This window comes from Pseudomonas migulae (genome assembly GCF_043225285.1).
Classification (GTDB): Bacteria; Pseudomonadota; Gammaproteobacteria; order Pseudomonadales; family Pseudomonadaceae; genus Aquipseudomonas; species Aquipseudomonas migulae_C.
In genome coordinates, this window is sequence record NZ_CP171224.1 from 172,172 (window position 1) to 229,058 (window position 56,887).

Genomic DNA, 56,887 nt, shown 5'->3' on the forward strand with positions numbered 1-56,887 from the left:
CGAACCGCTGAGGAAGATCGCCATGGCCTTGCCGCGCTCGGTCGACGGCAGCCACTGGGTGAAGTAGTAAATGATGCCGGGAAAGAACCCCGCTTCGGCCGCGCCAAGAATGAAACGCAGCACATAGAAGCTGGTTTCGCCGCGCACGAACGCCATGGCCATGGCCGCCGCGCCCCAAGTGAACATGATGCGCGTCAGCCAGGCGCGGGCACCGTAGCGTTGCAGCAGCATGTTGGAAGGAACTTCGAAGATGGCGTAACCGATGAAGAACAGACCGGCGCCCAGACCATAGGCGGCGGCGCCAATGCCCAGGTCGGTTTCCATGTGGCTGCGCACGAAGCCGATGTTGACCCGGTCGATGTAGTTGACGATGAACATCACCACGAACAACGGCAGCACATGGCGTTTCACTTTGGCGGCGGCCCGGGCGAGCACGGTCGGGTCCGGCGGACTCTGGAGGGTATTCAAGGGGCGACTCCCGTTCATTGTTTTTTTAGGGACGGGCCGATCATGGACGCGGACATTGATCCCGTCTAATCTAACTTGGCATTCGATTGATACCTGGATTAGATCAATGTTCGAACTCACGCAACTGCGCTGCTTTACCACGGTGGCAACCGAACTCAACTTTCGTCGCGCCGCCGAACGGTTGAACATGACCCAACCGCCACTCAGCCGACAGATTCAGTTGCTGGAACACCACCTTGGCGTCGAGCTGTTCACCCGTACCACCCGCAGCGTCGCCCTGACCGCCGCCGGTCGCGCCTTCTTCGTCGAAGCGCAAAACCTGCTGGAGCGCGCCCAACAAGCCGCCACCACCGCCCGCCGCTTCGCCGAAGGCGATATCGGCTCGGTCAACATCAGTTTTGTCGGCAGCGCGGTGTACGAATTCCTGCCCAAGGTCATCGCCGAAGCCCGGCTCAAACAACCTCACGTGAAAATCGACCTGGCGGAAATGAACACCTATCAGCAACACGAGGCCCTGCGCGCCCGCCGCATTGATCTGGGCATCGTCCGCGCGCCGTTGCTGGAACCCGGCTACGCCACCGAGTGCCTGGTGCGCGAGCCGTTTGTGTTGGCCGTGCCCAGCCAGCACCGCTTGGCCAGCACCGAAACGGTGTCGGTCAACGACCTCGATGCACAACCGTTTCTAATGTACTCCCACGCCGCCTATCCGCCCTTCAACGAACTGCTGACTGGTATGCTGCGCTCAGCCCGCGTCGCCCCGGAATACGTGCAATGGCTGGGTTCGTCGCTGACGATTCTGGCGCTGGTCAACGCCGGCATGGGCCTGGCGCTGGTGCCGCGTTGCGCGACCAGCGTGGTGTTCAAGAATGTGGTGTTTCGCGATATCGACCTGGGCGAAGGCGTGCAAAGCGAGCTGCATTTGATCTGGCGGGAAAACAACGACAACCCGGCGTTTTCGATGTTGCTGGAGGGGATTCGCCGGGCTGTGCGGGAGGGTTGGGGGGTGTAGATCACGGACGCGGCGTGTGGGTACTGCTGACCGTAAAACATCGACAAACGCTACGTCCGTCGGACACACAACCTTGCCGGCAAATAGGCGCTCTCCTGCCGTGAACCTTAATTCAGCAACCCAGTCTTACACCGGCGCCAATTCCTTCTCCTAATCGTTGCCTTCTTTTCAGAGCTGTCCCTCCATGCGCCAAACCGTCTTGCGCTTGACCTCCCTGTGCCTGTTTTCCTCGTTTTCCTTCATCACCGGCGCCGCCCATGCCGGTGCGGAACGGCAATTGGTGGAAGCCATCAACGATTACCGTGCCCACCCCGAGCATTGCGAGCGGCGTCCCGCCCAACGGTTGTCGCCGCTCACGCTGAAATCCAGCCTGGCCCTACCGATTGGCTACGGCGGCGGTTTGCGCGACCGATTGAAAGCGTCCGGTTACCAGGCCGTGACCGTGCGTACCCTGCGCGTGGTCGGCGCACAGGATGCCGATGAGGCGTTCGACCTGTTGCAAAGCGATTACTGCACGGCATTGCTGGATAGCCAATACGCCGATATTGGCGTCAGTCGCAGCCGTGGCGAGTGGCAAGTGGTGCTCGCGCGGCCAGTGCTGGACGCTCAAATGGACGACACGCGAGCCGTCAGCCGGGCCTTGCTCGCCCAGGTCAACGCTGCACGGGCGAAACCGCGTCTGTGCGGGCGCCAGCGCTTTGCCGCCGCCCGACCACTGGCCTGGAATGCCAGCCTCGGGGCCGCCGCGCAGGGCCACAGCAAGGCCATGGCCTACGGAAATTATTTCGCCCATCGCGATCCCGATGGCGATACCCCCGCCGACCGCGCAAGAGCGGCCGGATTCCGTGGCCGCCAGATCGGCGAAAACATCGCCGCCGGCCAGGGCTCACCCGGCAAGGCCATGGCCGGCTGGCTCGCCAGCCCCGGACATTGCGCCAACCTGATGAGCCCGCTGTTCACTCAAGTCGGGTTCGCCTACGCGACGGACTCGCGCAGTGACGAGGGGGTTTACTGGACGATGTTGTTTGGGGCGCCTTGAGGCCCGGAGACGAAACAGCCGATCGACATCGTCCAACGCACGGGCGATGTCGGCATCACGCAGGCCGCCGCACCGCCCTCACCTTCCCGCTGCCACCGCCGCCGCAGAAAAACTGATCGCCTCCATCAGACTCCAGCCCCGACACGCCGACACCCGTCGGCATCCTGACACTGTGCAGCACTTCCCCGGTCTTGGCGTCCACCCGGCGCAGTTCGCTTTCATCGCCTTCCCAGGTCCCGTGCCACAGCTGCCCGTCCACCCAGGTCACGCCGGTGACGAAGCGGTTCGATTCGATCGTGCGCAGAATCGCGCCGGTCTCGGGGTCGATCTGGTGGATTTTCCGATCGCGGTAGCGGCCGACCCACAACGTGCCTTCGGCCCAGGTCAGCCCGGAATCATTGCCGCCGCCCGGTGCTGGGATGGTGTTGAGCACCTTGCCGGTCTGCGGGTCTATTTTCTGGATGCGGTCGGCGGCGATCTGAAACAGATGCCGGCCGTCAAAGGCCGTACCTGCGTCGGCGGTGACGTCGATTGAACGCAACGTCTTGCCGCTGGCCGGGTCGAGGGCGATGAGTTTTTCGCCACTGGCAAACCAGACGCGCTCACCGTCCCAGGTCACGCCATGCACGCTGTCGACACCGCTGAACGGGCCATATTCACGGAGGATTTCTGCGGTTGAGTGTTTCATGTCGGTTTCCTTTTCTGGGGTTCGTGGCGTTGATCCTAATCACTCGGCAGTGGCGCCGGGAGTAACAAGGTCGTCGCGAAACCCGGCACCGGCGGGGTCATCCAGCGCCGCGCCCGGCCATGCCCGAATGACTGCACCTTGCCGACCGCCGCCAGTGAGTCGAGCGAGCGCTGCACCGTGCGCTGACTGGTGCCGAGGGCCAACGCCAGCGCCGAACTCGACCAGGATTCGCCATCGGCGAGGAAGGCAAACAGTGCCGCGTATTTTTCGTCGACAGGTGGCGCCAGCACCACGACGTCGGAGGAAACCAGCGCCACCAGAGCGAACCCATTTCGGGTGGAGGTGATGCCGGCCAAGGGTTTCAAGGCGGCGCGCAGGCGGCCGATTTCGACACGCAAGCGGGCTCGATGGGATTCGTCCGAGAGCTTCAGGCGGAACGCCTGGCGGATCAGGGTTTCCCTCGATACGTCGCCCGGCCAGGCTTCGGCCAAGGCTTGAGCCAGGGTGAACAACACCGGACGCGTGGCGAGGGACACCGACATGCCGGCACCGCGCACGGCATAGCGGCATGCGTCGATGACCAGCGAAGTGGAACCGAGCACCGTTTCGACTTCTTCCAGCCGCTGCGGTCGCTCTTCGCCATGGGCGATCAGGCGTGCTATCGGGGCGTCGAGAATCAACAAGGCATTGTCGACTTCGGCAGTCAGCGCCGGGATACCGGCCTCGTGCGCAGCGTGCCCGGCCCTCGCCAGGGCATGGCGCGCCGTTTGCGATTGCAGGCGGCGAATGGCAATGCCTGCGACGACCAGTTCATGGGCGGCACGCAATGCCGGTGGCAACGGTGCGGGATCGAGCGCGGCCAGCACAACGTCCGCCTCATCGAGCCGCCCGATCAGCAATAAACGACGAACCTGCAGGTACTGCGCATGCGCCGCGTTGACCCGGTCACCGTGGGCCTCCAGCGTCACCCGCGCCGTCTCGAGGGCCTTCACCGGCCAGCCCAGGTCTCGCGAAGCCAGGGCGATTTCGGCCTCGGCCACCACACACCGCGCCCGCGCCAACGCTTCCTTGGGCCCGAAGGCACGTGTCGCCCGCTTCACCAGCGCCTTCGCCCGAACCAGATCGCCGAGCTGCGCCATCGCGATACCGCGCAACGCAAGCGCCGGCGCATCGTCGCGCAACGCAATGCGGTCCAGTGCGGCGAGTGGATCACCGGCTGCCAGAGACCGCGCTGCGGCGGTGATCAGCGCGTCCATTTGAATTGCACCACGCCACTCACTCCCACTGTTCAATGTGGGAATCAGTCTAGTTCACGGCGCTATCGATAAAGCGTATCCGCCACACACACGGTGCCATCGAACAGCAACCTTGCCGTGCGCACCAGGCCGCAGCCCACCAATTGCCCCGCCTTCAAACGCAATTCCACGGTGAATTCGCCGGTGGGATGTTCGACCGACAGCCGTCTCACATCGCCCTCGCCGACACAGGCAACATCCGCCGCCACACTCCCTTCGATCAGGCAGGCCGCCGCCACACTGACCGCGCCGAAAACGCCGATGCTGGTGTGGCAACGATGGGGGATGAAACTGCGCGTGCTGAGGGCGCCGCCCGCCTGTGCCGGCGCCACCAGGCACATCTTCGGGACGTTGCGCTGGCTCACATCCCCCAGGTTCATGCGCCTCCCCGCTTGCAGGCGAACGGACTCAAGGCGTGCCTTCAAGGCGCTGTCGGCATCCAGTTGCCCGGGGCTTTCATAACCGCTGCAACCAAGGTCTTGCGCGCGCAGCAGAACCACCGGCATGCCGTTGTCGACGCAGGTCACTTCGAGGCTGTCGATCACATCCCGGGCATTGCCGGTCGGCAGCAACGCCCCGCAACTGGAGCCGGCGATGTCCTCGAACTCGACGATCAAGGGCGCCGCACGCCCCGGCACGCCATCGGTCCGGGTGTCACCGTCATAGCGAACGGCGCCATCGGCGGTCGGCACATGGGCAACCGCCACCTGCCCGGTGTTTTCCATGAAGATCCGCACCAGGGTGACATCGCCTGTCACTGCCACCAAACCGCGCTCGATGGCGAACGGGCCGACGCCCGCCAGGATGTTCCCGCAGTTCTGGCCGTAATCCACGCGCGGCTCTTCTACCAGGACCTGGGCGAACAGGTAATCGACATCGGCCCCGGCACGGGAGGAAGGCCGGATGATCGCCACTTTGCTGGTCAGCGAATCACCACCACCAACGCCATCGATCTGCCGGGGATCCGGCGAGCCCATGACCGCCAGCAACACGCGATCTCGCAGCGCCGGTTGTTCAGGCAGATCGCTGGCAAGGAAGTACGCGCCCTTCGACGTGCCACCGCGCATCAGCAGGCAGGGAATGCGTGTCTGCGCCATGTTCAGTCTCCGAGCTCTTCCAGGCTGTCGACGTAACGCAAGCCCTTCTCCGCCAGGCGCCCGCGCATGTTGTAGATGTCCAGACCCAGCTCACCGTTGGCCAGGCGCACGGCCTTGCGCTCTTCCAGATCGGCCCGCGCGCGGCTGACTTCGACGACCTGCGGCACTTCGGCGCGACGCACGATCACCACACCATCGTCATCGGCCACCACCACATCACCGGGATGGACCAGCTGACCGCCACACACCAGCGGCAGGTTGACCGAGCCAAGGGTCTCCTTGATCGTGCCTTGGGCACTGATCGCCCGGGACCAGACCGGGAAGCCCATTTCACGCAGGGTATGGGTGTCGCGAACACCGGCATCGATCACCAGCGCACGGACACCGTGGGCCTTGAGCGAGGTCGCCAGCAGATCACCGAAGTAGCCGTCGGTGCACGGCGAACTCGGGGCAACCACGAGGATATCGCCGGGGCGGCATTGCTCGACCGCGACGTGGAACATCCAGTTATCGCCCGGGGCGACCAGCACCGTCACGGCCGAACCGCTGATCGCCGTTCCCCGCTGAATGGGCGTGATCGAGGAACCCAGCAAGCCCTTGCGGCCTTGTGCCTCGTGGATCGTCGCGACGCCAAAACGCTGCAACTCGTCAACCAGGGTTGCATTGGCGCGGGGAATGTTGCGCACGACAATGCCGGTTTTGCCGATGTGTTCGCTCATGCCAGGTTCTCCGTGACACGCGGGAAGATGCTCTGGTAGCCCTCGCCGTAGACGATGTTGCGGGTCGAGGTGATGCCGACGTTGCGCTTGGCTTGCACGCCGCGTTGCAGAGCGACGCGGGTGTAGTACTCCCAGAGATGTTCCTGGCCGGCCATGCACTGGATTGCCGCGTACTTCTTGTCCCAGACATCGGTGATGTCCAGCAGCACGTCGGGGCGCCATTCGCACTGCTCGGGCTGGTGCGGTTCGAAGCTGTACACCGGCGGCGCGCCAACGATTTTCTCGCCCGGTTTGTAGCCTTCGGCCTGGGCGATGATGCGCGCCTCCTGCGTCAGGTTCATGGCCAGCGGGTGGTCGTAGTTGTAGGGGTCTTTCAGCGAATGGCTGAGGACGAACTCCGGCTGGACGCGACGAAACACGTCGGCCAGGCGGAACAGGGTTTCCTTGTCGGCGCGCATCGGGTAGTCGCCGATGTCGAAGAACTCGACGCTGGCGCCCAGGATATCGGCGGCGGCCTGCGCTTCTTCGCGGCGTGCGGCCTTGACCCTGGTTTCATTCATCTCGCCCTTGCGCCACAGCTTGGCGGATTCGCCGCGCTCGCCGAACGACAGGCAGACGATGTGCACGTTGTAGCCCTGTTGCGCGTGCAGCGCGATGGCACCGCCCGCACGCCAGACGAAATCGGCAGAGTGGGCGCTGACGACCAGCGCGTTTTTCGGTGAATCGATCATTGCGGGTGCTCCTCCTGCGTTTCGAAAGAGCATCGCATCGCACCCGTCGGCGGAGTAATGCGTTCGAGTGTTCGAGGTATGCGTTTTTTTTATTGCCACCCCCTCAGGGCAGAGGCATAGTCCGGCTCAAACACGGACCCGCAGAGCAAGAGCCCCATGGAACCGAATGAACTGCCCAGCCTGATGCACGTGCGCGCCTTTGTCCGGGTGGCGGATCATGGCAGCGTTTCAAAGGCGTCCGTGGCGCTGTTTCGCGCACAGTCAGTGGTCACCCGTGCGATTTCCGAACTGGAAGAACGACTGGGCGTACCCTTGTTCGAACGCCACGCCAACGGCATGCGCCTGACCGATTTCGGCGAACGACTGCTGCCACGGGCCCGCCGGGTGCTGGCCGAACTGGAAACGGTGCCGAAGCTGTTGAGTGGCGACAAACAGGCGGTGGAACCGCTTTATCTGTTCCAGGCCCGGCGCCTGCAAGTGTTCGTCAAACTGTGCGAAACCCACCACATGCAGACCGTGGCCAGCCTGCTCGGCCTGAGCCAGCCGGCGGTCAGCTCGACATTGAAGGTGCTGGAAAGCGGCTGCGGGCAAACCCTGTTCGAGCGCACGCCCCGGGGGTTGCAGCCCACCCGGGCCAGCCATGAAATCCTGTTCCCGATCCGCCGTGCGCTGAATGAATTGCGGCACATCGAAACCGACATCACCGCCATACGCGGCGCCTTGCAGGGTGTGGTGCACGTCGGCGCCCTACCCCTGGGCCGCACGCGAATCCTGCCCGAAGCCATCGTGCGCTTGATGGCGGAGCATCCGGGCATCCAAGTGATCACCAACGAGAGCCCGTTCGACCTGCTGGCGACCGAACTGCGGGCCGGTGATGTGGATTTCATTTTCGGTGCCTTGCGTTCGGCGGCGTATGCCAGCGATCTCGTCGGCGAATCCCTGCTCACGGAGGAAATGGTGGTGCTGGCGCGGCGTGATCATCCGCTGTGCACAAAAGCCGGCCTGCAGGATGAACTGGCTCGTGCCCGATGGGTGCTGCCCCGCGCCGGTTCGCCGGCCCGGCAGATGCTCGACGACTGCTTTACCGGATTCGGCATCGCCGTGCCCCGCCCGGTCGTAGAAAGCGCCGACATGGCGATTATTCGCGGCCTGCTGTTGCGCTCGGACATGCTGGCTGCCGTGTCCGCGCATCAGCTCGAACAGGAAATCGCCTCCGGCGAGCTGTGCATCCTGCCGCTGGAGTTGAAGCAGACGGCCAGAGCCATCGGCTTGACGTATCGCAACGGCTCCCTGCACTCACCGGTGGCGCAGGCACTGACGGAGATGATCCGCCGGGTGATCCGCGAGCAGGCAACCACCCGGCCTCGGGGCTAGAGCAGGCTCAGCGGATAGCTGACGATCAAGCGGTTCTCGTCGAACTCGTTGCTGCTGTAATCGCGACGGATGCTGGAGTTGCGCCAGCGCAGGTTGAGGCTCTTGAACGCCCCGCTTTGTACCGTGTACCCCAACTCGGATTCGCGCCCCCACTCCTTGCCGTCGGTGACGCTGGCGGTGTGCACGTTGTCGCCGCTGATGTAGCGGTTCATCAGGGTCAGGCCGGGGACGCCAAGGGCGACGAAGTTGTAGTCATGGCGCAGTTGCCAGGATTTCTCCCGGGCGTTGTCGTAGCTGTTGTTGTAGCTGTCGTTGGCCAGGGTGCCGCCACTGGTGCCGTTGACCCGCATCCATGCATCGTCGCCACTGAGTTTTTGCAGGCCGACGTAGAACGTATTACCGCCGTAGCGGGCCGAGAGCAGCGCCGAGAGCGTGCGGTTGCCGAGGTCACCGGCGCGGGCGCTGCCGTCCTCGCGGCCCCAGAAGTAGCCAAGATTGGCGCCCAACGTCCAGTCACCCAGCGGCTGGCTGTGCACCAGCTGCAGGTATTGCTGCTGGTAGATGTCCTTCAGTTCGGCGTTCCAGGCACCGATCATCGTGCGTTTTTCGTTGAAGCTGTATTCGCCGCCGACAAAGTTGAAGCGGTCTGAAGTGAACGCCGTTTTGCCCTGCATGAACATGTCTTCCATGCTCGAATCGTTGCGCGGGCTGTTCTGGCGAAACTGGCCGCCGTAGAGGGTCAGGCCGTCGATATCCTGCGAAGTCACCTGCCCGCCGCGGAAGGTTTGCGGCAAGGAGCGACCGTCATCGGAACGCAGGATCGGCAGGACCGGCATCCACTCGCCGACCTTCAGTTCGGTCTTGCCAACCTTCATTTTCCCGGCCACTGCCAGCCGCCCGAAATCGTCTGCAGGACGGCCATCACCATCCACGGGCAACAGCTGCGTACCGCCAGTGCCTTTGCCGCCATCGAGTTTCAACGAGTAAAGCCCCAACACATCCACACCAAAGCCCACCACGCCTTGGGTGAAACCGGAGCGGGCATCAAGAATGAAACTCTGCGTCCATTCCTCGGCCTTGCCCTGGGGATAGGCGGAATTGGTGAAATTGCGATTGATGTAGAAGTTACGCAGGTTCAGGTTGGCGCTGGCGTCTTCGACGAAACCGGCGGCCGAGCCTTCCAGGGGCAGCGCGGAGGCTACGGCCAGGGTGAACATGACACGAGGGGAAGCGGTGATTTTCATTGTTATTGTTATCCGTTTTCGGGCTGAAAAAATCCGCTGCGCCCGAAAATTCCGGGCGCAGTGAGGTCAATCAAGAAAGGTGTTTGAGGCGTTTAGCGCGGGGCTTTGCCCGCCACCGAATAGAGCACTTGCTGGTTGCGGGTTTTCATGAACTCATCGAGGTTTTGGCCACGCATCGCGGCGTAGACCTGCAGGTTGGGAATCCCCAGTACGGCGGCGAGTTTTTCCAGGACGAAGAAGATCGCGCCGTAGTGAATCAACCCGCGCCAATCACGGCGGCGCAGCAGGTCCCGCTCTTCCTCGCTGAGCCCACTTTCGTCGAACAACACCTCGGGCGTGTCGAGAAAACGCTGGCGCCATTGCGGCTCGATCATGCGGTGCAGGAACTTGTTCAGCCGATAGCCCTTGGCACTGCGCTCCAGGGTGAACGGATAGGTGCCTTCAAGTTTCTCGATACCGGCCAGCTGTTGCTGCATGTGCTGCAAATGGCGCGCGTTGACTTCGGCGGGCACCGGCCGGTCCTGGTTTTCCAGCAACAGCGTGGCGATGCCCGTCATCGACGGCAGGTAATAGTCCTGGTGCAGATTCTTCACCGTGGCCGACAGAGCACCGCGCATGATCAGCCAGGTGATCACCTCGGAACCTTCCAGCCCGCCGAGGGTGGCGAACTCCGCCAGGGTCATTTCGGTGAGGCGCACCGGGTCGTTCACCAGCAGATCGATGAACTGCTGATCCCACTGCGGATTGTTGAAGCCGCAACGTTCGCCATGCACCTGATGGGACACGCCACCGGTCGCGGCGATGGCCACCTTCAGGTCTTCGGGATAGCTCTCGATGGCCCGGCGCAGCGCCAGGCCCAATTTGTAGCAGCGCAACGCGCTGGGCACCGGGAACTGCAGCACGCCGACCTGCAGCGGCACGATCTGCACCGGCCAGTCCGGATCGCAAGGCAACAGCGCCGACATCGGCGAGAAGAAGCCATGGTCCAGCGGTTTGTCGCGGAAGAAACTCATGTCGAATTCGTCGGCCATCAGGCTTTCGCCAATGTGCCGCGACAGTGCCGCGTGCCCGCCGATACCCGGCAGTTCCCGCGGATTGCCGCCCTCGTCCGCCACTTCGTAGCGCTCATCGACGCCGAGGGAGAACGCGCCGTAGTGATCGAAGAAAAACGAGGTCACATGGTCATTGAAGATGTAGAACAACACATCCGGTTGCTGCTCTTTGAGCCAGACCTTGATCGGTTCGAAGCCTTCGAAAATCGGCGCCCAGGCCGCCTCATTCTGTTTGTCGTGATCGACGGCGAAGCCGATGGTCGGTGTGTGGGATACAGCGAGGCCACCAATGATGCGTGCCATAACGAGTTCCTGTGTTCGAAAAAATTAATGCGCCAACAACGCCCGATTGACTCGACGCCGCGCATGACCGTTGGCCAGGATCGCCAGTGCGGCGATGAAGGCCGGCACGCTCAACAGGGCGAACAGCAGCGGCAGACCCAGCCCGAGGCTGAGCACCGCACCACCGATGAGTGAACCAAAGATAGCGCCGAAACGGCCGATGCCCAGCATCCAGCTCACGCCGGTGGCGCGGAAATCGGTCGGGTAGTAACCCGGCGCGAAGGCGTTGAGGCCGGTCTGCGCACCGCTCATGCAAAAGCCCGCCGCCACCACGCCGAATGCCAGCAGGCTGGATTCCAGGCTGAACGCCCCCAGCAGCAGGATGAAGGCACCACCCAGGGCGTAAGACGTGGCGATGACGGCGTTCGGATTGCGTCGGTCCATGGCCCAGCCGACCACGATCGCACCGACCGTGCCGCCGATCTGGAACAGTCCGGTGATGGTCGCCGCACGCTCGATGGACAGTCCGCCTTCACGCAACAGCGTCGGCATCCAGCCCATTGTCAGGTAGATCACCAGCAGGCCCATGAAGTAAGTCGCCCACAGCGCCAGGGTGCCGAAGCGATAGTGCTCGGTGAACAGCATGCGCAGCGGCGCTTTCTGTTGCGCCTGAGGTTCAGTCATGACGAATTGCGTGGCGGCGGTAAAGGTGCCGCCCAACTTGTTCAGCACCTTGGCGATCTGGCTGGAAGGCGCATGACGAGCCGCCAGGAAACGGGCCGATTCCGGCAACAGCAACCACATGAAGGGCAGCAGCAACAACGGCAGGATCCCGCCAGCGAGCAGCACCGATTGCCAGCCATGCTGGGGAATCAGCCACGCGGCGAGAAAACCGCCCAGCCCCGAGCCCATGTTGAAACCGGTGAACATCAGGGTGATGAACAGCGAGCGGTTGCGCTCAGGCAGGTATTCGGAAAGCAGTGTCGTGGTGTTGGGTAACGCGGCACCCAGCGCCACGCCAGTCAACAGGCGCAATGCTGCCAGCTCGTAGGGGTTGCGGGCGAACGCGCAGGCCAGGCTCAACACGCTGAAACCGGTCACGGCCATCAGCAGCACTTTCTTGCGCCCCAGCCGATCGGCGTAGGGGCCGGCGGTCAAGGCACCGATGGCGAGGCCGACCATGCCTGCACTCATCACCGGGCCGAACGCCGCTTTGGACAGCCCCCACTCCTGAATCAGCGAAGGCGCGATGAAGCCCATCACCGCGACGTCAAAACCATCGAACAGCACAATGAAAAAACACAGGCCCATGATGAGCCACTGGTATCGGGCTACCGGGCGGCTGTCGATCCACGCCTTGATATCGACCGTTTCGTTACTCATGCTTTCACCTTCTTATTTTTGTAGAAAATCCGACAGGCCTGGAACTGCCGTGACCCAGCGGCCACCCGACAGTCGAGCGTTGGGCGTGACTCTAAAGCCGCAGGTGCCTGCCCCGCCTCTGGGAAATCCTTAAGCGGGTATCGGTTTTTCTTATCGGGTGAAATACAGCGATCCGGTTTCTGTCAGTCCCCCGTGGTTTCTGGCAGCGCGTGTTCCCGGCAGATCAAATCGACTTCGATCGGTTCCAGCGGCTCCTGTGTCAACCCGCAAAACGCTCCGCCCTCCACCGTCTGATGGAAACGGCACGTCCGGCACAGCCCGAAGCTGGGTACGTTTTCCCCTTGTTGAATGTTCCTCAGCAACTCCAATAGCAGCCCTTCCAGATCCTGCGAACGCGCACCCATGCGTCGGGCAGCGGAAAGCAAAAAGTCCGGTGGGGTCACCGCGTCCAGGAGTTCCCGGGCCGGAGCCGTCAACTCCAGGTGCACGCTGCGTTTGTCCCGGGTGTCCTGGGTTTTGATCAGCAGGCCTTTGCTTTCCAGCGCCTTGAGCGACTGCGAGACCGTGCCCTTGGTCAGGCCCAGGTATTCGGTGACCGCCAACGGGGTGTTGGAGTAACGGTTGCAGCGCCCCAGGTACATCAGGGCGCTCAACTGAATGGGCTGCAGATCCGAGAGCTTCGGGTGCTCGCGGAACCAGACACGGGTCAGGCTCGACAGCCTTTCCAACAGATCGAATAACACGGGTATTTCCTGATCAAAGATGTCGATAAATAGTATCGAATAAAAACCATGTTGACAAAGACTGACTTTGCCGTAGGCTTTTATGTGTCGATTCGAAACTACTAATCAGCAAATTTTCAACGGGAGGTATCCATGAAAACCGCACTGGCACTGACCCTCGGCACCCTGCTCGCCTCACAGGCATGGGCGCACGATCCGCAAGGCATCCACAGTGAAAAGGGCAAGACCGACGCCGCGTTCGACCTGGTGCAGACGCGAGTCTTCAAGGACGGTAACAACCTTGTGTTCGAGCAATTGGTCGACGGCAAGGCTGGCAGTCGAGTGCCGGCCGCCAAGGGTTCTTTCGCGGGTGCTGAGGTGTACAGCTATGTCTGGCCGACCAGCCTGGACAGCTCGGCCGTCGGGTTTGATCCAAAGTCCGGCATTCTCGCCCTGGCGCTAACGTCACACCCGGACTTCGATGACACCCCGCAACTGGACGAGAACAAGGACGGCAAGAAAGACAATGACGGCGGCCTCTGGCACTCGCATTGGGTGGTCCTGACCAAGGATGAAAGTTGCGGACCTGGCGGGTTGAAAGTGCGCGACATTCCCAAGGACGCCAAGCCAAAACTGCCGGCGACCTGGCCCGGTGCGCCGATCTACATCGACTCCCCCGGCTACGACCTGAGCGTCGACAAAAACGCGGCAAAGATTCGTGTGCCGCTGGCGGCCGTGGGTTTCCCCGAAAGCTTCAACTATGACGGCGTCACCGCGGCCCTGAAGGTCAACGCCGACCTGCACAACCCGTTGCTGTGCGTCAGCAGCGTCTACGTCATCGCCTCGGGTGACCTTTCGCTGCCCGGCACCTGGAAACTCAAGGAAAGCCAATGATGAGCGTCAAAGTGTTCGACACCCACGTACGCACCAAAGACGGTCGTTACCTGCATTTCGATGTGCTGATCGACAGCAACGACACCGAACTGGCGAAAACCTATGCCCGCCGCTTCCTTGATGAACTGGGCGTGCAGGACGAAGATATTTCCCAGAACGAATGCCGCTTCTGCCACGTTGAACCGACAAACCCCGTGGTGGCCGAGGCGATCAGTCGGCAAGGTCACTACATCATCAAACTGCAAGGTTGCGAGGAGAAATGAGATGAACCCGTATCAGCCTATGGATTGTGATCTGCACGACTATCTGGAGATCGCGTGCCTGCGCGGTTATCGGTTGCACGTCGAGTTGATCGATGGCGAAAGCCTGACGGCCAAGGCGCTGACCACGCGAACGTCCAGCGACAAGGAAGAGTTTCTCTGCGTTGAAACGGCTGACGGCCAGCAGGAGATCCGTCTGGATCAACTGCTGGCCGTCACACCGCTGGACGATCATGCGCAATTCGGGCGCGTGGTGTTTCAGGGTGCGGTCTGCTCGTTCTGACGCAGGAATGCTCGGCCCTCAATTCGGGTCGAGCAAACCGCCGCTCCAGTTGCGCGATACGCGGCTGCCGGTGAATTTCGCCACCACCATGCCCTGGGAAACCAGGCGATCGCGATAGCGCGTGACCATCCGCCCTGCCTGTTCCGCGCGCAGCACCACTTCGGATGACGGATCACCCGGCCGCCCGAGGATGCGTGCAAAACGCTGACCTTCCTCGACGAAATCCCCCAGCTCTTTTTCAAAGATCAGCACGCCAGGTTGCGGTGCCAGGATTGTCTCCATTTGCGCCATGTCCTTCAGCTCGACGGGCCAGTCAGCGACCGTCAGCGGCTCATCGATCACCCCGCTGCTGCACAGCCATGCATACAGGCCCTCGGCGTCCTGCTCGGCAAAGCGGTCGCTGACATCGCCCTGCCCGCGCAACTCCAGGGTCGCGGCCATGTGCCGTGCCGTGACGCCGTCGTGCAGCCACGGCGCGATGATGGTTTCCTCGAAGGAGCCATCGCCGCCGTCATCCCAGACAATGGCCACGTCCATTTTCATCGCCGCCGCCAGTTCCCGGCCCCGCGACCCGAAACTGCGGTGCAGGTAGAGGTAGGGCAAGGCTTCGTCATCGGTGTGCAGATCCAGCATCACTTGCGCCGAGGCGGCCAGTTGCACCAGGCTTTTTTGCCATTCCTGGACGTTGGTGGAAGGTCGTTCCATGGCGGCCGACTGGTCGAATCCGCGGTTGAAGTTATGTCCGGTGGCGTCATGAAAACGCCCGAGAATCCGCCCCTGGCGAAACTGCCCGATGCCCAGCGGATTGGCCTGCGGCACGACCGTCACATGGCTTTTCAGCCGACCTGCGGATTCGGCGACCTGCAGGCGTTGCATCAACAGATGCAGCACCAGCATCCCGGCGATTTCATCGGCATGCACCCCCGCCTGCAAATGCACGGCCGGGCCGCTGCCGTCTCCTTCGAAACGCCAGGCACCGACCCGCACCGGGTCGCCATTGTTGTTGCGCACACTGAACGAAATATCCTGCGCCATCTGCCTGCCCTCCCCTCATGATCATCAAGAACCGCTGCTGCCAGCACTGGATATTGAACGCACGTTCAACTAAGCTCGCCCCACTGGCACTGCACCCAAGGATTTCGTTGTGACCGACTCTCCCAAATACCGCCGCGTTGAACCCGACGAACGCCGCGAGCTGCTGGTCGCCGCCACCCTGCGCTGCCTGGCCCGCGAAGGCCACGCGGGGATTTCCGTGCGGCGCATCGCGACTGAAGCGGGCGTGTCCGTCGGCCTGCTCAATCATCATTTCGGCAGCATCGATGCGTTGATCGCCGACACCTACCAGAAACTCGCCAGCGAACTCACCACCGCCCTGCATCAGGAAATCCAGCAGGCCGGTACACCCGCGGAAAAGATGGACACCTTCCTCGTCGGCTCGTTTTCGCCCCGGGTCATGGACCCGAAACTGCTCGGTGTCTGGGTGGTGTTCTGGAGCCTGATCCGTCACTCGGACTACGTCAGCCAGTCCCACGAAAAAAGCTACCGCGACTACCTCGATCTGCTGCGCACCTTGCTCGACGACCTGGCCGCCAGCGAAGGCTTCGTGATCCACGACACGCGTCTGGCGGCCATCGGCCTATCGGCGATGCTCGACGGACTCTGGCTCGAGTGGTGCCTGAACCCCGACACCTTCAGCCCCGCCAACGGCCTCCACATCAGCCGTTGCTGGGTAAAGGGGTTGCGTCACGGAGCATTCAGCACCGACGACGTCCTGTGCGACGTGCCGGCCGAAGATCATCGCGAGGGTGCCACTGACCGCGATCAGCCCGGCACCGATCATCAGTGACACATCCATCAGCGTGCCCCAGATCAGGCTCGACAGCAGGAACGCCCAGATCAGTCCTGTGTACTCGAACGGCGCCAGCACGGTCGCGGTAGCGCGCTGGAAACTGGCGAACAGCAGGAACTGACCGATGCCACCCACCAGCCCGGCGCCGAGCATGCCCAGCCAGGCCGGGGTCGGCACGGACGTGTGGGTCCAGGGCAGCGCAACCATCATGCAGACGACAAACACCACGTTGGTGATCAGCATCTGCTCGAGCACTGACGTCTGGTCATCGACCTGGCGCAGCTGAATGTAGGTGAACGCCCAGCACACCGCCGCCAGTAACGTCAGCACGATGGGCAACGGATCGGTCATATGGCTCGGGCGACACGCGATGATCACGCCGACGAAGCCGACGACCAGGCTGAACCACTGCCAGCCGCTGGCGCGCTCCTTGAGGATCACCGCCGCCAGCACCGTGACCATGATCGGCGCGGAGAAATACAGCGTGGTCATTTCCGCCAGGGTCAGGTCGCGAGCCGCCGTGTAATACAGCACCCACGCCACAATCGACAGCAAACCACGCATCACCAGCAGGCGCCGGCTCGGTGAATGCCTGGCGCGCTGGACCAACCGCAAGCGCCCCGCCAACAGACAAGCGACCACCACCACGAGACTGCGCCAGAACAGGATGCTGACCACCGAGTAATCGGCCACCAGCCATTTGATCGCGGCGTCCTGCAAAGCCAGGAACGCGTAGCCCAAGGTGCACAGGCCGATGCCCTGCAACGAGCGGTCGACGATCCGTGGCCCATTCATTACACCGACCTGCGCACGGGCGTCCCACGCCGTTCGACGAAGGCAAACAACGCCTCGATCACGAAGGTCAGGCAAACATAGACCCCCGCCACCAGCAGCAACGGTTCGTACACTTGCAGGGTCTGGGCCCGGACCACGTTGGCCGCGCCCAGTAGGTCGATCACGGCGATGGTCGAGGCCAGCGCGGTGGACTTCAGCAACATCACGGTTTCACCGGCCAGGGTCGGCAACAGCAAACGCATGGCGCGGGGCAAGCGCACACGCAACAGCGACTGGCGCGAGGTCATGCCGAACGCCGAGGCCGCTTCGATTTCGCCCTTGGGCACCGCGAGCAGGCCACCACGAATCACTTCACCGACATAGGCGCCCATCGACAGCACCAGGGCAAACACGATGTACCAGTAACCGTCACGCAGGTACGGCCAGAGGAAGCTGCCGCGAATCAGCGGAAACTGCGCGAACAGGCTGCCGAGCCCGTAGTAGAAGATGTAGATCTGGATCAGCAACGGCGTACCGCGAAACACGCTGGTGTAGAACAGGCTGGCCTTGGCGATCACCTTGTATCTGGAGATCCGCGCCAGCGCCACCAGGATCGCCAGCAGAAAACCGAACACACTGGACAGCAACAGCAGGGTAATGGTCGTTTGCAGGCCACGGCCCAACAGCGCCGCGTATTCAACTATCCACGCTGGAATCATTTCAATCACTCGACCAAGGGCATCCAGCGACGAATGCGTCGCTCAAGCCGTCCCGACAGGTAGTTGGACACCAGCGTCACCGCGTAATACATCGCCGCGGCGGTGAGGTAGAACAACAGATAATGACGTGTCGAACCCGCGCCTTGCTTGGCGGTGTACAACAGTTCGTTGGTGCCGACCACACTGATCAGCGCACTGTCCTTGATCAGGTTGATCCACAGGTTCGCCATCCCCGCCATGGCGTAAGGCGCCATGATCGGCAGCGTGACGCGCCGGAACAGGCCGAACCCGCTCAGGCCGAACGCCTTGGCCGCTTCGATCTGGCCGAAAGGAATCGCCTGGATCGCCGCGCGGAAAATTTCCGAGGCATAGGCGCCCTGCACCAACCCCAGCACCACGATGGCTGCCAGCGGACCGCTGACATTCACCACGCCGTAGCCGAGCTCGGCCATAAGGGAGTTGATCAGCATGGAGCCGACGTAGTACAGCAACAGGATCAGCAACAATTCAGGCACGGCGCGGAACAAGGTGGTGTAGCCGCGCATCAGCGTCGCAATCGGGCGTGGCCCGTTCAACTTGAGGCAGGCCACGACGAGGCCGATCAGCAGCCCGAGCAGGAAAGCCCCGGCGGAGATCTGCAGGGTCATCCAGAGCCCTTTCAACAAGGCGCCGCCCCACCCTGTTTCGCTGAAATTGATCAATTCGAACATGGCTGGCATTTCGTTCTCCAGTTATTGCCCTCACGACAATCCCTGTAGGAGCGAGCTTGCTCGCGAAAAACGTTAACGATGACGCGGGGCATCTGATTCTCCGCGGCGCACTTACGTCCATCGCGAGCAAGCTCGCTCCTACAGGATCTGCGTTTTAGAACGCCGGTTTCACGCTGGTGCCGAAGTAGCTTTGGGAGAGGTCGTCGTAGTCTTTGCTGGCCAGCAAGGAAGCGATGGCCTTGTCGAGCTTGGCCTTGAGCTCGGTGTCGTCCTTGCGCAGGCCGGCGCCCACGCCCTTGCCGAAGATCGGGTCATACGGCACGGCGCCGAGGTAGGCCAGGTCCTTGGCGTCCGGGGTCTTGACGAAGGCCGCCATCGCCGTGCCGTCCGCCATCATCAGGTCGATGCGCCCGGCGATCAGGTCGGCGTTGGCCGAATCCTGGGTGTCGTAATACTTAACGTCAGCGATTTTTTCGTAGTAGGTCTTCAGGTAGCTGGCGCTCACCGTCGAGTTCTGCACGCCGATGGTCTTGCCTTTCAGGTCATCCGGGTACTTCTTCACCGAGGCATCTTTCGGCCCGACAATCGCGATCACCGAGTCGTAGTAGGCCTTGCTGAACGCGATCTGTTTCTCGCGCTCTTCGGTCACCGACATGGAGGAGAAAATCACGTCGATCTTCTTCGCCAGCAGCGACGGGATGATGCCGTCCCACGCCACTTCCTTGATCTCGCACTCGGCTTTCATTTCGCTGCACAGCTTGTGGATCAGGTCCACTTCAAAGCCTTTCCATTCACCGTTGGCCTGCTTCTCGGTGTACGGCGGATAGGGTTCGGCCGCGACCGCGAACCTGATCGGCTGGGCTTGCGCCGCACTCATGCCGGCCAGCATTACGCAGGCCACGCCGGTCAACCAGTTTGCCAAACGTCGATTTCCCATGATTTTTTCCCGTCTTTTTATGATGCGTTAGCGAGTCTGATGAGCGTTGACGAACTGTCGGCAACGTTCACTGCGTGGGTGTACGAACACTTCATCCGGCGAACCGGTTTCCTCGATCAGCCCTTGATGCAGGTAGGCGACCTTGGAAGACACATCGCGTGCAAAAGCCATCTCATGCGTCACCAGGATCATGGTCCGGCCTTCTTCCGCGAGAGAGCGGATCACCCGCAGCACTTCGCCGACCAGTTCCGGGTCGAGTGCCGAGGTGGGTTCATCGAACAGCATGACCTTGGGCCGCATGGCCAGGGCGCGGGCAATCGCCACCCGCTGTTGCTGTCCCCCGGAGAGAAACGCCGGGTACTCGTTGCGCTTGGCCGCCAGCCCGACACGCTCCAGCAAGGCTTCGGCCCGTTCAGTGGCTTCGGCACGGCTTTCACGCAGGACCTGGGTCGGCGCTTCGATGAGGTTTTCCAGCACCGTGCGATGGGGCCAGAGGTTGAAGTTCTGGAACACCATGCCCAGGCTCGAACGGATCCGCACCAGCTGCCTGGCGTCAGACACCAGCGGCGCGCCGGGGCGGGAGTGGTTCAGGTGGATGCTTTCGCCATCGACCAGAATCCGCCCCTCGTCCGGTATTTCGAGCATGTTGATGCAGCGCAGCAAGGTACTTTTCCCGGAGCCGCTGGCGCCGATCAGGGAGATCACATCGCCTTCGCGGGCGGTCAGTGAAACGCCTTTGAGCACCTCGATATTGCCGAAGCGTTTGTGCAGGCGTTCGACTTCGATCATGGTCCGTGCCGCGACCGGTTCAGGCGCGGTTGCAGAGCTGGTGACACGTGCGATCACCGGCCGTGGCGCTTCACCGTTCAGTACCTCGACAAAGTCGCGAATGCGCTGGCAGGCCTGGGCCAGGCGTTCCTCGCCCAAGGTAAACGAGAGCCGCACAAAACCTTGCGCCGGCTCACCGAACGCGGCGGCATCCAGCACCGACACACGCGCCTCGCGCAACAGGCGCCAGGCGAACTCGATGGAGGTCAGCCCGGTCTCGCGGACATCGATCAACACGAACATCCCGGCATCCGGGTTGAGCACGGAAATGCCCGGGCAATTGGAGAGACCGTTCACCACCAGGTCGCGGCGATGGCGGTAGATTTCCCGCATGCCGTGGGTGACTTCGTCGTGGGACTGCACAGCCTTTAGCGCGGCTTCCATGACAAAACCGGGCAAGCCATAGAGCATGCTCAGCACCAGGGTTTCGGCGTGGGCAACCAGCGCAGGATCGGCGACGATCCAGCCGGTGCGCCAACCGGTCATCGCATGGGATTTCGACAGGCTGCCGATCACCACGCAACGCTCGGCCATGCCGGGCAACGCCGCCAGGCTGATGTGCTCGCGCTCGAACGCCAGGCTCTCATACACCTCGTCCACCACCACCCACAGGTCGTGGGCGATGGCGAGGTCGGCGATGGCTTGCAGCTCTTCGCGGGTCAGCACCACGCCAGTGGGGTTGTTCGGGTTGGAGAAGAAAATCGCCCGGGTTTTCGGGGTGATGGCTTTGGCCAGGGCCGCAGCATCGAGCCGGAAACCGGAGTCCGCCGAGCACGGCACGCGCACCAGCGTGGCGCCGGAGGCCTTGAGTGTCGCTTCATAGGTGACGTACATCGGGTCGAGGGCAATCACCTCGTCGCCGGCGGTGAGCAGGCACATCGAGGTGGCAAACAGGGCGTTCTGCGCACCGGCGACGATGATCACGTTGGACGCTTGCAGCGGGCGGTCGAAGAGTTTGCCGTAGCGCTCGGCGATGGCTTCGCGCAACGCTTGGCGGCCGGCGATTTCGGTGTAGTGAGTGTCGCCTTCACGCAGGGCGTGAATCGCAGCATCGGTGATGAAATCGGGGGTGGGGAAATCCGGGTCGCCGACACTGAGGATGATCACATCTTCGCCCCGGCGCTTGGCTTCGTACGCCGCGTTGTGAATATCCCAGGCGGCAACGCCGTCGCCTGTGATTCGTTCAACAAAGGGTGAAAACCGCATGCCAGTGCCTCGTTCGATTGGAACAGCCGCAAGCCCGCTACCAGCCGGGGGTGGTGCAGCCAACATAGTCGAAGCTGAACAGTCGTTCAATTGAAAAATCCTCCGGGTTCGCGTTCAGCGCAAACAGGTCGTTTTCACGACAGTCGCGCCGTTTAATTGGGAAACGAAGATCCCTGTAGGAGCGAGCCTGCTCGCGAAAAACGTCATCGATAACTCGGTGTTTCTGATTAACCACGGCGCGTTGGGGTACTTCGCGAGCGAGCTCGCTCCTACGTCAGCGCGCAGGCGTGCTTTAGTTCGATCAGGGTCACGCCGGGATGGGCGAAACCACGGCGCAAATCACGCTCCAGTTCATCGAGGCTTTGCGGCGCGTGCACCGTGCAACCGAACGCTTTGGCCAGCAGCGCGAAATCCGGGTTGCGCGGCAAGACGCCGACCGGCTCGATGTCGAGGCTGAGCATGTCGTCGCGGATCTGCCCCAGGGCGTCGTTGTTCCAGAGCAGCACCACCAAAGGGCTGTCCAGTTCCTCGACTGCGGTGGCGAGTTCCTGCACGGTGTAAAGGAAACCGCCGTCCCCCACCAACACCAGGCCGGGCCTTTGTGGAGCGCCGAATTTGCCGCCGATCCCTGCGGGCAGGCCATAACCCAAGGTGCCGTAGCCGGTGGGGTGCAACCAGCTGCGGATGTTCTGGCTGGCGAACGCGTAGTTGCCGGTGTAGGCCAGTTGGGTCATGTCGCTGCTGATGAAAGTGTCGGCGGGCATGGCCGAGGCGATGCGGTCGAGAATGCGTTGATGGATCGCCTGCAATACACCGTGACCGGAGCGGATCGCGGCTTTCAAACCAGCCACCGCTCTGGCGGCTTCAGTCGAATCCCGCGCCTCCGCCGGCACTCGCGCCAACAAGGCCGCGAGCGCTTGCCGTGCATCGCCGTGCAAGGCCACAGCACAGGGATAGAAATCGTTGAACTTGCGCGAGTCGATATCGACGCGGATCACCTCGCCGCTCAACGGCAGGCGCTCGCGCCAGTAATCGGTGTCGGCCATTTCGGTGCCGACGGCCAGCACCACGTCCGCTTGCGCGACCAGATCCCAACCGGGTTGAACGCAGAGGCTGGAACCGGCATTCAGCGGCGCGTCCGGGGCTAGCAAACCTTTACCGGCGACGCTGGTGAACAGCGGCGCGGCGAGGCGTTCACTCAAGGCCTGCAACTCGGCAGCCGCCGCCAAGGCACCGCCACCGGCGATGATCATCGGCCGTTTGGCCTGTTGCAGACGTTTGGCCGCTTCATCCAGCGCCAAGGCATCCGGCAAACCGCGGCCCGGACGACGTACCACGTCGGCGCTCCAGTCGCGGCTGATCGCCCCGGCCAGCACGTCCAGCGGCACCGAAATGTGCACCGGCCGTGGCCGCTCGCTGTCGAACACGGCGAAGGCGCGGGCAATCAGTTCCGGCAAATCGTCGGTGCTCAACGCCACTGCGGAGAACGCGGTGATGGGTGCGGTGATTGCTCGTTGATCCTGGGTTTCGTGCAGGCACCCCCAGCCTTTGCCGAGGCTGGCGGTGTGGTTGACGCTGGAAATCACCAGCATCGGAATCGAGTCGGCATAGGCCTGGCCGATGGCGGTCGCCGCGTTGGTGACACCGGGGCCGGTGATGATGAAGCACACGCCCGGTTTGCCGCTGACCCGGGCGTAACCATCGGCCATGAACCCGGCGCCCTGCTCGTGACGGGTCAACACATGGCGGATGCCGCTGCCGGGCAAGCCGCGATACAACTCGAGGGTGTGCACGCCGGGAATGCCGAACACGGTGTCGACCCCGTAATTGGCCAGCAGCCGCACCAGGGCCTGGCCGCCGGTGAGAGATTGCGCGTTCGATTGGGAGCTCATGCCGGCCCTCTTTATTGTTTTGGTGTGGTGAAGGATTGAGCCGATATTAAACACTCGTTCAACAGCGAAGCAACTCTTTCCTCAATCGTGAAAACTTGTCACGAAAAGCTTCTAATCAATTGTTTTAAATAGGATTTATTGATCGAAAAACGACAGCTACCCGAAGACTGTTACATCTTCGAACATTCCTGAATGCTCAGGCCGCCAGGGAGGCACCCGCGGTAAACAGATAGCCGGCCCCGTGAATGGTGATGATCAGTTCCGGTTCGGCCGGGTCGTCGTGCAACTTGCGACGCAGGCGCCCGACCAGCACATCGATGGAGCGGTCATTGGGCATCCATTCGCGGTTGCGCAACTGGTCCATCAATTGGTCGCGGCTCAGGGTGTGACCGCTGTTGCGCATGAACACGTTGAGCAGCTGGAACTCGCCGTGGCTGAGCAGGGTTTCGCGACCGTCGCAGGCCTTCAGGCGACGGCGGTCGGTGTCGAGAGTCCAGTCGGCGAAACGCCTGAGGTGGGTGTCCGGCTGGCCAACCGGTTGGGCGTGCTGCACACGACGTAGCAGGTTGCGCGAGCGGGCAAGCAATTCTCGCGGGATGAAGGGATGAGTCAGGAAATCGTCGGCCCCGCACTCCAGCGCGTCGAGACGCTGTGCCTCCTCGCCGATCAGGATAATCCCGACCTCCGAGCGTTCACGCCACGCACGCGTCAGGGCCAAGGCGTCCGGCCAACGCGCCTCCAGCAACACCAACCCGACGGCAAAACGACTCAAGCAAGCCTCGGCCTGTTCAGCCGTATCGGCGCACCGGACCTCAAACCCGGCCGGGATCAAGGCAGCCTGCAACTGTTCGCGGATCAGCGGATCGTCACTCACCATCAACACGCACGGCATCACCGTCATGACCTGGCTCCTTTTTTTGGACTTGTGCGAAGCGGTGAAGGCACTCTAGCGACTACTGAACAGTTGATCAACAAGCCGGATTCACGGGCCGATGAACCGTCGATAACCGCCCATTTGCACGCCATCGACCCACGCCTCGCAGATCTGCACACCTTGGGCCGGGGTGAACGTCGAGGGGTTGAGCCCGCATTCCAGCCACAAACCGTCGAGCAAGGCGCTCAGGCCGATGGCCGCCAGGCCGCTGTCGAATTCCTCCCAGCCCTCCTCCTGAGCCAGCAACTTCAGGGCATCGCCCATGATCGTCCGGTACTCGCCATAGGAATGATCGTGCGCGCGGTTGATCGCATCGGCGGTTTTCACCGCGCCCCAGAAGGCCAGCCAGGCTTCGAGCAATTCAGGGTCCAGCATCTGCGGCGAAAACGATGCCTCGAAGAACGCCGATAAATGCTTGCGGGCGCCCTCACCCGCGTTCGCCACCGACTCGCGCAGCAAACTCATCACCTGGCCGGTGATGTGCAGGTAGGCGTCGGCCACCAGTTCATCCTTGCCGGCATAGTGATGACTGATCAGCCCCACGGAAACGCCGGCCTCGGCGCAGATCTTGCGGATCGAGGTGCCGACAAACCCGTACTTTTTCAGACACGTCAGCGTCGCGGCCACCAGATTGGCTTTGCGCACCTCGGGGTCCATACGCAGAAAACGCGCTTCCTCGGCCATGGTGTTCCTGTCCTTTTCGAAATCGATGGCTGACGGTACAACATTGCGTCAGCGCAGGGGATACAACGCCTCGTCAAACTGTGCCAGACGCGGGAAAACCAGCGGCGAATCCTGCCCGAGGTTTTCCAGGCGCTGGCGGTAATCCACGAGAAACTGTTCCCGAGCCTCGGCGCTGATATACGGCACATGCCACGCCACGAACGGTGGCAACACATCGAGCCCGACGTAGGCCAGCGTGCCGCGCAGCAGCGGGCGCAGCATATCTTCCAGCGGGCCGTGGATCGCGCCTTCGCCGAACATGTGTTCGCGCCCGCCGAGGGTCACGGTGACCAGCGCCTTCTTGCCCGCCAGGCCGCCCTGATCGTAGAAACGCTTGCCGCCGTAGCAGACGCCGGACACCAGCACCCGGTCGATCCAGCCCTTGAGGATCGCCGGCATGGAGAACCAGTAGATCGGGAAGTTGAGGATCAGCAGGTCAGCCCACAGCAGCTTATCCAGCTCTTGCTGGATGTCCGGCGCCAGACTCTTGGTCTTCACGCCCAGACGTTGTTCGAGGGCGTACACCAGATAATCGGGATTGTCCCGGTCGGAGAAATCCTCGGCGCTGGCGACCGGGTTCCAGTTCATCGCGTAGAGGTCGGAGACCTGCACTTCGTGGCCCTGGGCTTGCAGGGTCTGCAGCGCCTGATCGCGCAACGCCGTGGTAAACGACTGCGGTTCGGGATGAGCATGAAGAATCAGTACATTCATTGGGGCAGCCTTATGGCAATCGATTGAAAGGTTCAGGCCAGACGGATCAGTGCATCCACCGCCACCGCGCCTTCGGCATTGACCAGCAAGGGGTTCACATCCAGCTCGAGCAGTCGCTCGGCGTTCTCGCAGGCGTAATCCGCCACGGCACGAATCGCCCGGACCAACGCCGGCATGTCCACCGCCGGACCACCGCGAAAGCCGGTGAGCAGCGGCGCGCAACGCAAGCTCAGCAGCGCATCGTGAATGGCCTGATCGGTGGTCGGCAACAACAGGCTGCGACTGTCCTTGAGCAGCTCGACCAGAATTCCGCCGGCGCCGATCACCAACGCCAGACCGAAGCCGGTTTCGCGCTTGATGCCGACGATCAGCTCGGCCAGGGGTGGCGACGCCATGCGTTCGAGCAGGACCTGATCGAAGGCCAGGTGCGGTGCATGACGCGCCAGATTGCCACGCATGGATTCGAGCGCAGCGCTTAACGCTATTTCATCTTTCAGGTTGAGAGCGACACCACCGGCTTCGGTCTTGTGCGGCAGGTCCGCGCTGACCACCTTGAGCACCAGCGGATAACCGAGGCTGCGCGCCTCATCCAGCGCCTGCTCGGGACGGCACACGCGGGCGTCGGGCAACGGCAGGCCGAACGGACGCAACGCCTGTTTCGACTGCCACTCATCCAGCAACTGCCCCGAACCGATCGACGCCTCCGGGCAGATGGGCGCCAGTTCCGCTTCGCCGCCCGCCAACAACGCCGTCCGCCGTGCCTGGTAATGCGCGATGCGAGACCACGCTGCCAAGCCATCTTCCACCCCTTGCAACGCCGCCACGCCACGGGCATGCAGGCGTTCACGGGCAGAAGCCGGCAGCAGTTCGGGAAACGCCGAGGTGACCAAACCGGTCTTGCCGTGGCGTTCCAGCAGGTCGCAATACAACTCCAGCAGCAAGTCGCATTCCTTGCGTTCGCCGGTGAATTCAGCCGGATAGTCGAGCACCAGCAGGGCCGCATCGGCCGGGGTGCGCAAGGCCGTTTCGAGCATCTGTTCCAGGGCGTCACGGTCGCCCCAGATCGCCGTGGTGAAATCCAGCGGATTGACTAGGTTGGCGTAACTCGGCAACACCTGCGCCAGCTCCACGCGTTGGCTGTCGTCGAGTTTTGGCAAGGTCAGGTGGTTGCGTTCGGCGTAGTCGGCAATCAACCCCGCATCGCCACCGGAACAGGCCAGCGCGATCAGGCTCGGCCCGGCCGGCAAGTTCCCGCAGGCAACGGCTTTCAGGGTTTCGACAAAGCTCACCGGACCGCTGACACGAATCACGCCGAGACGCTCGAACAGACTGTCGTACAGCGCGTCGGAACCGGCCAGGGAACTGGTGTGACTGAGCGCCAATTCCGCACCGATCTGCGACACGCCGGTTTTCAGGGCGATCACCGGGATGCCTTTTTCCAGCGCCTTGTAGGCGGCGCGGGCAAAGCCGGGCACGTTCTTCAGCCCTTCGAGGTGCAGGCCGATGGCGGTGACGCGCGGTTCGTCGAGCAGCACGTCCATCAATTCGGCAACACCGAGCTGCGCCTGATTGCCCACCGAGGCCATGTACGCCAGCGGCAGCGAACGATCGCTCATGGACAGGTTGTAAGCGAAGTTGCCGCTCTGGGTCAGGATCGCGACGCCCTTCTCCACCGTTTTGCCGCCATGGGCCACCGGCCACAGCGCCACGTTGTGCAGGTAGTCGAGCAGGCCATAACAGTTGGGGCCGAGCAACGCCATGTCGCCCGCGGCGTGCAGCAGTTGCGCCTGCAACGCCTGGCCTTCCTCGCCGGTTTCGGCGAAACCGGAGGCATAACAGATCGCCCCGCCCGCGCCTTTGGCGGCCAGTTCGGCGACGCAACTCAGCGTCAGCTCCCGGTTGGTGGCGATAAACACGCCGTCCGGCGCGCAAGGCAGATCGGAGATCGACGCCACGCAAGGCACGCCTTCGAGGCTCGAATGTTGCGGATTGACCAGCCACAACTGGCCCTGGAAACCGCCATCGGCGCAGCGTTTGAGCGCCCGCGCCATGCTGCGACCGCCGACGAACGCCAGATGCCGCGGGGCGAACAGACGCTTGAGGTTGTCTCTGATCGACATGGGATTCTCCTTGGCCAATCAGCGCAGCAGCGGCCGCAGCAGCTCGCGGGAAATGATGTGGCGCTGGATCTCCGAAGTGCCTTCCCAGATCCGCTCAATCCGCGCGTTGCGCCAGATGCGCTCCACCGGACTTTCGTCCATCAGGCCCATGCCACCGAAAATCTGTACCGCCTCATCCGCCACGCGGCCCAGCACTTCGCTGGCGAACAGCTTGGCCATGCCGGCCTCGCCGTCGGTCATGGTGCCCTGGTCCATTTTCCAGGCGACGTTCAGGGCCAGCAGCTCGGCGGCGCGGATTTCGGTCGCCATGTCCGCCAACTTGAACGAGATGCCCTGATAGGTGCCGATGGCATGGCCGAACTGTTTGCGGTCGGCGGCCCATTGCAGCGACACGTCCAGTGCCCGCTGCGCCTGACCGACGCAGTTGGCCGCGACCATCACCCGCCCGGCCGTCAGCCAGGCGTTGGCCACGTCCCAGCCCTTGCCGACTTCGCCAAGCACTTTGGCGGCCGGCACCCGGCAATCGTCGAAGAAGATTTCGCTGGTGTGGTACCCGCGGTTACTGACGCATTTGGGTCCACGGCGGATGGTCATGCCGGGGGTGTCGCGGTCGACCAGGAAGGACGTCACGGCATTGCGCTGGCGGCCGTTGTGCTCGTAGGTGTCGGTCACCGCGAACACGATGGCGAAGTCGGCATGCCCGGCGTGACTGATGAAATGTTTGCTGCCGTTGAGCACGAAGTCATCGCCGTCACGCACGGCGCGGGTCTTGATCGCATTGGCGTCGGAACCGGCGCCGGGTTCAGTCAGGGCGAAACAGTCGACCTTCTCTCCGCGCACGCACGGCAGCAGATAGTCGCCGATCTGCGAGCCGGTGCAGGCCATGAGGATTTTCGACGGGCGCGCGACGAACACGTGCAGGGCCCAGGACACCTTGGACAACTCTCGCTCGATCAGCGCCTGGGACAGGTAATCGAGCCCGCCCCCGCCGACTTCCTCGGGCATGTTGAACGCGTAGAAACCGGCGGCAATCGCCTTGGCGCGGATCTGCGCGGCCAGTTCCGGCGGCACGGCGTCGGCGCGGTCGACCGCGTCTTCATGGGGCAGCAGTTCTTTTTCGACGAAGCTGCGCACGGACTCGACCAGCATGTCCTGCTCTTGGGTCAGTTGAAAATTCATGGTTGTTCGTACCTGCGTTCGATTACTGGCCGATGAAATGAGGGGTGCGTTTTTCCACGGCGGCGCGGAGGGCTTCGGCGCCGTCCTGGCTGCGACCGCAGAGCAGACCGGCGGCCTGCTCGGCGTCCAGTTGCTCGGCGAGGCTGCGCCGGGCGCCGTCGCGGATCAGCACCTTGGTCTGGGCGAAGGCGAACGTCGGGCCGCTGGCCAGGCGTGTTGCCAGCTCGGTGGTTTGCGCGATCAGCGTTTCATCGGCGCAGATTTCGCTGACCAACCCGGTGGCCAGCGCACGGTCGGCGCTCCAGATTTCGTCGAGGAACAGCAGGCGTTTGGTTTGTTCGAGGCCGATCAGGCGTGGCAGATGCCAACTGGCGCCGGCGTCGGGCGAGTACGCCATGCTGGTGTAGCCGGCCTTGAAACGCGCCGATTGAGCGGCGAGGCGGAAGTCGCAACACAGGGTCAGGTCCATCCCGGCGCCGACCGCGATGCCGTTGATGGCGGCGATGGTGGGTTTGCTGAAGCCGTGGAGGCGGTTCATCAACTGGTGGGCGGTTTCGGTCCAGCCGTAGGTTTCGAGGATGCCGCGACGTTCGGCGTCGGCCCACTCGGCCACGTCCGCACCCGCGCAGAAACCCTTGCCGTTGCCGGTCAGCACCAGCACCCGCACTGCCGGGTCGGCTTCATGAGCGTCGAGCACGTCGATCAAGGCCTTGAGGGTCGGGATATCCAGCGCGTTGCGTTGTTCGGTGCGGTTGAGGGTGATCCAGGCGATGCCGTGTTCAACCCGGCTGAGCAGTGACGGTTGCGAAGTCATGAAAGGTCCTCGTCGTTCTTGTAATTGGACAGGAGGTACGAACTGCAGCCGATACTAAACAACTGTTCAGTAACTGGGCAATCCTTTCAGAAAAACGCTGTTACAGGCGTTCAAAGAAGTTATCTAGTTGATTTAAATTGATATTTTCTAACGGAAGGGAGATTGGCTTGAGGAAGTTGTTACATCTTCGAACAACTCCCAGCCCCTTGTAGGAGCCGGCTTGCCGGCGATAGACATCACCACGGAGCACCTGACACACCGCGGCGCCTGGATCGCCAGCAAGCCGGCTCCTACAGGGTTTGTGTTTGGCCGGATATGGCACACGCCACAAAATTCGTAGGAGCCGGCTTGCCGGCGATGGACATCACCACGGAGCACCTGACACACCGCGGCGCCTGGATCGCCAGCAAGCTGGCTCCTACAGGGTTTGTGTTTGGCCGGATGTAGCGCACGCCACAAAATTCGTGGGAGCCGGCTTGCCGGCGATAGACATCACCACGGAGCACCTGACACACCGCGGCGCCTGGATCGCCAGCAAGCTGGCTCCTACAGGGTTTGTGTTTGGCCGGATATGGCACACGCCACAAAATTTGTAGGAGCCGGCTTGCCGGCGATGGACATCAACGATAACGCGTTCAAACAGGTTCAACGCGGAGTACTTGAGTCCATCGCCAGCAAGCTGGCTCCTACAGGGTTTGTGTTTGACCGGATGTAGCACACGCCACAAAATTCGTAGGAGCCGGCTTGCTGGCGATAGAAATCACCACGGTGCACCTGATACACCGAGGCATCTGGATCGCCAGCAAGCCGGCTCCTGCAGGCGGCTTTCAGCAGCACCGCGTCGTGCAGCTGCGTTTGCCGTAGCGGGCTTCCTGGCGCTCGCGGAAAAACGCTGAATGGCTCATCACCGGTTCGCCCGGATGATTAAGCGCCATTTGCGCGACGTAGTTGTCGTAATCCGGAACGCCCACCATCAGGCGCGCGCTCTGGCTGAGGAACCTGGCGGCATGCTGCAGTTTGCGGAACATGGCAAAAGCCTCTTTGTAATGTGGGGACGTTTGCATGAAACCGCGCTCATGTATCTGCAATGTGTCCGCGCGCCGGGGATTTGTACGATCACGTAGCCGCCCGTCACAGCACCAGCCGCCGATAATCCCCCAGCACACGGCTCAGATAGGCATTAAAACGCCCCGCCGCCGCGCCATCGATCACCCGATGATCCCAGCTCAGGCTCAGGGGCAGAATATGCCGCGTGACGACTTGTCCATCCTCCAGCGCCAGCCGTTCCCGGCTTTTGCCCACTCCCAGAATCGCGACCTCGGGCGCATTGATGATCGGCGTGAAGTACGTCCCGCCAATGCCACCCAACGACGAGATCGAAAAACAGCCGCCACTCATCTCCGCAACGCTCAGCTTGCCGGTCCGAGCCTTCTCCGCCAGCGCGGACATTTCCCCGGCAATCGCCAGCACACCTTTGCGGTCGACATCCCTGATCACCGGCACCACCAGCCCTTCCGGCGTATCGGCGGCAAATCCGATGTGGCAGTACTGCTTCATCACCAGCTCGTCGCCATTGAGGCTGGCATTGAACTCGGGGAATTTTTTCAACGCCGAGGCACAGGCTTTCATCAACAACGCGAGCAAGGTCAGCCTGGTCCCGTTGCCGGCCTTTTCCTGGTTCACCTGCACGCGAAACCGTTCGAGCTGGGTGATATCGGCATCGTCGTGATTGGTCACGTGGGGAATCATCACCCAGTTGCGATGCAGGTTGGCCCCGCTGATTTTCCTGATACGCGACAATGCCCGGGTTTCCACTGGCCCGTATTTGGCAAAATCGACCACGGGCCAGGGCAGCATGCCCCCCAACGGCGTGTCGCATACCGCAGCGGACAGCGATTTTTTCACCTGCGCCGACACGTCCTCCTTGGTGATGCGCCCGCGCAGCCCCGTCCCTTGAATAGCCTTGAGCGAAACACCGAGTTCTCGAGAAAACCGGCGCACCGAAGGCGATGCCAGCGGCAGGTCGGCGGGTGGACGTTTCGCTTCAATGACCAACGGCGCAGGTGCCACTTGCGGGAGCTCCGCTTGCCTGGCAACAGGTTCAATCACCGGCGATTGCGCCTCGCACGCGATCAAGGCAATCGGCGATCCTTTACTGACTTTGTCTTCCAGGCCGACCGCCAACGATTGCAGCACCCCGGTCTGCGGCGATGGAATTTCCATGGACGCCTTGTCGGTCTCGACGATGATCAGCGTCTGCCCTTCCAGCACCGCATCGCCGGCCTTGACCAGGATTTCGATGACCCCGACATCCTTCGCATCGCCGATGTCGGGCATTTGTATTTCACGCACAGTCTTCATAAGCGGTTCCTGAACATTCGACTCGACCTGAAGCCCGGCTTCAGGCCTCCCATGGCGCAACGGCGTCAACCTCGATGGCGTACCGCGCAATCGCCTCAGCACACACGCTGGCGTCGAGACGTCCCGCCTGCACCAGCGACGTCAGTGCGCTCAAGACGATCTGATGCCGGTCCACCTCGAAGAACGCGCGCAGTTGCTGGCGGGTATCACTGCGGCCAAAACCGTCGGTGCCGAGCACGGTGTATCGCGCTGGGACATAACTGGCGATCAGCTGCGGCAAGGCGCGGACGTAATCGGTGCAGGCAATGATCGGCGCCGTTTCGGTGAGCGATTCCTGTACGTGGCTGCGCCGCACCGGTTGGCCGGGGTGCAGACGATTCCAGCGCTCCACTTCACGGGCCTCGCGGGCCAGTTCGGTAAAGCTGGTCACGCTCCAGACCTCGCTGTCGATGTTCCAGTCGCTGGCCAGCAACTCGGCCGCGGCAATCACTTCGAGCAGGATCGCGCCGGAGCCCAACAGCTGCACGGTGCCGCGCGCGTCTTCGACTTCATGCCGGGCGAACAGGTACATGCCTTTGATGATCGCCTCCTCGACCCCTTCCGGCAGGTTGGGCTGCGGGTAGTTTTCGTTCATCAGCGTGACGTAGTAGAACTCGTCGACCTGACGCTCCAGCATCTGGCGCATGCCGTGATCGAGGATCACCGCAAACTCCCCGGCGAACGCCGGGTCATAGGCGCGGCAGTTGGGCACCATCGCCGCCATTAAGTGGCTGTTGCCGTCCTGGTGCTGCAAGCCTTCGTCGCCCAAGGTGGTGCGCCCCGCCGTGGCGCCGAGCAGGAAGCCACGCGCGCGCTGGTCCGCCGCCGCCCAGATCAGGTCGCCGATGCGCTGGAAGCCAAACATCGAGTAGTAGATATAGAACGGCAGCATCGGCAGGCCGTGCACCGAGTAGCTGGTCGCGGCGGCCACCCAGGAACTAATCGCCCCCGCCTCGCTGATGCCTTCTTCGAGAATCTGCCCGTCGAGGGCCTCGCGATAGCTCAGGATCGAACCGATGTCCTCCGGTTCATAACGCTGACCAACGCTGGAATAGATCCCGATCTGCTTGAACAGGCTGGCCATGCCGAACGTGCGTGCCTCATCGGCGACGATCGGCACGATGCGCGGGCCCAATTGCTTGTCCCGCAGCAAACCGCTGAGCATCCGCACGAAGGCCATGGTGGTGGACATTTCCTTGCCTTCGGCGGCCATCGCAAACCCGGCATAACTGTCGAGGTCGGGCACGGCCAGTGCTGTCGACGTGGTGGGCCGCGACGGCATGTAGCCGCCCAGCGCGCGCCGGCGTTCGTGCAGGTAACGCATTTCCGCGCTGTCTTCGTCCGGTTTGAAAAAGCTCAGGGAGGTCGCCTGCTCATCGGTCAACGGCAAATTGAAGCGATTGCGGAAGGCGATCAGGGCGTCCTTGTCGAGTTTCTTCTGCTGGTGCACGGTCATCTTGCCCTGCCCGGCGTCGCCCATGCCGAAGCCTTTTTTGGTCTGCGCGAGGATCACCGTGGGTTTTCTGCCTTCGCGCATGGCGCTGTGATAGGCGGAGAAAATCTTCACCACGTCATGGCCGCCACGTTTGAGGCGGTCGATCTGTTCGTCGGTCAGGCCTTGGGCCAACTGTGCCAGGGCTTCGTTCTGGCCGAAGAAATGATCGCGGTTGAAGCGCCCGTCCTTGGCGGCGAACGTCTGGAACTGACCGTCGACCGTGGTGGACAGCGCCTTGACCAGCGCACCTTCGTGGTCCCGGGCAAACAAACCGTCCCAGTCCGAGCCCCAGACCAGTTTGATGACGTTCCACCCGGCCCCGCCAAACAGCGCTTCCAGCTCGTCGATGATGCGACCGTTGCCGCGCACCGGGCCGTCCAGTCGTTGCAGGTTGCAGTTGACCACCCACACCAGATTATCCAGCCCTTCACGGGCGGCCAGCGTCAGGGCCGACATGCTTTCCGGCTCATCCATTTCACCGTCGCCAAACACACCCCAGACCGTGCGTCCGGCGGTGTCTTGCAGGCCGCGATGATCCAGGTAGCGCATGAAGCGCGCCTGGTAGATCGAGCTGATCGGGCCAATGCCCATCGAGCCGGTCGGGAACTGCCAGAAGTCCGGCATCAGCCACGGGTGCGGATAACTCGACAGTCCCCGGGCGCCATGGGCCCGCGCGCCGATCTCTTGCCGATAGTGCTGCAGGTCCGTTTCTTCGAGGCGGCCTTCCAGAAAAGCCCTGGCATAGACGCCCGGCGCCGAGTGCGGCTGATAGAACACCAGGTCACCGCCGCTGCTTTCGGTGCGCGCCTTAAAGAAATGGTTAAAGCCCACTTCGAACAAATCGGCGGCACTCGCGTAACTGGCGATATGGCCGCCGAGTTCGCCATAGGCCTGGTTGGCGCGGGCGACCATGACCAGCGCGTTCCAGCGCATGATCGAGGCCAGGCGTTCTTCCATGGCCAGGTCGCCCGGAAACACCGGTTGCTGCTCGACGCTGATCGTATTGATGTAAGGCGTGCCGTGGCGCGGGCGCCAGCCCATCTCGGCAGTGCTGGCCAGCGTGACCAGCATGTCCATGATCTGCCGCGCCTGCCCGGCCCCCCCATGGGCGATGACCGAGAGCAAGGCGTCCCGCCACTCAGCGATTTCTTCAGCGTCTTCGCTGGTCTGTCCCGGGAATTGGGCATGAAGATCGGACGGGTTCATGGGCATCTCCTGCAAAGGTCGGGTTCTGGAGCAATGCGCGGTGAAGGGGTCGCTCGGGCTAAACGCTTGACGTGATCGACCGCTTCGATGAGGGCGTGCTCGATCCGTGCGTCTTCGGCGATCGGGTAAATACTGATTCTGCGCCTGGACAAATCGCCTAAAAAGCCTTTATCCAGCTCGCCGGCCACGACCAGGCAGTAATCACACGAAGGCAGGTGCGCTTCGAACAGTCCGGTCGTCACGGGCGCTACCTCCACCCGCATCAGTGCGATGTTTTCAAAGCAACTGAAATTGTGGTGCATCAAATCGATATGTTCACTGTCGAGTCCTGCAGCGATCACGACGACGCGCGTGCCATTTGACGGCTCGCGCATCCATTTCCTGGCGGTGTGACCACGGTCGGCAGATTGGCTCATAGGCTTTGCCTTTCTTATTGGGCTGTTTGATTGAGCGGGCCAAGGCACCCGCTAAATGACGTAACGGTCCTGCAGCACGCTTTTTGCCAGGCTCCGGGTCGCCGTGATGATGGCGTCCACCTGTCGGTCCATCGCCGCATCGGAGGCCGCCACGGTGCCGAGTTCGACGACTCGCAACGGGTGACCGCAAACCGATCCCAGCCAGGTAAGGCCCGGCATGGAATCGACTTCGATATCGAGCAGCAAGCTGCTCTTCGAGACCGCGTGCAGCAATTGGCTGGCCTCGCACGATTGACCAAGGCTGGACCCGAGCCGCAACCAGTCGAGCATCAACGCCCTGGATTGCGTGACGGCCAGGTAAGCCACCTGGTCCCAGTCGTCGATCGCCACGTGCAGCTTGTCGATCATGTATTTGGGCAACGCGGCACTGGTCACGATGACCACCCCGGCTTCCATCGACGGTTCCTTGATCCAGACGGCGGATTGCGATGTCGCATGCATGGCGCTACTCCTGGTGGTTTGAACGACCCGGCACTGGCGGCCCTACCCTTGTAGGAGCCGGCTTGCCGGCGATAGCGTCTGCACATCCAGCGAAGATGTTGCCTGACACACCGCCATCGCCGGCAAGCCGGCTCCTACAGGGTTCGGCGGTGGGTCAGGCGGTTGTTTATTGCCTAATCAGGCGCCATCGTCGGAACGCCGCCCGCAGCAAGCCGGCTCCTACAGGTTTGTGATCAGCCGTTGCGGAACAGGAAGCTGTAGGCATTCAGCGCCGGCACTCCGCCCAGGTGCGCGTAAAGCACTTTCGAGCCTTCGGGGAATTCGCCGCGACGAACCATCTCGATCATCCCGTGCATGGATTTGCCTTCATACACCGGGTCGGTCAGCACGCCTTCGAGGCGGCCGCACAGGCGAATCGCTTCCAGCGTGCCGTCGTTGGGCAAACCGTATTCCGGGTAGGCGAAGCGTGTGTCGAGGACCACATCTTCCTCGGTGATCTCGCGTCCCAGGTCCACCAGTTCGGCGGTGTGGCGGGCGATGCGCAGGATCTGCGCCTTGGTCTTTTCCGGTTTCGCCGAAGCGTCGATACCGATGACATTCTTCGAACGGCCGTCGGCGGCGAAACCGACCACCATGCCCGCCTGGGTACTGCCGGTCACGGAACACACCACGATGTAGTCGAACTTGAAGCCCAGCTCCTGCTCCTGCTGCCGCACTTCTTCGGCGAAACCGACAAAGCCGAGGCCGCCATACGGGTGCTCGGAGCAGCCCGCCGGAATCGGGAACGGCTTGCCGCCCTGCTCCACCACGTCGCTCATGGCTTTCTCCCAGCTGGGACGAATGCCGATGTCGAAGCCGGCGGCGTCCAGTCGGACGTCTGCGCCCATGATCCGTGACATCTCGATGTTGCCGACCCGGTCGTACACCGCGTCGGAATAGTTCACCCAGTTTTCCTGGACCAGCACACACTTCATGCCCAAATGTGCGGCGACGGCAGCGACCTGACGGGTCTGGTTCGACTGGATCCCGCCGATCGACACCAGGGTGTCGCAGCCTTGCTCGAGCGCTTCGGGAATCAGGTATTCGAGTTTGCGCGTCTTGTTGCCGCCGAACGCCAGGCCGCTGTTGCAATCTTCACGTTTGGCGTACAGCTCGACTTTACCGCCCAGGTGCTCACTGAGGCGTTTCAAGGGTGTGATAGGCGAAGGACCGAAGGTCAGCGGGTAGCGTTTGAAACGATTCAGGTTCATGACTCTGCTCCTTGATTATTGGATATCCAAGCACCAGGCCGAGGGGGGCAAAAAGGCTGCATTCCAGGCTCTTTCAGTAGCGCTTCGATGTGTTCAATCTTAAGAACAAAGCCAAAAATTTGTGTTGCAAGTTTCAATTCATTAAAGAAACATAAATCCTACAAACAAAAGCAAAACATCTTTTTATTGCGTGGAAATAAACATGAACGCAACAAATACACGAAACAAACCCGGCACACCCAGCCCGGAGCCACAGCCGCTGGACCGTACCGACCGCGCGATTCTCAAGACGCTGCAACGAGACGCTTCCATCTCCAATGTGGCATTGGCCGAGAAGGTAAAACTGAGCCCGCCGGCCTGCCTGCGACGGGTCGAACGCCTCAAGCAGGCGGGGTTGATCAAGGGCATTGTCGCGTTGCTCGACAGCGAAGCCTTGGACGCGGGCATGGTGGTGTTGATCGGCGTGGTGCTGGACCGCTCGACGCCGGAATCCTTCGCCGCGTTTGAGGCCGCGGCGCAAAAAGTCTCCGGGTGCATGGAGTGCCATGTGGTGACCGGGGAATTCGATTACTTCATGTTGTTGCGGACCAAGGACAGCAACAGCTTCAACCGCCTGCACGCGGAACAGTTGCTGTACTTGCCCGGGGTGCGGCAGATCCGTTCATTCATGGGCCTGCGTCAGGTGTTGTCGACCACCCTCATCCCGCTTTGAGGCTTATATCAATCCGAGGGTCAGCGCCTTCAGCGTCGCCGCCGCACGGGTGGTGCAGTGCAGTTTGCGGAACACGCTTTCGACATGAGTCCGCACCGTACTCGGGCTGATGCCGAGCTGGCGCGCCACTTCCTTGTTGCTCCCGCCCATGCTGATGCGCTGGAGGATCTGCGTCTCGCGGTCGGTCAACGGGCTGCCGCTCGCCCTGGGTGCGACCGCGCTTTCGCCGCGCGCCGCAGCGATGACCGCCTGACAGGCCTGAGGATCGAAACGTCCCTGAGTGGCTTCGTCGAGCAACAGCCGTTCCGCGTCACTGTCGCTGAACGCGGGTCGCCACGGTCGCTCGCAACGCAATGCCTGCCAGACCAGCGTCGCCGCCAGCAAGCGTTGCTCGGCGGGCAAGGCGTCGCCCTCGAGACCACGGAAATAGCCACTGCCATCCAGTCGCTCGTAGGCATTGGCCGCCAGCCGGCCTGGCACCGACAGTTCGGCAATCTGGCCGCAGGCACGCGACGTCCAGTAAGGCACCAGGCGCACCTGTTCAAGATCGCCGTCCAGCAACGCACCCGGCGTATTCCAGATCCGGTTGGGAACCGCTGCCCGGCCGATGCCATGCACCAGCGCGGCTTTTGCGGCCTGGTCGCCCGACTGCTCGGACAAACCCCAGAGCCTTGCAGCCTCGCGCACCAATTCCGCCGAGCGCCGTGAATAGCCGGCCAGCCAGGGCAACTTGAGGTCAATCACATCTCCCACCAACGTGAGCGGCACCTTCGCTCCGTCTTCACTCGGCGTTGCAGACGCGACCTCTGGCACACGCAACGATTCCAGCCAGTCTTCGGCGTGCTGCGTGAGCAAATCAGCCAGCGCTGCCGGGTAGCGACGATTACCCTTGGTCGCAATCCATTCCAGCGCAGCGTCCAGCCCGTGGACCCGCGAGAGGATTTCCAGATCACCGGCCAGCAGCACCTGATACACCACTTCCGGCACCTCGGGATGGGTCAGCCCCATGGGTTTGCCTTCGCCGTCGAACTGCTCGAACACATGCCGCAACCCGTGTTCGACCGGCGCGCTAAGGCCCAGCGTCTGCGCAATGTCGCCCGACACTTCGCAATGCACCTGGGCCAGCGGCGTCGATTTGCGCAGGGCGCGCACGCCCGCCGCCCCCAGCGTCTGGCTGAGCATGGCGTTGCGGCCCTCGACGTCATCGCCCAGCAATCGGGTAAAGCCCTCGGCGTTGGCAGTGCAGCCCGACCAGCGCAGCAACGCCACTTGCCGGGCAACCTCGCAGTGCGAGCCGGCACCGTGGCATGACTGCGCGAGCAGTTGGACCAGCCGGGCCGTGCGACGTGACTGGTCGAAGGGCTGCCCCATGCTGAGGTCCCCGACCATGGACAACGCCAGGACCGCACTCTCCAGTTCGATGCCGTCGCTCTCGCGCATAACCTTCTCTCCGTTGTTTTTTGGCCCGCCTCGGATAAACGACCGATACCGGATCGCAGGCGTATTCCTGAAACTGGATCACACCAACCACAGGAGATCCAATCATGTTCAAACCCAAGGCTATCGCCCTCGCACTCGCCATGACGGCTTCGCTGTTCGCCGTCGGCAGCCATGCCGCCCCTGCGCAACCGTCGGTGGTGATCGTACACGGCGCCTTCGCCGACGGCTCCGACTGGGCCAAGGTTGTCCCGCTGCTGCAAGCCGAAGGCATCAAGGTCACCGTGGTGCAAAACCCGCTGACTTCGCTGGCCGATGACGTGGCCGCCACGCAACGGGTCTTGAACAACCAGGACGGCGACGTCGTGCTGGTCGGACATTCCTGGGGCGGTACAGTAATCAGTCAGGCCGGCACTGACCAGAAAGTTCGTGGCCTGGTGTACGTCGCCGCGTTTGCCCCCGATGCCGGTCAGGCCAGTAAAGACCTGGGCAAGGACTACCCGGTACCCCCTGGCACGAAAGACATCGCCGCGGATAAAAACGGTTTTCTGTACATGACCCGCCAGGGCATGGCCACCGGCTTCGCTCAAGATCTGCCTGCCGCGCAGACCGACATCATGACAGCGACACAAGGTCCGATCCGAGCGTCGGCGTTTGGCGACGTCACCAGTGCCGCTGCCTGGAAAGGCAAGCCGTCGTGGTATGTCGTTGCCAAGGAAGATCGCATGATCCAGCCCGACCTGCAGCGTGCGTTCGCCAAGAAGCTGAAAGCGCAGGTCACTGAGGTCGAAGCCAGCCATGTGCCGCAGCAATCGCGCCCGGCCGATGTGGCCAAGGTCATCATCCAGGCGGTGCACAAGACCCAGGGCGGGGTTTGAGTCGGGTTCTTCCAGCCACAAAAAAAGGCGCGTGCCCCATGGCACGCGCCTTTTTTCATCTGCGCCGAGGGCACAGCTCGGGCGTCATTTCCCGGGCTTGGCCACCGCCACGCGCCACACCTTGTTGCCGACATCATCCGCCACCAGCAAGGCGCCGCTCTGATCCAGCGCTACGCCCACCGGACGCCCCTGTGCTTCGCCGTCGGCGTTGAGGAAACCGGTGAGGAAGTCCACCGGCAAACCTGAAGGTTTGCCGTCGCTGAACGGGATGAACACCACTTTGTAGCCGGCCTGCGGATTGCGGTTCCACGAGCCGTGTTCGCCGATGAACACGCCATTGGCGAACGCGGCCGGCATGGCGCGGGAGTCGGAGAACGCCAGGCCCAGCGGCGCGACGTGGGTGCCCAGCGCATAATCCGGGACGATGGCCTGGGCCACTTTGTCCGGGCGCGGCGGTTCGACCCGGGTGTCGACGTGGTTGCCGTAGTAACTCCAGGGCCAGCCGTAGAAGGCGCCGTCCTTGACCGACGTCAGGTAGTCCGGCACCAGGTCGCTGCCGATTTCATCGCGCTCGTTGACCACGGTCCACAACTGGTTCGATCCGGGTTTCCAGGCCAGGCCATTGGGGTTGCGCAGACCGCTGGCAAACAGGCGTTTCTCGGCACTTTTGACGTCGACTTCCCACACCGCCGCGCGACCTTCTTCGGCCTCCAGACCGTTTTCGCCGACATTGCTGTTGGAACCCACGGTGACGTACAGCTTGGTGCCCTCGGGATTGGCGAGCACGTTCTTGGTCCAGTGGTGGTTGATGCCGGCGGGCAAATCGGTGACTTTCACCGGGGTCGCCGTTATTTCGGTTTGCCCGTCGCTGTAAGGGACTTTGACCAGGGCGTCGGCGTTGGCGATGAACAGCTCGTTGCCTACCAGCGCCATGCCGAACGGTGACGTCAGTCCACTCATGAATACTGTGCGAACTTCGGCGTGGCCGTCACCGTCGGCATCGCGCAACAGCGTGATTCGATTGGCGCTGGGTGCATCGGCGCCGACCCGGCCCATCACAAACCCCATCGCGGTGCGCCGTGCCCAGGCGAGCGGTCCGGAACCGCCATCGGTCGCGCCTTCGGGCATCGGCGGGTGATTGCTTTCGGCGACCAGCAGATCGCCATTGGGCAACCGGTAGATCCAGCGCGGGTGATCGAGGTTCTCGGCCAGGGCCGTCACGGTGAAACCGGCGGGCGCCTTGGGTGTGTCGCTGCCAGACCAACCGATCGCCTTGGACACCTTCAACGTCGGAATCAGCGAGGTTGTGGGTTCCGGCAACTGCGGCGACGGGCCGACGCTGGCCTGAGGCGGCAGTTTGGACGATTCACCACAGGCGGTGAGCAACGTGGCAGCGGTGATCAGGAACGCCAGTCGGCGGGAGACAGTCATGGTTCGAACCTCGCAATGGCCATCCGTGGGCCAATTTTTGGGGAAGGCAAAATCCCGTCGAGTATCGCGGCGAAGATTCGTTTCAAACACCGCGCCTGCCACAAATCAATTTTGCCTGAATCGCACGAATGCAAACGCCCGATGCCGGGCACTATCCCCAATAACACCACAACCCTCTGTAGGAGCCAGCTTGCTGGCGATGGGGCCTGCAAGGTTTGCATCGATTCCAAGGCCGCCATCGCCGGCAAGCCGGCTCCTACACGGGTTTTGTGGCGGGCATAAGAAATGTGAGCAACACGATCCACTGTAGGAGCCAGCTTGCTGGCGATGAGGCCTGCAAGGTTTGCATCGATTTCGAGGCCGCCATCGCCGGCAAGCCGGCTCCTACACGGGTTTTGTGGCGGGCATAAGAAATGTGAGCAACACGATCCACTGTAGGAGCCAGCTTGCTGGCGATGAGGCCTGCAAGGTTTGCATCGATTTCGAGGCCGCCATCGCCGGCAAGCCGGCTCCTACAGGGTTTTGTGGCGGGCACGAGAAAGGTGAACACCGCGATCCACTGTAGGAGCCGGCTTGCTGGCGATGGGGCCCGTGAGATTTGCATCGAATTCGAGGCCGTTATCGCGAGCAAGGATTTGAGCAATCAGACGGGATTCAGCAACGCCTCGCGCAACAACCGCGCCGCCGGTGAGTCCGGGACGCCTTTGCGCGACACCAGTTCATAGGGTTCGCTGCGCGAGGTAATGGGCAGCGGCAGCGTGGTGGTGAAGCCGTAGCCGGAGCAGAACTTCGCGACATCGGTCGACACCAGCGCGACGAGGGTCGGGTTTTCCTGGAGCAGCGACAAGGTGGCGAACGCCGAGGTGGTTTCCAGCAGGTGCACCGGAAAACGCAAGTCCGCCTCATGGAACTCCCGTTCCAGCAGCAGGCGCATCGGCATGTTGGCGCGGTAGACGACCCAGCGGTAATCCACCAGGTCCTTCAGCGACAGCTGCCGGGCATAGGCAAACGGGTGCTGGGTGCTGGCGATCACCGCCAGGGTTTCCTCGACGAAGGCCGCGCTCTCATACAGGTAAGGAGTGGTGCTGATGGTGGTACGGCAGATCGCCAGATCCAGGCGCCCGGCATCGAGCTGGCTGAGCAGCGCGGCGCTGGTGTCTTCGACGATCTCGATGGACAGCTTCGGGTTGTCGGCGATCACCCGGCTGATCGCCGTGGTCAGCAGCGGCACGGCGCCCATGATGGTGCCGACCGACACCCGCCCGCCCTCGCCGCTCATGATCCCGATGATCTCCTCGCGCAGGTGCGCGAGGTCGGTCTGGATCAACCGCGCATACCGGATCACCGAGCGCCCGGCATCGTTCGGTTCAAGCCCGCGGTTAGTCCGGGTGAACAGCGCGGTGCCGAAGGTGGTTTCAATTTCCTGCAGTGCCTTGCTCGCGCCGGGCTGGGTCAGCGCGACCTGTTTGGCCGCGCCCAGCAAGGAGCCGTGCTCATCCAGGGCGATCAGCAAACGGAGCTGCTTGATGTGCAGGCGGGACATGATGGAGTTCAGTGAGGGCGTCATCAGGGTTAACTAAAAGTTATAGAGGTATCGAAAGTTGTCAGTATCGAGGCGGGCCACGACGGCCCTATAGTCCACCCCACAACCAGGCAATGCAATGGGTTTGACCAGAGTGCGAATGCCCTCCTGCCCCAGACCGGTTGCAACAATAACAATCCTGTATAACTTGTGGTGAATCATGTCACTCATCAATTACGTCACCAAAATCCAGTTCGGCTACGACAGCCTCCAGCAACTGGCCGCTGAAGCCGAGCGCGCCGGCATCACCCGCCCGCTGATCGTCACGGACATCGGCGTGCGCAATGCCGGCATCGTCGACAAGGTGATTGCCGCCCTGGGCAGCGACCGCGCACTGACGATCTTCGACGCCACCCCGCCCAACCCGAACGAACACGCCGTACGTGATGCCGTGGCCCAATACCACCTCGGCGAGTGCAACGGCATCATCGCCGTCGGTGGCGGTTCGTCGATCGACCTGGCCAAGGGTGTCGCGGTTTGCGCCACCCACGACGGCCCGCTGCAAAGCTTCGCGGTGATTGAAGGCGGGCTGGATCGCATCACCGCCGCCACGGCCCCACTGATCGCCATTCCCACCACCGCGGGCACCGGCAGCGAAGTCGGACGCGGCGCCATCCTGATCCTCGACGATGGTCGCAAGGTGGGCGTAATCTCACCTTACGTCGTACCGCGCGTGGCCATCTGCGACCCGGAACTGACCCTCGGCCTGCCCGCGATGTTGACCGCAGCCACCGGCATGGACGCTATCGCCCATTGCATCGAGACCTTCATGGCGCCGGCCTTCAACCCCGCCGCAGACGGCATCGCCCTCGACGGTCTGTGGCGCGCCTGGGAACACATCGAACGCGCCACCGCCGAACCCGGCGACCGTGAAGCGCGGATGAACATGATGAGCGCTTCGATGCAGGGCGCACTCGCCTTTCAAAAGGGACTGGGCTGCGTACACAGCCTTTCCCACGCGCTGGGCGGGATCAATCCGAAACTGCACCACGGCACCTTGAACGCGATTTTTCTGCCGGCGGTGGTGGATTTCAACGCCAACGCCCCCACCGTCCGTGACGAGCGCAAACTCGAAAGACTGCGCCACGCCATGGGCCTTGAAGCCGACGCGAGCATCGGCGCTGCCATCGAAGACATGACCCGCCGCCTCGGCCTGCCAACCCGCCTGAGCGAAATCGGTGTCGATGAAAGCCTGTTCGCCGGCATCGTCGAAGGCGCATTGCACGACCACAGCCACAAGACCAACCCCCGTGAAGCGTCATCCGCGGACTACCTGTCGATGCTCGAACAATCGCTGTAAGCAGCCGCTATCCAACAACAATAAATCAGGAGGCAACCGCGCCGTCGGCAGTGCCGACGTCAGCGGAACAATCATGAAGCCCACCGTCCTTATCGAACGGCAAGACGCCATTGCCATCGTCACCCTCAGCCACCCGGGGAAAATGAACGCCCTGACCCTGTCCATGTGGCAGGACCTGGGTGACGTCATGACGGAACTGTCCGCCGACCTCAGCGTGCGCTGCGTGGTGTTGCGCGGTGCCGGCGAACAGGCCTTTGCCGCCGGCGCCGATGTCGGCGAGTTTCCGGCGGTGCGCGCCAACCAGGCGCAAGCCCGTCACTATGCCGAGGTCACTTCAGCGGCGATGCGCGCGGTGGTCGACTGCCCGCATCCGGTGATCGCGATGATCCACGGCGTGTGCGTCGGCGGCGGCCTGGAAATCGCTGCGTTGTGCGACCTGCGCATCTGCGGCAGTTCCAGCCGCTTCGGCGCGCCGGTCGGCAAGCTCGGGCTGGTCATGTCCTATGACGAAATGGCCGGGCTGGTCGCGCTGGCCGGACGCTCGACAACCCTGGAGATTCTCCTGGAGGGTCGCATTCTCGACGCCAACGACGCCTACGTGAAAAACCTCGTGACCCGTGTCGTCCCGGATGCCGAGGTCGAATCCGAAACCCTCGCCACCGCCAGACGCATCACCCAAGGCGCCCCGCTCGTCGCTCGCTGGCATCGCCAGGCCGCACGGCAACTGGAAGCGGGCATCGCCCCCACCGTCGAGCAGATCGACAACAGTTATTCCTGCTACGACACCGCCGATTTTCAGATCGGCCTGAACGCGTTCATCGCCAAAGCCAAACCACACTTCGAGGGCAAATAACATGGGACCGCTGACAGGAATGCGCGTGGTAGAACTGGCTCACATCATGTCCGGCCCGGTGTGCGGCATGATGCTGGCCGACATGGGCGCCGACGTGGTGAAAGTCGAAAAAGTCCCGGACGGCGATGATTCGCGGCGCTTCTCGCCGATCATGGCCAGCGGCGAATCCGCTTCGTTCATGGTGGTCAACCGCAACAAGCGCGGCATCGGCCTGAACCTGAAAACCGACGGCGGCCGCGATGTGCTGCGCCGCCTGTTGATGGACGCCGACGTGGTCACGGAAAACTACCGCGCCGGCACCATGGAAAAATTCGGCCTGGGTTATGAAACCCTGAAAGTGCTCAATCCCGGCCTGATCTACTGCGCGATCTCCGGTTACGGCCGCAGCGGTCCGTTCGGCGAGAAAGGCGGTTTCGACCTGATCGCCCAGGGCATGAGCGGCATGATGAGCATGACCGGTGAAGCCGGGCGCGAACCGGTCAAGGCCGGCTCGCCGGTGGCCGACATCAACTCGGGCATCCTCGCCGCCCTCGGCATCTGCGCCGCCTACGCCGCGAAGCAGAAAACCGGGCTCGGGCAAATGGTCGACACCTCGCTGTTCGAAGCCGGCCTGCAACAGATGTACTGGCCGGCGGCAGCGTATTTCGCCGACGGCACCATCCTGCCGAAAATGGGCTCGGCCAACTCCACCAGCGCGCCGTACCAGGTGTTCCGTACCGCGGACGGCTGGATCAACATCGGCGCCGCCAACCAGGCCAACTACGAGCGACTGGTCGAGGCCCTGGCGGTCCCGCAACTGAAAGCCGACCCACGCTTCGCCAGCAACGCGCTGCGCATGGAGCATCGCCTGGCCCTGGTGGAAATCCTCAACGAAGTGCTGGTCGCGCGCACCACCGATGAATGGATGGTGTTGTTCGACAGCCTCGGCCTGCCTGCCGGGCCGGTCCTCGACATCGCCGCTGCGCTGGCGCACCCGCAAACCAAGGCGCGCGGCATGGTCGTCGAGACCGAACACCCCACCGAAGGCCGGGTGCGCGGCATGGGTTTGCCGATTCATTTCTCCGACATGGACAACGCTCCTCCACCGACCAGCCGCCCTGCGCCGCTGCTCGGCGAACACACCCGCGAAGTGCTGAAGGAAAGCGGGTACGCGGAAAACGAAATCGACGAGCTGATTCGCAGCCAGGCGGTGGTTGCACTCGCTTCCTGAACGAATCGAACCCTGTAGGAGCGAGCCTGCTCGCGATGGGCGTTAACGAAAACGCGTTTTTGCTGGATGAACGCGGCGCTCTCAGGTCCATCGCGAGCAGGCTCGCTCCTACAAAGGGACCGCTGTTTTTTAGAACAACTACAACAAAAACAATAGGTGAACATCATGAGCCGTATCTTGACCGAGGCCGTCAGCCGCCGATCCTTCCTAGTGTCTGCCGGCGTTACCGTGGGTGGTGCATTCGCCGCCAACCTGCTGCCTTCCAGTGTTTTCGCCGCAACCAAACCCATCGTGCTGCGCTACACCAGCAGCCTGCCCGACACCCATCCGCTGAACCAACAGATGAAGGCCGCTTCGCTCGCGATCAAGGCCGAAACCAACGGGGCGGTGGACTTGCAGGTGTACGCCAACGGCGCCATGGGCGGCGACACCGACATGCTGTCCCAGGTGCGCGCCGGGGCGATCGATTTCATTCCCTTGCCCGGCGCGATTCTGTCGACGCTGGTGCCGGCCATGTCGATTGAAAGCATGCCGTTCGCCTTCAAGGACTACGACAGTGTCTGGGCCGCGCTCGACGGCAAGCTCGGCGAACACGTACGCGCCAAGACCGAAAAAGTCGGCCTGATCCCGATGGAAAAAGTCTGGAACAACGGCTTCCGCCAGATCACCAGTTCGACCCGGCCGATCAACACCCCGCAAGACCTCGCCGGCTTCAAGTTGCGCGTGCTGGTCAGCCCGTTGTGGACCTCGATGTTCAGCGCCCTGGGCGCCTCGCCGACCGGCATCAGCATCAACGAAACCTACTCGGCGCTGCAGACCAAAGTGGTCGACGGCCAGGAAAACCCGCTGGTGGTGGTCGAGTCCGCACGCTTCTATGAAGTGCAGAAATACTGCTCGCTGACCGACCACATCTGGGGTGGTTTCTGGATCGTCGCGTCGGGCAAGACCTTCCCGAAACTGCCGGCGGACGTGCAGGAAATCGTCTCCCGGCAGATCAACGCCGCCGCGTTGGTCCAGCGTCAGCAAGTGATCGACCTCAACTCAAGCCTGGAGCCGTCGCTGACCGCCCACGGCATCACCTTCAACAAAGTCGACCGTTCATTGTTCAGGGCCGACCTGCAATCCAAAGGCTTCTACAGCCAGTGGAAGGAAAAGTACGGCCCGGAAGCCTGGAGCTTGCTTGAGCAATACGCGGGTCAACTGTCCTAAGCCGGAGACAAGGTCATGAAAACTGAACTACCAATGACGGATGTGTCCCCCGCTGAAGGAGCCAGCCCACGCCAGACCACGTTCCGCATCGGCCGTGCCCTGGACACCGGCTTGCGCTGGTTGACAGAAGGCAGCGCGGCTTTGCTGGTGGTCATCGAAGTCACGCTGCTGTTCTGCAACGTGTTCTCGCGGTATGTGCTCAACCAGCCGATTGTCTGGGGCGACGAACTGGCGTCGCTGCTGTTCCTGTGGCTGGCGATGCTCGGCTCGGTGGTGGCGATGCGACGCGGCGAGCACATGCGCCTGACCTCGTTCATCGCACGGTTGCCCGTGGAAAAGCGCGCGTTCATCGACACCTTGGGCGCGGTGATCGTCATCACCTTCATCGGGCTGCTGTTCACCCCGGCCTGGGAGTACGTCAGCGACGAGTGGATCATCACCACCGCCGCCCTGGAAATCCCCAACGCCTTTCGGGTGTCCGCCATTGCGGTCGGCCTGAGCCTGATGCTGATGACCTGCGTCGCGCGGCTGTTGACCAGCGCACGGCTGATCGACTTCTCGGTGTCGGTGGCGATGCTCGCGTCCCTCGGTGCGCTGCTTTGGGTGGCCGAAGGCTGGATGCTGCTGATGGGCAACTGGAACCTGGTGATCTTCTTCATGATCGGGGTGATGGCGATGATCGTCATTGGCGTGCCGATCATGGTCGCGTTCGGCCTGGCGACCGTCGCCTATCTGTCGACCATGACCGCCACGCCGCTGACCCTGGTGGTCGGGCGCATGGACGAAGGCATGGCGAGCCTGATCCTGCTGGCCATTCCGCTGTTCGTGTTTCTGGGTGCGTTGATCGAAGCCATGGGCATGGCGAAGGCGATGATCCGCTTCCTCTGCTCGTTGATCGGGCATGTGCGCGGCGGTTTGTCGTATGTGCTGATCGGCGCCATCTACCTGATCTCGGGCATTTCCGGTTCGAAGGCCGCCGACATGGCGGCGATCGCCCCGGCGCTGTTTCCGGAAATGAAGAAACGCGGCGAGGATGAAAACGAACTGGTGGCGATGCTCAACGCCTCCGGGGCGATGTCGGAAACCATCCCGCCAAGCCTGGTGCTGATCACCATCGGCTCGGTGACCGGCGTGTCGATTTCCGCCTTGTTCACCGGCGGCTTCATGCCGGCAGTGGTGGGTGCGATTGCCATGGCCGTGGTGATCTGGTGGAAAAACCGCAAGGGCGAAGCCTCCACCGGCAAACGCGCCTCGGGCAAGGAAATCGGGCATTCGCTGCTGGTGGCGATCCCCGCGCTGGCCCTGCCCTTCGTGATCCGCACGGCGGTGGTCGAAGGCGTCGCCACCGCCACCGAAGTGGCCGCCATCGGCGTGGCGTACACCTTCATCGTCGGTTTGCTGTGCTATCGCTGCTTCGACTGGCGCCGCCTGTACCCGATCCTGGTCAGCACCGCGTCGCTGTCCGGCGCGATCCTGATCATCATCGGCAGCGCCACCGCCATGGCCTGGGCGCTGACCCAGTCGGGCTTCTCCCACCAATTGGCGCAAGTGATGGCAACGGTGCCGGGTGGAGCCTGGGGATTCCTGATCATATCGGCCGTGGCGTTCATCCTGCTCGGCAGCTTTCTCGAGGGCATCCCGGCCATCGTGCTGTTCGGCCCGCTGCTGTTCCCGATTGCCAGGACCATGGGCATCAATGACGTGCATTACGCCATGGTCGCGATCTTCGCCATGGGCCTGGGCCTGTTCGCGCCGCCGTTCGGCGTGGGTTTCTACGCCGCGTGCGCCATCGCCAAGGTCGACCCGAGCGGCGCCATGCGCCGGGTCTGGCCGTACCTCGGCGCGCTGGTGGTGGCGCTGGGCGTGCTGATCGCCGTGCCGTGGATTTCCATCGGTTTCCTGCCCAACACCTGAATCATTTTTTGACTGACAGCACTCACACACGAGGTTTCTCATGAATTTCTCCACGCTCGAAGCCGGCACCGCCACCGAACGCCAACTGCTCGTCGACCGGGAACGCACCATCTCGTTTCTCGGCGAAGACCTGCGCATCTACGCTACGCCACGGCTGGTCGACGACATCGAACAGACCTGCCTCGACTACCTGCTGACCTTCCTCGATGAAGGCGAAAACACCGTCGGCGCGGCGGTCGATATCCGCCACGTCGGCGCCACGCTGCTGGGCATGTCGGTCAGCATCGTCGCCACGGTCACCCGCGTCGAAGGCCGCAGCGTCACTTTCAACGTCGAGGTGCGCGATGACGTCGAACTGGTCGCCACGGCGGCGCATACCCGGGTGGTGGTCAACGTCGCCAAGCTGCGCAGCCGTGTCCAGGCCAAAGCCGAGGCCGCCGCGGCCGGCGAAGTCGAAGACGGCGTGCTCAGCCCTTCGCAATTCTCCGCATCGCGCTGAGTAAGGGACGGCTCATGATTACGCTGCACGAACGCAACGGTTTGCCGAACCTTGCCGCCGAGGATGCGCTGCCGGTTGTCGATGCCCACCATCACTTGTGGGACCTGGGCAACGGTCGTTATCCGTGGCTGCAGGACGAGTACCACGAGGAGTTTTTTCTCGGTGACTATCACAGCCTGTGCCGTGATTTCCTGCCGGAGCAGTTCCTTGCCCTGACGGAAAATCAGCGTCTGGTCGGCACGGTGCACGTCGAGGCCGAGCGCGCCCGGGATGAGCAAGTCGCCGAAACACGCTGGCTGGAACAGGTGAACGCCCGCTACGGTTTCCCGAACGCCATCGTCGCCCACGCCTGGTTCGACCGTGAAGACAGCGCGGAGATTCTCGCCGCCCAGGCCGCCCGTCCTCTGGTGAAAGGCATCCGCTCGAAGCCGGTCACGTCGGCTTCACCGGACGTCTCGGTTGCCGGGGCGAAAGGGACGATGCAGGACCCGAAATGGCTGGAAGGGTTTTCCCGGCTGGCCGAGCACGATCTGTCGTGGGACCTGCGCGTGCCGCCGTGGCATTTGGTCGAAGCGGCTGAAGTGGCGGCGATGTTTCCGCAGATCCGCATCGCCCTCAATCACACCGGTTTCGCCTGGGACCGAAGCCCCCAAGGCATGGCGCGCTGGCGCAAAGGCCTGGAAGCACTGGCGTTGCAGCCCAACGTGCACATCAAGCTGTCAGAGTTCGGGCTCAAGGATTCACCGTGGAACTACGAAGACAACCGCGTGGTGGTGCTGACTGCCCTGGAAATCTTCGGCTTCGAGCGCTGCATGTTCGCCAGCAACTTTCCGGTCGCCGGTTTGCGCGCGTCCTACGACACGATTGCCGATGGCATGGCTGCAATGCTCGCGCCCTTGGGGCGTGCCGTGCAGGAAGCGGTGTTCGCCGGCAACGCCCGACGCTTTTATCGTCTGGAGGAGCAACATGGATAACTTGTCCGCCATCGACTGGCGCGCGCGTTTCCTGGCCAGTGGCGACGACGCGGACCTGCCCATCGTCGACGCGCACCAGCACTATTTCGACATTGAGAAACACTACTACCCCTGGTTGAACGATCGCCCGTTGCGGCCGTTTCGTTACGGTGACTACTCGTCGATTTGCCGCAATTTCCTGCCCCCCGACTATCACCGGCTGACCGGTCGCCATCACGTCGTGCAGACGGTGGTGATCGAAGGTGAATGGGACCCGGCGACGCCTGCCGAGGAAGTGACGTTCATCGAATCACTGGCGAAAACCGAGTCGACACTGGGCGCCATGGTCGCGCAGGCCTGGTTGGATCGCGAAGACGCGGCGGCTCTGCTGCGCCGCTACGGCGAGCACCCGCTGGTGCGCGGCATTCGCCACAAACCGGCAGTGACGAGTCGCGAAGACTGGCGCGAAGATTTTGCCGCCCCCGGTTCCATGCGTGATCCGCGCTGGCGTGAGGGGTACGCACAACTGGCGGAAAACGGCCTGCATTTCGAGTTACAGGCGCCGTGGTGGCATTTACCTGAAGCCGCTGAACTGGCCCGGGATTTCCCCGACGTGACTATCGTCGTCAACCACACCGCACTGCCCGCCGACCGCTCGGCAGAGGGCTTGGCCGGCTGGCGGAAAAACCTCGCCCTGCTGGCCCGGGAGCCGAACGTCGTGCTGAAGATTTCCGGCATCTGCATCCCCGGCCAGGCCTGGCCGGTGGAGGCCAACCGCATTGTGGTGAACGACGCGATTTCGATTGTCGACGTCAGCCGTTGCGCGTTTGCCAGCAATTACCCGGTCGATGGCGTGGTGAACAGCCTCAGCGAAGTGTTCGACGGTTTCAAAACCATCGTCAGCGGGCGTTCCCTCAGCGATCGACTGGCCCTGTTTCATGACAACGCCCGGCGCATCTACCGCCTCGCTTGACCCGATTTGTACTGCCCATCAGGAGTCCACCATGTTTGAAGTTTCAGGCCACAACTACATCGCCGGTACACGCTCGGCACAAGGCACCGCCACCCTGCAAAGCCATGACGCCAGTACCGGCGAAGCCTTGCCCTATCGCTTCCATCAGGCCACCCACGAAGAAGTGAATGCAGCAGCGCAAGCGGCGGCCACCGCGTACCCGACCTTTCGCAACCTGTCCGCCGCTCGCCGCGCCGGTTTTCTCGACGCCATCGCTGCCGAACTGGATGCGCTGGATGAGTCTTTCATCAGCCTCGTGTGCCGGGAAACTGCCCTGCCCGCCGGGCGCATTCAAGGGGAACGGGCGCGCACCAGCGGGCAGATGCGTCTGTTCGCAACGATGCTGCGTCGGGGGGATTTCTATGGTGCGCGCATCGACCGTGCGCTGCCGGATCGCCAGCCCCTGCCGCGCCCCGACCTGCGTCAGTACCGCACCGGGGTGGGCCCGGTCGCGGTGTTCGGCGCCAGCAACTTCCCGTTGGCATTCTCCACGGCGGGCGGCGACACCGCGTCCGCCCTCGCCGCCGGTTGCCCGGTGGTGTTCAAGGCCCACAGCGGCCACATGGCAACCGCCGATTACGTCGCCGATGCGATCACCCGCGCGGCACGAAAAACCGGGATGCCCGACGGCGTGTTCAGCCTGGTTTACGGCAGCGTCGGCGAAGCACTGGTCAAGCACCCGGCCATTCAAGCGGTAGGTTTCACCGGTTCATTGCGCGGCGGCCGGGCCTTGTGTGACATGGCGGCGGCACGTCCGCAACCGATCCCGGTGTTCGCCGAAATGAGCAGCATCAACCCGGTGTTGCTGATGCCGGACGCACTCAAGGCCCGCGGCGACAAAATCGCCGCTGAACTGAGCGCCTCCGTGGTATTGGGCGCGGGCCAGTTCTGCACCAACCCCGGTTTGGTGCTGGGCATTCGTTCGCCGGAATTCAGCGCATTCCTCGAACGCTTTACCGGTTTGATGAGTGAACAACCGGCGCAAACGATGCTCAACGCCGGCGCCTTGAAAAGCTACTGCCACGGCCTCGACAACCTGCGCGCCCACTCCGGCATCACGCACCTGGCGGGCAGCGAGCAACAGGGCAATCAGGCGCGACCGCAAGTGTTCAAGGCCGATGTCAGCCTGTTGATCAACGGCGATGAATTGCTCCAGGAAGAAGTGTTCGGCCCGACCACCCTGGTCGTGGAAGTCGCCGACCACACCGAACTGCTGCAGGCGCTGCACGGTTTGCGCGGTCAGTTGACCGCCACCCTGATCACCGAAGAGTCGGAGCTCGACACCCTGGGCGAGGTGCTGGCCCTGCTGGAACAGAAGGTCGGACGCGTGCTGTTCAACGGCTACCCCACCGGCGTGGAGGTCAGCGACGCCATGGTCCACGGCGGGCCGTACCCGGCGACCTCGGATGCGCGCGGCACCTCGGTCGGCACCCTGGCGATCGATCGCTTCCTGCGGCCGGTGTGTTACCAGAACTGCCCCGACCGCTTGCTGCCGGACGCCCTGAAAAACAGCAACCCGCTGGGCATCGCCCGACTGGTTGACGGCGCCAGCAGCCGCGATGCGCTGTAAGCCACCCGGCACCCACTAACACCGTTTAGCGACACCTTCCGCGCCTGTTGCACAACAGGCGTCGGATTCGCTCGTCCCGAAAACCGCAACACCCACACAACAACAAAAACAGAGGAAGTCTCATGCAAGTTCAACGTCACCCGAAACAACGCTTGTGCAAACTGGTGCTGGCCGTGACCGCAGCCGTGATGATCACCACGGCGGGCGCTCGACTGGCCGTTGCCGACACCACGCCCACCGCGACGGCAGCCCCCATGCAATGTGCCACCGAAGCCACCCCGCGCTACACCAAAACCCCAACCGGTTACTTGATGGTGCTGCGCATGGGCGACAACGCGTTCAAGGAACTGACCAAACTGGCCATCGCCGAGAAGATCCCGAGCGCGTCCATCAGCGGCATCGGTTTCGGCAACGTCAAGTTCGGTTTCTGGAACAAGGACAAGAAGGATTTCGACTCGAAAACCTTCAACAGCGTCGAGATGGCCAGCATCACCGGCTCGGTGGCGTGGAAGAACGATCAGCCGTCGATCCACATGCACGGCGTCGCCGGTGACGCGACGTTCCAGGCGTACGGCGGCCACATCCTCGATTTCGAAGTCACCACCGGCTCGATGGAAATCACCGTGATCGTCCATCAGCGTCGCCTCGAACGCGGCATCGATCCATGCATCGGCGCCAACGTGCTGGGTATCTGATCCAGGCATCACGCTCCCGCCCGTCGCGGCGGGAGCACCCTCCCGAATTCGAATTACAAAAAAACAGGGGCGCTTTACATGAGCAGCAAGAACACCGTTGTCACCCTCGCGCTGGGCGCCATTGCCCTCAGCAGCCAGGCCCACGCCGACTTCCTGAGTGACAGCAAGGCCACGCTGGGGATGAGAAATTTCTACTTCAACAACGACAACCGCGACGGCCCGGCGACGCCTTCGAAAACCGAGGAATGGGCACAGGGGTTCATGCTCGACTTCAAGTCCGGCTACACCGATGGCGTGGTCGGCTTTGGCGTCGATGCACTCGGGCTGATGGGGATCACGCTGGACAGCGGCAAGGGGCGCCACGTCGGCAGCAGCATGATTCCGTCGGACAGCGACAACAGCGCGGTCGATGAATGGAGCCGGCTGGGGTTGACCGGCAAGGTCAAAGTCTCGAAGACCGAACTGCGCCTGGGCACGCTGATGCCGAAACTGCCGATCCTGGTGGCCAACGACGGGCGCCTGCTGCCGCAGACCTTTGACGGCGGCCAGATCACTTCAAGCGAGTTCAAGGACCTGACCCTCACGGGCGGCCGCATCGAACACGCGACGGGCCGTGGTTCCAGCGACCGGACCGGGCTCGCGGCCACCGGTGGCACCCGCGAAAGCAATGCGTTCGACTTCGCCGGCGGCGACTGGAAAATCACCAAGGACCTGACGGCCCAGTATTACTACGCCAACCTCGACAACTACTACACCCAGCAGTTTTTCGGCCTGTTGCACACGCTGACGATCTCGGACAACCAATCGCTGAAAACCGACCTGCGCTACTTCAGGACCGATTCGTCCGGCGCCAACAGCTCGGGCACGTCCGGTTACCGCATCAGCGGCTACACCGAAGGCGCCGATGGCGAAATCGACAACCGGACCTGGAGCGCCGCACTGATCTACACCGCCGGTGCCCATGCGCTCACCGCCGGTTATCAAAGCGTTTCCAGCGGCAGCAACTTCACCCAGCTCAGCCAGGGCAACCTGCCGGACAAAGGTGCCGGCGGCGCCAGCCTGTACCTGTACACCGACCGCCTGATCCAGACCTTCACCCGCGCGGGCGAACGCACTGCGTTCGGTCAGTATGCGTATGACTTTGCGGGTGTCGGCGTACCTGGTTTGAAGGCCTCGGTCATCTACCTCAGCGGCGACAACATCAAGACCTTCACGGGTGACACCCAGAAGGAATGGGAACGGGACATCGGCCTGGATTACACGATTCAGTCCGGCGGGCTCAAGGGTGTCGGGTTTGGCTGGCGCAACGGCAAGTCCAACAGTGAAGCGAGCCGCAACCAGGACCAGAACCGCCTGATCGTCAGCTATAGCATTCCGCTGCTGTAACCGAAGATCCCGGCCTGACACGATCCCTTGTAGGAGCCAGCTTGCTGGCGATGACGGCCTCGAAATCAATGCAGAACTTTCGGGCCTCATCGCCGGCAAGCCGGCTCCTACAGGGGATCGTGTCGTTCACATTTCTCGTGCCAGCCGCAAAACCCATGTAGGAGCCAGCTTGCTGGCGATGACGGCCTCGAAATCGATGCAGAGCTTTCGGGCCTCATCGCCGGCAAGCCGGCTCCTGCAGGGGATCGTGTCGTTCACATTTCTCGGGCCCATCACAAAACCCCGTGTAGGAGCCAGCTTGCTGGCGATGACGGCCTCGAAATCGATGCAGAGCTTTCGGGCCTCATCGCCGGCAAGCCGGCTCCTACAGGGTGGCGTGTCGTTCACATTTCTCGTGCCAGCCGCAAAACCCTTGTAGGAGCCAGCTTGCTGGCGATGATGGCCTCGAAATCGATGCAGAACTTTCGGGCCTCATCGCCGGCAAGCCGGCTCCTACAGGGGATTGCGGTGTTCATAGTTTCGAGGGGTGAAATCAGTCCCTGAATTGCGTCAGCTGCTGATTCAACGAACCGGCCTGATCGCGCAGTTGCAACGACTGATCGAGCAAGCTGCGGATCGCGTGGTCGTTCTGCTCGGAAATGCGGCTGACACCCTGGATCGCCACCGACAGTTGCTCACCGGTTGCGGCCTGGCTTTGGGTCTGGCGCGCGACTTCGCTGATGCGCGTCAGAATGTCCTGGGCATGCTGGCGAATCTGATCGACGCCTTGCGCCGAGGTGGTCAGTTGCACCACGCCCAGGCGCACGGCTTCGCCGACCTGCTGGACGTTGGCCACGGTGTTGCGCACGTCCGAACCGATGGCACCGATCATCTCACCGATTTCACCGGTGGAGCGGCTGGTGCGCTCCGCCAGTTGCCGCACTTCGTCCGCCACCACCGCGAACCCGCGCCCCTGCTCCCCTGCCCGCGCGGCTTCAATCGCCGCGTTCAAGGCAAGGAGATTGGTCTGGTCGGCGATGCTGCGGATCACCGCGATGATCCC

The 56,887-nt window shown here is 62.7% G+C and carries 51 protein-coding genes and 2 pseudogenes (2 of these 53 cut by a window edge); 20 read left to right on the forward strand and 33 right to left on the reverse strand.

The features are described 5' to 3' along the window. Positions 1-468: the 5' portion of an MFS transporter gene (locus ACF6ZU_RS00880; protein WP_392889991.1), read on the reverse strand. 930 nt of this gene lie to the left of the window's left edge; the window shows 468 of its 1,398 coding nt (coding positions 1-468); its start codon is at positions 466-468; the stop codon falls past the left edge of the window. 106 nt (positions 469-574) lie between these two features. Here ACF6ZU_RS00880 and ACF6ZU_RS00885 point away from each other — a divergent pair, with 106 nt between their 5' ends. Further along, positions 575-1,477, forward strand: coding sequence for a LysR substrate-binding domain-containing protein (locus ACF6ZU_RS00885; protein WP_392889993.1), 903 nt, complete (start codon positions 575-577; stop codon positions 1,475-1,477). Between the two features lie 184 nt (positions 1,478-1,661). Further along, positions 1,662-2,516, forward strand: a complete 855-nt coding sequence (locus ACF6ZU_RS00890; RefSeq protein WP_392889995.1) for a CAP domain-containing protein — start codon at positions 1,662-1,664, stop codon at positions 2,514-2,516. A gap of 55 nt (positions 2,517-2,571) precedes the next feature. On the opposite strand, the gene ACF6ZU_RS00895 is transcribed toward ACF6ZU_RS00890, so the two are convergent. From ACF6ZU_RS00895 to galB, 5 genes are all read right to left on the reverse strand, one after another. Then, complete coding sequence (locus ACF6ZU_RS00895; protein ID WP_392889997.1) at positions 2,572-3,204, reverse strand: glutaminyl-peptide cyclotransferase; 633 nt, start codon at positions 3,202-3,204, stop codon at positions 2,572-2,574. A gap of 35 nt (positions 3,205-3,239) precedes the next feature. Beyond that, positions 3,240-4,460 carry a helix-turn-helix domain-containing protein gene (locus ACF6ZU_RS00900; RefSeq protein WP_392889999.1) on the reverse strand — a complete coding sequence of 407 codons (1,221 nt, stop codon included), beginning with the start codon at positions 4,458-4,460 and terminating at the stop codon, positions 3,240-3,242. Between the two features lie 62 nt (positions 4,461-4,522). Further along, positions 4,523-5,596, reverse strand: a complete 1,074-nt coding sequence (locus ACF6ZU_RS00905) for a 4-oxalomesaconate tautomerase (protein ID WP_392890001.1) — start codon at positions 5,594-5,596, stop codon at positions 4,523-4,525. Between the two features lie 2 nt (positions 5,597-5,598). Further along, complete coding sequence (locus ACF6ZU_RS00910) at positions 5,599-6,315, reverse strand: 4-carboxy-4-hydroxy-2-oxoadipate aldolase/oxaloacetate decarboxylase (RefSeq protein WP_392890003.1); 717 nt, start codon at positions 6,313-6,315, stop codon at positions 5,599-5,601. Continuing rightward, positions 6,312-7,046, reverse strand: a complete 735-nt coding sequence (gene galB / locus ACF6ZU_RS00915) for a 4-oxalmesaconate hydratase (RefSeq protein WP_392890006.1) — start codon at positions 7,044-7,046, stop codon at positions 6,312-6,314. Before galB ends, ACF6ZU_RS00910 begins: the two co-directional genes overlap by 4 nt. Before the next feature lie 156 nt (positions 7,047-7,202). On the opposite strand from galB, the gene ACF6ZU_RS00920 reads away from it, so the two are divergent. Next, on the forward strand, positions 7,203-8,420 hold the full coding sequence (locus tag ACF6ZU_RS00920) for a LysR family transcriptional regulator (RefSeq protein ID WP_392890008.1): 1,218 nt from the start codon (positions 7,203-7,205) through the stop codon (positions 8,418-8,420). Here ACF6ZU_RS00920 and ACF6ZU_RS00925 read toward each other — a convergent pair. The 4 genes from ACF6ZU_RS00925 to ACF6ZU_RS00940 form a co-directional block, all read right to left on the reverse strand. Further along, positions 8,417-9,637 (reverse strand): OprD family porin, encoded by a 1,221-nt coding sequence (locus ACF6ZU_RS00925; protein WP_392893990.1) that lies wholly within the window; start codon positions 9,635-9,637, stop codon positions 8,417-8,419. The genes ACF6ZU_RS00920 and ACF6ZU_RS00925 overlap by 4 nt on opposite strands. A gap of 119 nt (positions 9,638-9,756) precedes the next feature. After that, positions 9,757-11,019 carry a gallate dioxygenase gene (locus ACF6ZU_RS00930; protein WP_392890010.1) on the reverse strand — a complete coding sequence of 421 codons (1,263 nt, stop codon included), beginning with the start codon at positions 11,017-11,019 and terminating at the stop codon, positions 9,757-9,759. Between the two features lie 24 nt (positions 11,020-11,043). Continuing rightward, entirely contained in the window at positions 11,044-12,381 is a 1,338-nt protein-coding gene (locus ACF6ZU_RS00935) for an MFS transporter (RefSeq protein WP_392890014.1), read from the reverse strand. Between the two features lie 182 nt (positions 12,382-12,563). Continuing rightward, complete coding sequence (locus tag ACF6ZU_RS00940) at positions 12,564-13,124, reverse strand: MarR family winged helix-turn-helix transcriptional regulator (protein WP_392890016.1); 561 nt, start codon at positions 13,122-13,124, stop codon at positions 12,564-12,566. Positions 13,125-13,256: 132 nt separating this feature from the next. Here ACF6ZU_RS00940 and ACF6ZU_RS00945 point away from each other — a divergent pair, with 132 nt between their 5' ends. Genes ACF6ZU_RS00945 through ACF6ZU_RS00955 form a run of 3 tightly spaced genes read left to right on the forward strand, consistent with a single transcriptional unit; the run spans position 13,257 to position 14,540 of the window. Further along, the gene (locus ACF6ZU_RS00945; protein ID WP_392890018.1) at positions 13,257-13,997 is read left to right on the forward strand and encodes a hypothetical protein; all 741 of its coding nucleotides are present in this window, start codon (positions 13,257-13,259) and stop codon (positions 13,995-13,997) included. Further along, on the forward strand, positions 13,997-14,260 hold the full coding sequence (locus ACF6ZU_RS00950) for a DUF2024 family protein (protein ID WP_392890020.1): 264 nt from the start codon (positions 13,997-13,999) through the stop codon (positions 14,258-14,260). Before ACF6ZU_RS00945 ends, ACF6ZU_RS00950 begins: the two co-directional genes overlap by 1 nt. 1 nt (position 14,261) lies before the next feature. Next, positions 14,262-14,540 (forward strand): Rho-binding antiterminator, encoded by a 279-nt coding sequence (locus ACF6ZU_RS00955; RefSeq protein ID WP_392890022.1) that lies wholly within the window; start codon positions 14,262-14,264, stop codon positions 14,538-14,540. A gap of 18 nt (positions 14,541-14,558) precedes the next feature. Here ACF6ZU_RS00955 and ACF6ZU_RS00960 read toward each other — a convergent pair whose 3' ends face one another. Beyond that, complete coding sequence (locus tag ACF6ZU_RS00960; RefSeq protein WP_392890024.1) at positions 14,559-15,575, reverse strand: succinylglutamate desuccinylase/aspartoacylase family protein; 1,017 nt, start codon at positions 15,573-15,575, stop codon at positions 14,559-14,561. Positions 15,576-15,792: 217 nt separating this feature from the next. Here ACF6ZU_RS00960 and ACF6ZU_RS00965 point away from each other — a divergent pair. Continuing rightward, a pseudogene (locus ACF6ZU_RS00965) lies at positions 15,793-16,221 on the forward strand (TetR family transcriptional regulator C-terminal domain-containing protein); the annotation flags it as partial. Here the strand turns inward: ACF6ZU_RS00965 and ACF6ZU_RS00970 are convergent. The 18 genes from ACF6ZU_RS00970 to ACF6ZU_RS01055 all read right to left on the reverse strand — a co-directional run bounded on the left by ACF6ZU_RS00970 (position 16,177) and on the right by ACF6ZU_RS01055 (position 37,204). After that, positions 16,177-17,184 (reverse strand): DMT family transporter, encoded by a 1,008-nt coding sequence (locus ACF6ZU_RS00970; RefSeq protein ID WP_392890026.1) that lies wholly within the window; start codon positions 17,182-17,184, stop codon positions 16,177-16,179. The pseudogene ACF6ZU_RS00965 and the gene ACF6ZU_RS00970 sit on opposite strands and share 45 nt — an antisense overlap. Further along, positions 17,184-17,882, reverse strand: coding sequence for an ABC transporter permease (locus tag ACF6ZU_RS00975; protein WP_392890028.1), 699 nt, complete (start codon positions 17,880-17,882; stop codon positions 17,184-17,186). The genes ACF6ZU_RS00970 and ACF6ZU_RS00975 overlap by 1 nt, the downstream gene beginning before the upstream one ends. Positions 17,883-17,887: 5 nt before the next feature. Next, positions 17,888-18,601, reverse strand: a complete 714-nt coding sequence (locus ACF6ZU_RS00980) for an ABC transporter permease (protein WP_392890031.1) — start codon at positions 18,599-18,601, stop codon at positions 17,888-17,890. A gap of 145 nt (positions 18,602-18,746) precedes the next feature. Further along, a complete protein-coding gene (locus tag ACF6ZU_RS00985) occupies positions 18,747-19,529 on the reverse strand; it encodes a transporter substrate-binding domain-containing protein (RefSeq protein ID WP_392890033.1) in 783 nt (260 codons plus the stop codon). 27 nt (positions 19,530-19,556) lie between these two features. Further along, complete coding sequence (locus tag ACF6ZU_RS00990) at positions 19,557-21,563, reverse strand: aminotransferase class I/II-fold pyridoxal phosphate-dependent enzyme (protein ID WP_392890035.1); 2,007 nt, start codon at positions 21,561-21,563, stop codon at positions 19,557-19,559. Positions 21,564-21,832: 269 nt separating this feature from the next. Further along, positions 21,833-23,455 (reverse strand): 5-guanidino-2-oxopentanoate decarboxylase, encoded by a 1,623-nt coding sequence (locus ACF6ZU_RS00995; protein WP_392890037.1) that lies wholly within the window; start codon positions 23,453-23,455, stop codon positions 21,833-21,835. 196 nt (positions 23,456-23,651) lie between these two features. Next, the gene (locus tag ACF6ZU_RS01000) at positions 23,652-24,350 is read right to left on the reverse strand and encodes a winged helix-turn-helix domain-containing protein (RefSeq protein WP_392893992.1); all 699 of its coding nucleotides are present in this window, start codon (positions 24,348-24,350) and stop codon (positions 23,652-23,654) included. 87 nt (positions 24,351-24,437) lie between these two features. Next, a complete protein-coding gene (locus tag ACF6ZU_RS01005) occupies positions 24,438-25,073 on the reverse strand; it encodes a TetR family transcriptional regulator C-terminal domain-containing protein (protein ID WP_392890039.1) in 636 nt (211 codons plus the stop codon). Between the two features lie 48 nt (positions 25,074-25,121). Continuing rightward, positions 25,122-25,823, reverse strand: coding sequence for an NAD(P)H-dependent oxidoreductase (locus ACF6ZU_RS01010; protein WP_392890042.1), 702 nt, complete (start codon positions 25,821-25,823; stop codon positions 25,122-25,124). A gap of 32 nt (positions 25,824-25,855) precedes the next feature. Then, positions 25,856-27,943, reverse strand: coding sequence for an acetate--CoA ligase family protein (locus ACF6ZU_RS01015; protein ID WP_392890044.1), 2,088 nt, complete (start codon positions 27,941-27,943; stop codon positions 25,856-25,858). A gap of 18 nt (positions 27,944-27,961) precedes the next feature. Beyond that, a complete protein-coding gene (locus ACF6ZU_RS01020) occupies positions 27,962-29,122 on the reverse strand; it encodes an acyl-CoA dehydrogenase family protein (RefSeq protein ID WP_392890046.1) in 1,161 nt (386 codons plus the stop codon). Between the two features lie 22 nt (positions 29,123-29,144). Beyond that, positions 29,145-29,936, reverse strand: a complete 792-nt coding sequence (locus ACF6ZU_RS01025; RefSeq protein WP_392890048.1) for an enoyl-CoA hydratase/isomerase family protein — start codon at positions 29,934-29,936, stop codon at positions 29,145-29,147. 827 nt (positions 29,937-30,763) lie between these two features. Beyond that, positions 30,764-30,964: a YbdD/YjiX family protein gene (locus tag ACF6ZU_RS01030; protein WP_392890050.1), complete on the reverse strand. Its 201-nt coding sequence runs from the start codon at positions 30,962-30,964 to the stop codon at positions 30,764-30,766. Between the two features lie 103 nt (positions 30,965-31,067). Further along, the gene (locus ACF6ZU_RS01035; RefSeq protein WP_392890052.1) at positions 31,068-32,297 is read right to left on the reverse strand and encodes a dihydrolipoyllysine-residue acetyltransferase; all 1,230 of its coding nucleotides are present in this window, start codon (positions 32,295-32,297) and stop codon (positions 31,068-31,070) included. Positions 32,298-32,337: 40 nt separating this feature from the next. Continuing rightward, on the reverse strand, positions 32,338-35,037 hold the full coding sequence (gene mdeB, locus ACF6ZU_RS01040) for an alpha-ketoglutarate dehydrogenase (protein ID WP_392890054.1): 2,700 nt from the start codon (positions 35,035-35,037) through the stop codon (positions 32,338-32,340). Continuing rightward, entirely contained in the window at positions 35,034-35,453 is a 420-nt protein-coding gene (locus ACF6ZU_RS01045; RefSeq protein WP_392890056.1) for a hypothetical protein, read from the reverse strand. Before ACF6ZU_RS01045 ends, mdeB begins: the two co-directional genes overlap by 4 nt. A gap of 51 nt (positions 35,454-35,504) precedes the next feature. Beyond that, complete coding sequence (locus ACF6ZU_RS01050; RefSeq protein WP_392890058.1) at positions 35,505-35,954, reverse strand: transketolase; 450 nt, start codon at positions 35,952-35,954, stop codon at positions 35,505-35,507. Positions 35,955-36,187: 233 nt separating this feature from the next. Continuing rightward, positions 36,188-37,204, reverse strand: a complete 1,017-nt coding sequence (locus ACF6ZU_RS01055; RefSeq protein WP_392890060.1) for a 1-aminocyclopropane-1-carboxylate deaminase — start codon at positions 37,202-37,204, stop codon at positions 36,188-36,190. Between the two features lie 202 nt (positions 37,205-37,406). Here ACF6ZU_RS01055 and ACF6ZU_RS01060 point away from each other — a divergent pair, with 202 nt between their 5' ends. Continuing rightward, entirely contained in the window at positions 37,407-37,916 is a 510-nt protein-coding gene (locus ACF6ZU_RS01060; protein ID WP_392890062.1) for an Lrp/AsnC family transcriptional regulator, read from the forward strand. A gap of 3 nt (positions 37,917-37,919) precedes the next feature. Here the strand turns inward: ACF6ZU_RS01060 and ACF6ZU_RS01065 are convergent, their stop codons facing one another. Then, positions 37,920-39,356, reverse strand: coding sequence for an HD domain-containing phosphohydrolase (locus ACF6ZU_RS01065; protein WP_392890064.1), 1,437 nt, complete (start codon positions 39,354-39,356; stop codon positions 37,920-37,922). Positions 39,357-39,460: 104 nt separating this feature from the next. Between ACF6ZU_RS01065 and ACF6ZU_RS01070 the strand changes: the two genes are divergently transcribed. Then, the gene (locus ACF6ZU_RS01070) at positions 39,461-40,231 is read left to right on the forward strand and encodes an alpha/beta hydrolase (RefSeq protein WP_392890066.1); all 771 of its coding nucleotides are present in this window, start codon (positions 39,461-39,463) and stop codon (positions 40,229-40,231) included. 84 nt (positions 40,232-40,315) lie between these two features. Here ACF6ZU_RS01070 and ACF6ZU_RS01075 read toward each other — a convergent pair whose 3' ends face one another. Then, on the reverse strand, positions 40,316-41,662 hold the full coding sequence (locus ACF6ZU_RS01075) for a PQQ-dependent sugar dehydrogenase (RefSeq protein ID WP_392890068.1): 1,347 nt from the start codon (positions 41,660-41,662) through the stop codon (positions 40,316-40,318). A 643-nt stretch (positions 41,663-42,305) separates the two neighbouring features. Next, the gene (locus ACF6ZU_RS01080) at positions 42,306-43,229 is read right to left on the reverse strand and encodes a LysR family transcriptional regulator (protein WP_392890070.1); all 924 of its coding nucleotides are present in this window, start codon (positions 43,227-43,229) and stop codon (positions 42,306-42,308) included. 175 nt (positions 43,230-43,404) lie between these two features. Here ACF6ZU_RS01080 and ACF6ZU_RS01085 point away from each other — a divergent pair, with 175 nt between their 5' ends. The 11 genes from ACF6ZU_RS01085 (at position 43,405) to ACF6ZU_RS01135 (ending at position 55,845) form a co-directional block, all read left to right on the forward strand. After that, positions 43,405-44,544 carry an iron-containing alcohol dehydrogenase gene (locus ACF6ZU_RS01085; RefSeq protein WP_392890072.1) on the forward strand — a complete coding sequence of 380 codons (1,140 nt, stop codon included), beginning with the start codon at positions 43,405-43,407 and terminating at the stop codon, positions 44,542-44,544. Between the two features lie 73 nt (positions 44,545-44,617). Further along, positions 44,618-45,397 carry an enoyl-CoA hydratase-related protein gene (locus ACF6ZU_RS01090; RefSeq protein WP_392890074.1) on the forward strand — a complete coding sequence of 260 codons (780 nt, stop codon included), beginning with the start codon at positions 44,618-44,620 and terminating at the stop codon, positions 45,395-45,397. 1 nt (position 45,398) lies between these two features. Then, positions 45,399-46,607, forward strand: a complete 1,209-nt coding sequence (locus ACF6ZU_RS01095; RefSeq protein WP_392890076.1) for a CaiB/BaiF CoA transferase family protein — start codon at positions 45,399-45,401, stop codon at positions 46,605-46,607. A 165-nt stretch (positions 46,608-46,772) separates the two neighbouring features. Next, on the forward strand, positions 46,773-47,816 hold the full coding sequence (locus ACF6ZU_RS01100) for a TRAP transporter substrate-binding protein (RefSeq protein ID WP_392890078.1): 1,044 nt from the start codon (positions 46,773-46,775) through the stop codon (positions 47,814-47,816). A gap of 15 nt (positions 47,817-47,831) precedes the next feature. Continuing rightward, positions 47,832-49,730 (forward strand): TRAP transporter large permease subunit, encoded by a 1,899-nt coding sequence (locus ACF6ZU_RS01105; protein WP_392890081.1) that lies wholly within the window; start codon positions 47,832-47,834, stop codon positions 49,728-49,730. 40 nt (positions 49,731-49,770) lie between these two features. Then, positions 49,771-50,229 (forward strand): thioesterase family protein, encoded by a 459-nt coding sequence (locus ACF6ZU_RS01110; RefSeq protein WP_392890082.1) that lies wholly within the window; start codon positions 49,771-49,773, stop codon positions 50,227-50,229. 14 nt (positions 50,230-50,243) lie between these two features. Beyond that, entirely contained in the window at positions 50,244-51,203 is a 960-nt protein-coding gene (locus tag ACF6ZU_RS01115) for an amidohydrolase family protein (RefSeq protein ID WP_392890083.1), read from the forward strand. Beyond that, the gene (locus ACF6ZU_RS01120) at positions 51,196-52,155 is read left to right on the forward strand and encodes an amidohydrolase family protein (RefSeq protein WP_392890084.1); all 960 of its coding nucleotides are present in this window, start codon (positions 51,196-51,198) and stop codon (positions 52,153-52,155) included. The genes ACF6ZU_RS01115 and ACF6ZU_RS01120 overlap by 8 nt, the downstream gene beginning before the upstream one ends. Before the next feature lie 31 nt (positions 52,156-52,186). Then, entirely contained in the window at positions 52,187-53,764 is a 1,578-nt protein-coding gene (locus ACF6ZU_RS01125) for an aldehyde dehydrogenase (NADP(+)) (protein ID WP_392890085.1), read from the forward strand. Between the two features lie 122 nt (positions 53,765-53,886). Continuing rightward, positions 53,887-54,459: a PPC domain-containing DNA-binding protein gene (locus tag ACF6ZU_RS01130; protein WP_392890086.1), complete on the forward strand. Its 573-nt coding sequence runs from the start codon at positions 53,887-53,889 to the stop codon at positions 54,457-54,459. 78 nt (positions 54,460-54,537) lie between these two features. Continuing rightward, entirely contained in the window at positions 54,538-55,845 is a 1,308-nt protein-coding gene (locus ACF6ZU_RS01135) for an OprD family porin (RefSeq protein ID WP_392890087.1), read from the forward strand. A 532-nt stretch (positions 55,846-56,377) separates the two neighbouring features. Here the strand turns inward: ACF6ZU_RS01135 and ACF6ZU_RS01140 are convergent. Next, positions 56,378-56,887 (reverse strand): annotated as a pseudogene (locus ACF6ZU_RS01140) (methyl-accepting chemotaxis protein); its annotated part runs 27 nt beyond the window's last position; the annotation flags it as partial.

Coding starts and splice junctions, on each gene's coding strand:
- ACF6ZU_RS00885 (WP_392889993.1), top strand. CDS start 575: ATGTTCGAACTCACGCAACTGCGCTGCTTTACCACGGTGGCAACCGAA.
- ACF6ZU_RS00890 (WP_392889995.1), top strand. CDS start 1,662: ATGCGCCAAACCGTCTTGCGCTTGACCTCCCTGTGCCTGTTTTCCTCG.
- ACF6ZU_RS00895 (WP_392889997.1), bottom strand. CDS start 3,204: ATGAAACACTCAACCGCAGAAATCCTCCGTGAATATGGCCCGTTCAGC.
- ACF6ZU_RS00900 (WP_392889999.1), bottom strand. CDS start 4,460: ATGGACGCGCTGATCACCGCCGCAGCGCGGTCTCTGGCAGCCGGTGAT.
- ACF6ZU_RS00905 (WP_392890001.1), bottom strand. CDS start 5,596: ATGGCGCAGACACGCATTCCCTGCCTGCTGATGCGCGGTGGCACGTCG.
- ACF6ZU_RS00910 (WP_392890003.1), bottom strand. CDS start 6,315: ATGAGCGAACACATCGGCAAAACCGGCATTGTCGTGCGCAACATTCCC.
- galB (WP_392890006.1), bottom strand. CDS start 7,046: ATGATCGATTCACCGAAAAACGCGCTGGTCGTCAGCGCCCACTCTGCC.
- ACF6ZU_RS00920 (WP_392890008.1), top strand. CDS start 7,203: ATGGAACCGAATGAACTGCCCAGCCTGATGCACGTGCGCGCCTTTGTC.
- ACF6ZU_RS00925 (WP_392893990.1), bottom strand. CDS start 9,637: ATGTTCACCCTGGCCGTAGCCTCCGCGCTGCCCCTGGAAGGCTCGGCC.
- ACF6ZU_RS00930 (WP_392890010.1), bottom strand. CDS start 11,019: ATGGCACGCATCATTGGTGGCCTCGCTGTATCCCACACACCGACCATC.
- ACF6ZU_RS00935 (WP_392890014.1), bottom strand. CDS start 12,381: ATGAGTAACGAAACGGTCGATATCAAGGCGTGGATCGACAGCCGCCCG.
- ACF6ZU_RS00945 (WP_392890018.1), top strand. CDS start 13,257: ATGAAAACCGCACTGGCACTGACCCTCGGCACCCTGCTCGCCTCACAG.
- ACF6ZU_RS00950 (WP_392890020.1), top strand. CDS start 13,997: ATGAGCGTCAAAGTGTTCGACACCCACGTACGCACCAAAGACGGTCGT.
- ACF6ZU_RS00955 (WP_392890022.1), top strand. CDS start 14,262: ATGAACCCGTATCAGCCTATGGATTGTGATCTGCACGACTATCTGGAG.
- ACF6ZU_RS00960 (WP_392890024.1), bottom strand. CDS start 15,575: ATGGCGCAGGATATTTCGTTCAGTGTGCGCAACAACAATGGCGACCCG.
- ACF6ZU_RS00970 (WP_392890026.1), bottom strand. CDS start 17,184: ATGAATGGGCCACGGATCGTCGACCGCTCGTTGCAGGGCATCGGCCTG.
- ACF6ZU_RS00975 (WP_392890028.1), bottom strand. CDS start 17,882: ATGATTCCAGCGTGGATAGTTGAATACGCGGCGCTGTTGGGCCGTGGC.
- ACF6ZU_RS00980 (WP_392890031.1), bottom strand. CDS start 18,601: ATGCCAGCCATGTTCGAATTGATCAATTTCAGCGAAACAGGGTGGGGC.
- ACF6ZU_RS00985 (WP_392890033.1), bottom strand. CDS start 19,529: ATGGGAAATCGACGTTTGGCAAACTGGTTGACCGGCGTGGCCTGCGTA.
- ACF6ZU_RS00990 (WP_392890035.1), bottom strand. CDS start 21,563: ATGCGGTTTTCACCCTTTGTTGAACGAATCACAGGCGACGGCGTTGCC.
- ACF6ZU_RS00995 (WP_392890037.1), bottom strand. CDS start 23,455: ATGAGCTCCCAATCGAACGCGCAATCTCTCACCGGCGGCCAGGCCCTG.
- ACF6ZU_RS01005 (WP_392890039.1), bottom strand. CDS start 25,073: ATGGCCGAGGAAGCGCGTTTTCTGCGTATGGACCCCGAGGTGCGCAAA.
- ACF6ZU_RS01010 (WP_392890042.1), bottom strand. CDS start 25,823: ATGAATGTACTGATTCTTCATGCTCATCCCGAACCGCAGTCGTTTACC.
- ACF6ZU_RS01015 (WP_392890044.1), bottom strand. CDS start 27,943: ATGTCGATCAGAGACAACCTCAAGCGTCTGTTCGCCCCGCGGCATCTG.
- ACF6ZU_RS01020 (WP_392890046.1), bottom strand. CDS start 29,122: ATGAATTTTCAACTGACCCAAGAGCAGGACATGCTGGTCGAGTCCGTG.
- ACF6ZU_RS01025 (WP_392890048.1), bottom strand. CDS start 29,936: ATGACTTCGCAACCGTCACTGCTCAGCCGGGTTGAACACGGCATCGCC.
- ACF6ZU_RS01030 (WP_392890050.1), bottom strand. CDS start 30,964: ATGTTCCGCAAACTGCAGCATGCCGCCAGGTTCCTCAGCCAGAGCGCG.
- ACF6ZU_RS01035 (WP_392890052.1), bottom strand. CDS start 32,297: ATGAAGACTGTGCGTGAAATACAAATGCCCGACATCGGCGATGCGAAG.
- mdeB (WP_392890054.1), bottom strand. CDS start 35,037: ATGAACCCGTCCGATCTTCATGCCCAATTCCCGGGACAGACCAGCGAA.
- ACF6ZU_RS01045 (WP_392890056.1), bottom strand. CDS start 35,453: ATGAGCCAATCTGCCGACCGTGGTCACACCGCCAGGAAATGGATGCGC.
- ACF6ZU_RS01050 (WP_392890058.1), bottom strand. CDS start 35,954: ATGCATGCGACATCGCAATCCGCCGTCTGGATCAAGGAACCGTCGATG.
- ACF6ZU_RS01055 (WP_392890060.1), bottom strand. CDS start 37,204: ATGAACCTGAATCGTTTCAAACGCTACCCGCTGACCTTCGGTCCTTCG.
- ACF6ZU_RS01060 (WP_392890062.1), top strand. CDS start 37,407: ATGAACGCAACAAATACACGAAACAAACCCGGCACACCCAGCCCGGAG.
- ACF6ZU_RS01065 (WP_392890064.1), bottom strand. CDS start 39,356: ATGCGCGAGAGCGACGGCATCGAACTGGAGAGTGCGGTCCTGGCGTTG.
- ACF6ZU_RS01070 (WP_392890066.1), top strand. CDS start 39,461: ATGTTCAAACCCAAGGCTATCGCCCTCGCACTCGCCATGACGGCTTCG.
- ACF6ZU_RS01075 (WP_392890068.1), bottom strand. CDS start 41,662: ATGACTGTCTCCCGCCGACTGGCGTTCCTGATCACCGCTGCCACGTTG.
- ACF6ZU_RS01080 (WP_392890070.1), bottom strand. CDS start 43,229: ATGACGCCCTCACTGAACTCCATCATGTCCCGCCTGCACATCAAGCAG.
- ACF6ZU_RS01085 (WP_392890072.1), top strand. CDS start 43,405: ATGTCACTCATCAATTACGTCACCAAAATCCAGTTCGGCTACGACAGC.
- ACF6ZU_RS01090 (WP_392890074.1), top strand. CDS start 44,618: ATGAAGCCCACCGTCCTTATCGAACGGCAAGACGCCATTGCCATCGTC.
- ACF6ZU_RS01095 (WP_392890076.1), top strand. CDS start 45,399: ATGGGACCGCTGACAGGAATGCGCGTGGTAGAACTGGCTCACATCATG.
- ACF6ZU_RS01100 (WP_392890078.1), top strand. CDS start 46,773: ATGAGCCGTATCTTGACCGAGGCCGTCAGCCGCCGATCCTTCCTAGTG.
- ACF6ZU_RS01105 (WP_392890081.1), top strand. CDS start 47,832: ATGAAAACTGAACTACCAATGACGGATGTGTCCCCCGCTGAAGGAGCC.
- ACF6ZU_RS01110 (WP_392890082.1), top strand. CDS start 49,771: ATGAATTTCTCCACGCTCGAAGCCGGCACCGCCACCGAACGCCAACTG.
- ACF6ZU_RS01115 (WP_392890083.1), top strand. CDS start 50,244: ATGATTACGCTGCACGAACGCAACGGTTTGCCGAACCTTGCCGCCGAG.
- ACF6ZU_RS01120 (WP_392890084.1), top strand. CDS start 51,196: ATGGATAACTTGTCCGCCATCGACTGGCGCGCGCGTTTCCTGGCCAGT.
- ACF6ZU_RS01125 (WP_392890085.1), top strand. CDS start 52,187: ATGTTTGAAGTTTCAGGCCACAACTACATCGCCGGTACACGCTCGGCA.
- ACF6ZU_RS01130 (WP_392890086.1), top strand. CDS start 53,887: ATGCAAGTTCAACGTCACCCGAAACAACGCTTGTGCAAACTGGTGCTG.
- ACF6ZU_RS01135 (WP_392890087.1), top strand. CDS start 54,538: ATGAGCAGCAAGAACACCGTTGTCACCCTCGCGCTGGGCGCCATTGCC.